This window comes from Bacillus sp. UMB0728 (assembly GCF_002858875.1).
GTDB lineage: Bacteria > Bacillota > Bacilli > Bacillales > Cytobacillaceae > Bacillus_AB > Bacillus_AB infantis.
In genome coordinates this window covers 1-57,671 of the sequence record NZ_PKLA01000001.1, presented here as the reverse complement: position 1 = coordinate 57,671, position 57,671 = coordinate 1, and the positions used below count along the sequence as shown (strand labels likewise).

Annotated in this window: 58 protein-coding genes (1 of these 58 running past the window's edge); all 58 read right to left on the bottom strand. The window is 47.3% G+C overall.

The window, feature by feature from the left end:
• Positions 1-1,006 carry the 5' end (the start) of a chemotaxis protein CheA gene (locus tag CYJ37_RS00295; RefSeq protein WP_101547496.1) on the bottom strand. 1,019 nt of this gene lie to the left of the window's left edge, so 1,006 of the gene's 2,025 nt are visible here — the first part of the coding sequence; the start codon lies at positions 1,004-1,006; the stop codon falls past the left edge of the window.
• 20 nt (positions 1,007-1,026) lie between these two features.
• Positions 1,027-2,118, bottom strand: a complete 1,092-nt coding sequence (locus tag CYJ37_RS00290) for a protein-glutamate methylesterase/protein-glutamine glutaminase (RefSeq protein WP_009795881.1) — start codon at positions 2,116-2,118, stop codon at positions 1,027-1,029.
• The gene (locus CYJ37_RS00285) at positions 2,119-2,991 is read right to left on the bottom strand and encodes a MinD/ParA family protein (RefSeq protein ID WP_101547495.1); all 873 of its coding nucleotides are present in this window, start codon (positions 2,989-2,991) and stop codon (positions 2,119-2,121) included.
• Positions 2,984-4,129 carry a flagellar biosynthesis protein FlhF gene (flhF, locus tag CYJ37_RS00280; protein ID WP_101547494.1) on the bottom strand — a complete coding sequence of 382 codons (1,146 nt, stop codon included), beginning with the start codon at positions 4,127-4,129 and terminating at the stop codon, positions 2,984-2,986. Before flhF ends, CYJ37_RS00285 begins: the two co-directional genes overlap by 8 nt.
• Positions 4,126-6,162, bottom strand: coding sequence for a flagellar biosynthesis protein FlhA (gene flhA / locus CYJ37_RS00275; protein WP_009795884.1), 2,037 nt, complete (start codon positions 6,160-6,162; stop codon positions 4,126-4,128). The genes flhF and flhA overlap by 4 nt, the downstream gene beginning before the upstream one ends.
• A gap of 242 nt (positions 6,163-6,404) precedes the next feature.
• Entirely contained in the window at positions 6,405-7,487 is a 1,083-nt protein-coding gene (gene flhB, locus CYJ37_RS00270; RefSeq protein WP_009795885.1) for a flagellar biosynthesis protein FlhB, read from the bottom strand.
• Positions 7,484-8,266 carry a flagellar biosynthetic protein FliR gene (fliR, locus tag CYJ37_RS00265; protein WP_009795886.1) on the bottom strand — a complete coding sequence of 261 codons (783 nt, stop codon included), beginning with the start codon at positions 8,264-8,266 and terminating at the stop codon, positions 7,484-7,486. Before fliR ends, flhB begins: the two co-directional genes overlap by 4 nt.
• Positions 8,267-8,270: 4 nt before the next feature.
• Positions 8,271-8,540, bottom strand: coding sequence for a flagellar biosynthesis protein FliQ (gene fliQ / locus CYJ37_RS00260; RefSeq protein ID WP_009795887.1), 270 nt, complete (start codon positions 8,538-8,540; stop codon positions 8,271-8,273).
• A gap of 12 nt (positions 8,541-8,552) precedes the next feature.
• Positions 8,553-9,218 carry a flagellar type III secretion system pore protein FliP gene (fliP, locus tag CYJ37_RS00255; RefSeq protein WP_009795888.1) on the bottom strand — a complete coding sequence of 222 codons (666 nt, stop codon included), beginning with the start codon at positions 9,216-9,218 and terminating at the stop codon, positions 8,553-8,555.
• The gene (locus CYJ37_RS00250; RefSeq protein ID WP_101547493.1) at positions 9,215-9,904 is read right to left on the bottom strand and encodes a flagellar biosynthetic protein FliO; all 690 of its coding nucleotides are present in this window, start codon (positions 9,902-9,904) and stop codon (positions 9,215-9,217) included. Before CYJ37_RS00250 ends, fliP begins: the two co-directional genes overlap by 4 nt.
• 28 nt (positions 9,905-9,932) lie before the next feature.
• A complete protein-coding gene (locus CYJ37_RS00245) occupies positions 9,933-10,295 on the bottom strand; it encodes a response regulator (protein ID WP_009795890.1) in 363 nt (120 codons plus the stop codon).
• Between the two features lie 21 nt (positions 10,296-10,316).
• Positions 10,317-11,543: a flagellar motor switch phosphatase FliY gene (fliY, locus tag CYJ37_RS00240; RefSeq protein WP_009795891.1), complete on the bottom strand. Its 1,227-nt coding sequence runs from the start codon at positions 11,541-11,543 to the stop codon at positions 10,317-10,319.
• Positions 11,533-12,531: a flagellar motor switch protein FliM gene (fliM, locus tag CYJ37_RS00235; protein ID WP_009795892.1), complete on the bottom strand. Its 999-nt coding sequence runs from the start codon at positions 12,529-12,531 to the stop codon at positions 11,533-11,535. The genes fliY and fliM overlap by 11 nt, the downstream gene beginning before the upstream one ends.
• 44 nt (positions 12,532-12,575) lie before the next feature.
• Entirely contained in the window at positions 12,576-13,004 is a 429-nt protein-coding gene (fliL, locus tag CYJ37_RS00230; protein ID WP_009795893.1) for a flagellar basal body-associated protein FliL, read from the bottom strand.
• Complete coding sequence (locus tag CYJ37_RS00225) at positions 12,994-13,215, bottom strand: flagellar FlbD family protein (RefSeq protein WP_101547492.1); 222 nt, start codon at positions 13,213-13,215, stop codon at positions 12,994-12,996. Before CYJ37_RS00225 ends, fliL begins: the two co-directional genes overlap by 11 nt.
• A 48-nt stretch (positions 13,216-13,263) precedes the next feature.
• The gene (flgG, locus tag CYJ37_RS00220; protein WP_101548374.1) at positions 13,264-14,076 is read right to left on the bottom strand and encodes a flagellar basal body rod protein FlgG; all 813 of its coding nucleotides are present in this window, start codon (positions 14,074-14,076) and stop codon (positions 13,264-13,266) included.
• A gap of 81 nt (positions 14,077-14,157) precedes the next feature.
• On the bottom strand, positions 14,158-14,544 hold the full coding sequence (locus CYJ37_RS00215; protein ID WP_009795896.1) for a TIGR02530 family flagellar biosynthesis protein: 387 nt from the start codon (positions 14,542-14,544) through the stop codon (positions 14,158-14,160).
• Positions 14,545-14,560: 16 nt separating this feature from the next.
• On the bottom strand, positions 14,561-15,196 hold the full coding sequence (flgD, locus tag CYJ37_RS00210) for a flagellar hook assembly protein FlgD (protein WP_101547491.1): 636 nt from the start codon (positions 15,194-15,196) through the stop codon (positions 14,561-14,563).
• A gap of 8 nt (positions 15,197-15,204) precedes the next feature.
• Positions 15,205-16,542, bottom strand: coding sequence for a flagellar hook-length control protein FliK (locus CYJ37_RS00205; RefSeq protein WP_101547490.1), 1,338 nt, complete (start codon positions 16,540-16,542; stop codon positions 15,205-15,207).
• Positions 16,543-16,572: 30 nt separating this feature from the next.
• The gene (locus CYJ37_RS00200) at positions 16,573-17,178 is read right to left on the bottom strand and encodes a MotE family protein (protein WP_101547489.1); all 606 of its coding nucleotides are present in this window, start codon (positions 17,176-17,178) and stop codon (positions 16,573-16,575) included.
• Positions 17,175-17,630: a flagellar export protein FliJ gene (fliJ, locus tag CYJ37_RS00195; RefSeq protein ID WP_009795900.1), complete on the bottom strand. Its 456-nt coding sequence runs from the start codon at positions 17,628-17,630 to the stop codon at positions 17,175-17,177. Before fliJ ends, CYJ37_RS00200 begins: the two co-directional genes overlap by 4 nt.
• Positions 17,631-17,633: 3 nt before the next feature.
• Complete coding sequence (fliI, locus tag CYJ37_RS00190; protein WP_009795901.1) at positions 17,634-18,950, bottom strand: flagellar protein export ATPase FliI; 1,317 nt, start codon at positions 18,948-18,950, stop codon at positions 17,634-17,636.
• Entirely contained in the window at positions 18,947-19,717 is a 771-nt protein-coding gene (gene fliH, locus CYJ37_RS00185) for a flagellar assembly protein FliH (RefSeq protein WP_101547488.1), read from the bottom strand. The genes fliI and fliH overlap by 4 nt, the downstream gene beginning before the upstream one ends.
• Complete coding sequence (fliG, locus tag CYJ37_RS00180) at positions 19,701-20,717, bottom strand: flagellar motor switch protein FliG (RefSeq protein WP_009795903.1); 1,017 nt, start codon at positions 20,715-20,717, stop codon at positions 19,701-19,703. The genes fliH and fliG overlap by 17 nt, the downstream gene beginning before the upstream one ends.
• A 12-nt stretch (positions 20,718-20,729) precedes the next feature.
• The gene (gene fliF, locus CYJ37_RS00175) at positions 20,730-22,316 is read right to left on the bottom strand and encodes a flagellar basal-body MS-ring/collar protein FliF (protein WP_101547487.1); all 1,587 of its coding nucleotides are present in this window, start codon (positions 22,314-22,316) and stop codon (positions 20,730-20,732) included.
• A gap of 77 nt (positions 22,317-22,393) precedes the next feature.
• Entirely contained in the window at positions 22,394-22,705 is a 312-nt protein-coding gene (gene fliE, locus CYJ37_RS00170; RefSeq protein WP_009795905.1) for a flagellar hook-basal body complex protein FliE, read from the bottom strand.
• 10 nt (positions 22,706-22,715) lie between these two features.
• Positions 22,716-23,165, bottom strand: a complete 450-nt coding sequence (flgC, locus tag CYJ37_RS00165) for a flagellar basal body rod protein FlgC (RefSeq protein WP_009795906.1) — start codon at positions 23,163-23,165, stop codon at positions 22,716-22,718.
• 2 nt (positions 23,166-23,167) lie between these two features.
• The gene (gene flgB / locus CYJ37_RS00160; protein ID WP_022543712.1) at positions 23,168-23,566 is read right to left on the bottom strand and encodes a flagellar basal body rod protein FlgB; all 399 of its coding nucleotides are present in this window, start codon (positions 23,564-23,566) and stop codon (positions 23,168-23,170) included.
• A 483-nt stretch (positions 23,567-24,049) separates the two neighbouring features.
• Positions 24,050-24,829, bottom strand: a complete 780-nt coding sequence (gene codY / locus CYJ37_RS00155) for a GTP-sensing pleiotropic transcriptional regulator CodY (RefSeq protein ID WP_009795909.1) — start codon at positions 24,827-24,829, stop codon at positions 24,050-24,052.
• Positions 24,830-24,945: 116 nt separating this feature from the next.
• A complete protein-coding gene (gene hslU, locus CYJ37_RS00150) occupies positions 24,946-26,352 on the bottom strand; it encodes an HslU--HslV peptidase ATPase subunit (protein WP_009795910.1) in 1,407 nt (468 codons plus the stop codon).
• Positions 26,353-26,463: 111 nt separating this feature from the next.
• Positions 26,464-27,006, bottom strand: coding sequence for an ATP-dependent protease subunit HslV (hslV, locus tag CYJ37_RS00145; RefSeq protein WP_009795911.1), 543 nt, complete (start codon positions 27,004-27,006; stop codon positions 26,464-26,466).
• Between the two features lie 22 nt (positions 27,007-27,028).
• A complete protein-coding gene (xerC, locus tag CYJ37_RS00140) occupies positions 27,029-27,931 on the bottom strand; it encodes a tyrosine recombinase XerC (protein ID WP_101547486.1) in 903 nt (300 codons plus the stop codon).
• A 62-nt stretch (positions 27,932-27,993) separates the two neighbouring features.
• Positions 27,994-29,301 carry an FADH(2)-oxidizing methylenetetrahydrofolate--tRNA-(uracil(54)-C(5))-methyltransferase TrmFO gene (trmFO, locus tag CYJ37_RS00135; protein WP_009795913.1) on the bottom strand — a complete coding sequence of 436 codons (1,308 nt, stop codon included), beginning with the start codon at positions 29,299-29,301 and terminating at the stop codon, positions 27,994-27,996.
• Between the two features lie 231 nt (positions 29,302-29,532).
• On the bottom strand, positions 29,533-31,608 hold the full coding sequence (topA, locus tag CYJ37_RS00130; RefSeq protein ID WP_009795914.1) for a type I DNA topoisomerase: 2,076 nt from the start codon (positions 31,606-31,608) through the stop codon (positions 29,533-29,535).
• Between the two features lie 457 nt (positions 31,609-32,065).
• Positions 32,066-32,911, bottom strand: coding sequence for a DNA-processing protein DprA (gene dprA, locus CYJ37_RS00125; RefSeq protein ID WP_101547485.1), 846 nt, complete (start codon positions 32,909-32,911; stop codon positions 32,066-32,068).
• A 98-nt stretch (positions 32,912-33,009) separates the two neighbouring features.
• Positions 33,010-33,912 carry a succinate--CoA ligase subunit alpha gene (gene sucD / locus CYJ37_RS00120; protein ID WP_009795917.1) on the bottom strand — a complete coding sequence of 301 codons (903 nt, stop codon included), beginning with the start codon at positions 33,910-33,912 and terminating at the stop codon, positions 33,010-33,012.
• 16 nt (positions 33,913-33,928) lie between these two features.
• Positions 33,929-35,089: an ADP-forming succinate--CoA ligase subunit beta gene (gene sucC, locus CYJ37_RS00115; protein WP_009795918.1), complete on the bottom strand. Its 1,161-nt coding sequence runs from the start codon at positions 35,087-35,089 to the stop codon at positions 33,929-33,931.
• Positions 35,090-35,415: 326 nt separating this feature from the next.
• Entirely contained in the window at positions 35,416-35,715 is a 300-nt protein-coding gene (locus CYJ37_RS00110; RefSeq protein ID WP_101547484.1) for an EscU/YscU/HrcU family type III secretion system export apparatus switch protein, read from the bottom strand.
• Positions 35,712-37,589: a hypothetical protein gene (locus tag CYJ37_RS00105; protein WP_101547483.1), complete on the bottom strand. Its 1,878-nt coding sequence runs from the start codon at positions 37,587-37,589 to the stop codon at positions 35,712-35,714. The genes CYJ37_RS00110 and CYJ37_RS00105 overlap by 4 nt, the downstream gene beginning before the upstream one ends.
• A 12-nt stretch (positions 37,590-37,601) precedes the next feature.
• Positions 37,602-38,369 carry a ribonuclease HII gene (locus CYJ37_RS00100; RefSeq protein ID WP_101547482.1) on the bottom strand — a complete coding sequence of 256 codons (768 nt, stop codon included), beginning with the start codon at positions 38,367-38,369 and terminating at the stop codon, positions 37,602-37,604.
• Positions 38,370-38,531: 162 nt separating this feature from the next.
• Entirely contained in the window at positions 38,532-39,404 is an 873-nt protein-coding gene (ylqF, locus tag CYJ37_RS00095; RefSeq protein ID WP_035403507.1) for a ribosome biogenesis GTPase YlqF, read from the bottom strand.
• 30 nt (positions 39,405-39,434) lie between these two features.
• Positions 39,435-39,986 (bottom strand): signal peptidase I, encoded by a 552-nt coding sequence (gene lepB, locus CYJ37_RS00090; RefSeq protein WP_009795924.1) that lies wholly within the window; start codon positions 39,984-39,986, stop codon positions 39,435-39,437.
• Between the two features lie 377 nt (positions 39,987-40,363).
• On the bottom strand, positions 40,364-40,708 hold the full coding sequence (rplS, locus tag CYJ37_RS00080) for a 50S ribosomal protein L19 (RefSeq protein WP_009795926.1): 345 nt from the start codon (positions 40,706-40,708) through the stop codon (positions 40,364-40,366).
• Positions 40,709-40,837: 129 nt separating this feature from the next.
• Entirely contained in the window at positions 40,838-41,587 is a 750-nt protein-coding gene (gene trmD / locus CYJ37_RS00075) for a tRNA (guanosine(37)-N1)-methyltransferase TrmD (RefSeq protein WP_094767475.1), read from the bottom strand.
• Positions 41,584-42,102 carry a ribosome maturation factor RimM gene (rimM, locus tag CYJ37_RS00070; RefSeq protein ID WP_101547481.1) on the bottom strand — a complete coding sequence of 173 codons (519 nt, stop codon included), beginning with the start codon at positions 42,100-42,102 and terminating at the stop codon, positions 41,584-41,586. The genes trmD and rimM overlap by 4 nt, the downstream gene beginning before the upstream one ends.
• Positions 42,103-42,117: 15 nt before the next feature.
• Positions 42,118-42,504 (bottom strand): YlqD family protein, encoded by a 387-nt coding sequence (locus tag CYJ37_RS00065; RefSeq protein WP_009795929.1) that lies wholly within the window; start codon positions 42,502-42,504, stop codon positions 42,118-42,120.
• 117 nt (positions 42,505-42,621) lie between these two features.
• A complete protein-coding gene (locus tag CYJ37_RS00060) occupies positions 42,622-42,852 on the bottom strand; it encodes a KH domain-containing protein (protein ID WP_009795930.1) in 231 nt (76 codons plus the stop codon).
• A gap of 11 nt (positions 42,853-42,863) precedes the next feature.
• A complete protein-coding gene (gene rpsP, locus CYJ37_RS00055; RefSeq protein WP_009795931.1) occupies positions 42,864-43,136 on the bottom strand; it encodes a 30S ribosomal protein S16 in 273 nt (90 codons plus the stop codon).
• 169 nt (positions 43,137-43,305) lie between these two features.
• The gene (gene ffh / locus CYJ37_RS00050) at positions 43,306-44,655 is read right to left on the bottom strand and encodes a signal recognition particle protein (protein WP_009795932.1); all 1,350 of its coding nucleotides are present in this window, start codon (positions 44,653-44,655) and stop codon (positions 43,306-43,308) included.
• Between the two features lie 12 nt (positions 44,656-44,667).
• Complete coding sequence (locus CYJ37_RS00045) at positions 44,668-45,000, bottom strand: putative DNA-binding protein (protein WP_009795933.1); 333 nt, start codon at positions 44,998-45,000, stop codon at positions 44,668-44,670.
• A gap of 108 nt (positions 45,001-45,108) precedes the next feature.
• Positions 45,109-47,871 carry a VWA domain-containing protein gene (locus CYJ37_RS00040; RefSeq protein ID WP_101547480.1) on the bottom strand — a complete coding sequence of 921 codons (2,763 nt, stop codon included), beginning with the start codon at positions 47,869-47,871 and terminating at the stop codon, positions 45,109-45,111.
• On the bottom strand, positions 47,855-49,621 hold the full coding sequence (locus tag CYJ37_RS00035) for a vWA domain-containing protein (RefSeq protein WP_101547479.1): 1,767 nt from the start codon (positions 49,619-49,621) through the stop codon (positions 47,855-47,857). The genes CYJ37_RS00040 and CYJ37_RS00035 overlap by 17 nt, the downstream gene beginning before the upstream one ends.
• A gap of 11 nt (positions 49,622-49,632) precedes the next feature.
• Positions 49,633-50,499 carry a DUF58 domain-containing protein gene (locus tag CYJ37_RS00030; protein WP_257964147.1) on the bottom strand — a complete coding sequence of 289 codons (867 nt, stop codon included), beginning with the start codon at positions 50,497-50,499 and terminating at the stop codon, positions 49,633-49,635.
• The gene (locus tag CYJ37_RS00025) at positions 50,492-51,508 is read right to left on the bottom strand and encodes an AAA family ATPase (protein WP_009795937.1); all 1,017 of its coding nucleotides are present in this window, start codon (positions 51,506-51,508) and stop codon (positions 50,492-50,494) included. Before CYJ37_RS00025 ends, CYJ37_RS00030 begins: the two co-directional genes overlap by 8 nt.
• 5 nt (positions 51,509-51,513) lie before the next feature.
• Complete coding sequence (locus CYJ37_RS26965; protein ID WP_180827217.1) at positions 51,514-53,106, bottom strand: hypothetical protein; 1,593 nt, start codon at positions 53,104-53,106, stop codon at positions 51,514-51,516.
• Between the two features lie 13 nt (positions 53,107-53,119).
• On the bottom strand, positions 53,120-53,959 hold the full coding sequence (locus CYJ37_RS00015) for an ABC transporter permease (protein ID WP_009795939.1): 840 nt from the start codon (positions 53,957-53,959) through the stop codon (positions 53,120-53,122).
• On the bottom strand, positions 53,956-54,891 hold the full coding sequence (locus CYJ37_RS00010; protein ID WP_101547477.1) for an ABC transporter ATP-binding protein: 936 nt from the start codon (positions 54,889-54,891) through the stop codon (positions 53,956-53,958). The genes CYJ37_RS00015 and CYJ37_RS00010 overlap by 4 nt, the downstream gene beginning before the upstream one ends.
• Positions 54,891-57,257, bottom strand: coding sequence for a hypothetical protein (locus CYJ37_RS00005; RefSeq protein ID WP_101547476.1), 2,367 nt, complete (start codon positions 57,255-57,257; stop codon positions 54,891-54,893). The genes CYJ37_RS00010 and CYJ37_RS00005 overlap by 1 nt, the downstream gene beginning before the upstream one ends.
• Between the last annotated feature and the right edge of the window lie 414 nt (positions 57,258-57,671).

The window sequence follows — 57,671 nt, the reverse complement described above, 5'->3', positions numbered from 1 at the left end:
TTTCGTGGAGCTCCTGGTTGTTGAGCTCTTTCGAAATCTGCTCAAGTCTTCCCCTGTCGATGACAAGCTCTTCAAACAGATTCATCAATATATCCAGACGCTCTATATTCACCCGGATTGTTTTGCTGCTTGCCTGTTTGGCCGGTGCACCATTCCTGCTTTCTTCTTTTGGTTCTTCCACAGGCTGGATGATGCCGGCTGCAGGCGCCGGTTCTTCTTCAGCCGGATTGGCAGGCATCAGGTCAATGTTTATGATTTCTGCCTTTTCAATTTCTGATACTTTCATGATCTTCGCCTGAATCTCTTCTTTTGGTTCCTTTGTAACCAGCGTGACCGTAAAGGCTGAATCAAATTGCTCTTCCTCCAGCACGTCCACAGGAGGATTGGACTTAATGATTTCACCGGACTTCTCCAATACTTCGAACACCATAAATACTCTCGCAGCCTTCAGGAGGCAATCTTCCCTTAAAGAGATGGATATCTCGAAAACGTCAAAGCCCTGTTCCTTTGACTGGCTGAGCACAGTCCGTTCAAATTCATCATAATCACTTCTCAGCTCTGCAGGAACTTCTGCTTCTGCAGCAGCCGCAGCCGCCGCTTCCTGACGCGATTCCATTAAAGGGGTTTGGCCATTTTCAATCAGCTCCAGCTGCTTTACCGCCGTACCGACATCGCGCTTTCCATCCCCTCCTTCTGAAATGGATAATACCATGGCTTCCAAATCATCGACTGCCAGGAAAACGGTATCCAGGAGTTCAGGCGTGACGCCTATCTTTTGATTTCTAATAGCGTCAAGAACATTCTCCATCTGGTGGGTCAGGCGGGCCAGGTCTTCGTAACCCATTGTGGCAGACATTCCTTTTAACGTATGGGCAGATCTGAATATTTCATTAATTATTTTCAAATCGGCAGGATTCTTTTCAAGTTCAAGCAGATGTTCATTAATCGCTTGCAGATGCTCCCTGCTTTCTTCAATAAATACTTCTAAATATTGGCTCATTTCCATGGCGCTTTCACCCCTCTGAATTAAACATAGCTCTTTATTTTTTCAGCAATTTCTTCTATATTCGCAACTTTATCGACAAGCCCGGTTTCTATTGCCGTCCTCGGCATTCCGAATACAATCGCTGAATCTTTTGATTCTGCAATAGCAGAAGCATTTCCTTTGCTCTTGATTGCTGATAAGCCTTTTGTCCCGTCCGAACCCATGCCAGTCAGGATTACAGCGATTTTATGGCAATTTTCAATCATGCTTGCCGACTCAAACAGTATATCTACTGATGGCCTGTGCCCATTGACCGGCGCAGCTTCACTTAAGACCGCCATCAAGCCGGCTTTCGTCTGCTGTACTGTCAGGTGAAGGCCCCCGGGCGCTATGTAAGCTGTCCCTTTTTTCAGCAATTCGCCGTGCTCGGCTTCTTTTACACACAGCTCCGACAAGAGATCCAGCCTGTCAGCCAATGACTTGGTAAAGCCTGGAGGCATATGCTGGACAACAAGCACTGGTGCATCCAGGGTCCCTGGAAGCTTGGAAAACACCTTTTGAAGCGCTCTCGGCCCGCCGGTTGAGGTACCGATGCACACAAGCTTGTCTGCTGCGGGCAGGCTGCCTGGCTTAAGGGGCGGTCCGAAAGTCTCTGGTTCTATTTTACTATAATTTTCGTATAGCTTAATAGTATTTTTTCCATATAAAGGCTTGTCTGCCAGTTTGGCAGCTGATATCCTGCTTGCAGCAATGACCTTCTCTGCAAGCTCCTGTTTAATTTTGAACAAGTCCAGTGAAATAGAACCTGAAGGCTTTGAGATAAAATCGGCAGCTCCGAGCTGGATGCTGTTCATTGTCTTTTCTGCGCCTTCTTTGGTGGCACTGGCCAGCATGACGACAGGAAGGGGATGAACTTCCATGATTCTCTTTAATGCATCAAGTCCATTAAGCTTCGGCATTTCCACATCCATGGTAACGACATCCGGCTTCAATTCCTCAATCTTCCTTAAAGCATCTTCCCCATCTTTAGCGGTTCCGCATATATTGATTTGTTCATTCTCAGAGAGGAAGTCAGAGATAAGCTTTCTCATAAAAGCAGAGTCATCCACTACGAGTACATTGATCTTGCCCATTTAGCTCCGCCCCTTTTCAAAAAGCAATTGCTTAAGCCGCGACATAAAGGGAACCTTTCCATCAGCCTGCTGCTTCCCGTTCTGCTGCAGGAAAAAATCAGCAATGTCAAGAGTGGCCCTTGAAGCTGCCGAGCTTCTTTTATAAAGCAGATAAGGGGTCTGCTTCCTTACGGCCTGCTGAACGCTGCGGTCATCAGGAACAGCGCCAAGCCTTGTGACCTTTTTTCCCAGGAAGCTTTCCATTACTTGTGATATCCTGTTAAACGACGAGGCTGCTTCCTTCTCTGTTTCTGCTTTATTGACGACTATACTAATCGGCATCTTATTGTCCCTGAGATGGATGAACTTCAAAGCAGCATAAGCATCGGTCAAAGAAGTCGGCTCAGGGGTTGTCACTGCTATCAGTTCATTCACGGATAAAATAAAATGAAGAGATTGGCTGCTGATTCCCGCACCCATATCCAGAATGATATATTCATATTTAGAAAACAGCTCCGAGAAATCCAAGAAAAATTGGTCAAGCACCGGTGCTGAGATCTCGGCCAGCTGAGAAAGGCCTGTTCCCCCTGCTATGTAATGGAGTCCATGCGGTCCCACTGAAATGATTTTCTCGAGTGAAGCATTGCCTGCAAAATAGTCCGCAGCCGAATAAGGAGAAGCAAGGCCAAGCAGGACATCTATATTCCCCATTCCGATATCAAGATCCAGCAGCAGAACATCATGCCCTTTTTCCTGGAGTGAAAGGGAGAAGTTCAGGGAAAAATTCGATTTCCCTACTCCTCCTTTCCCGCTTATTACAGCGATAGTCTTTGCTGAAGCCTTATCTTCCCCGTTCCTCAGTTTCCTTCTAAGCTGTTCTGCCTGGTCATTCATACTTTGATTCTCCCATTATCGCCCCGGCTATTGTTTTCGGGCCGGCGGGCACAAGATCATCCGGAACATTTTGGCCGGTAGTCAGATAGGCTGCCCCTTTTCCTGTTTTATCAATTATGTTGAGCAGCGGTCCAAAGGTCGACGTTTCATCTGCTTTTGTGAATATGAACCTGTTAATGTCCACTACTGAAAATTGTTTGATTGTTTCTTCCATATCCCTTTGCTTGGATGTTAACGATAGGACCAGATAGGTCAGGCTGCTTTCTGCCTCAAGCAGGCTTTTAAGCTCCTGGACATATTTCGGGTTGCGGAAATTGCGTCCCGCTGTATCAATCAAAATGACCTCAAAGTCCTTGAAAGTGTCCACTGCAGCCTTGAAATCTTCCTCTGTATAGCATACTTCCATAGGCACATCGAGAATATCTGCATATGTTTTCAGCTGGTCGATGGCAGCGATTCTATACGTGTCTGTAGTGATGAAGGCCGTTTTTTTCTTTTGCTTTATCACACATTCAGCAGCTATTTTAGCCAGAGTAGTCGTTTTTCCAACGCCTGTAGGTCCGACAAAGTTAATGATTTTGTGATCAAACGCAATTCCGCCATATTGGGCTGTTTCGAGCTTTGCCGTCAAAAGTTCCCTCAGCCAGCTATTAACCTTGTTTAAATCCGGTTCTAAGTCAGATTTATACCATTTTACCAAAAGCTTTTCCATAAGCTCTTCAATGATTGAAGGTTCCACTTCCTGTCCTGCCAGCTCTTCCTGAACTTTCTTGAGCGGAAGCGGCAGGGAAGATAGGGCTCTTAAGCTTCCTCCAGAAGAAGACTGCTGCATTAAACGCTTAAGCTCCCGGATTTCCGCTGCCAGTTCTTCCGAAGAAGGTCCCCCTGCTTTTGGAAAAAATTCAGCTGCCTTTACAGGCGGAGGCTCGATCATTTTTTCTTTTAATACTTCCTTAGGCTGGCTGGGCTCAGGATCTATTGCTGCAATGACTTCAATATTCCTTTTCTTGAAAAACCCTAGGAATCCGTTTGTCTGCACCATTTTGGAATTCAGGATGACTGCATCGCTGCCAAGCTCTTCGCGGATGATTTTCATTGCTTCAGGCATTGAAGGTGCCGTGAATTTTTTTACTTTCAATCGATGTTCACCACCCCTACACTTTGTACTTCTACATTTGCTTCCAATTCATTATAGGAAAGGATCGGCACGAGCGGGAAATACCGTTCTGTCAATTGTCTCACATACATCCTAACGGCTGGCGAGCAAAGAACGATAGGCGACTGGTCCATGATGGAAAGCTGCTCCACCTGGGAAGCGATCGATTCCAGGATGCTTTGTGAAACAGCCGGATCCATTGAAAGATAATTCCCATGCTCAGTCTGCTGGATGCCTTCTGCTATCAGCTTTTCAATTTTCCCTGACAATGTCACAACTTTCAGGGAATCGCCCTGTGCGGAATACTGGTTGGTGATCTGGCGGGCCAGCGCCTGCCTTACATATTCAGTGAGCAGATCTGTATCAGATGTCACTTTTCCAAAATCAGCCAGCGTTTCAAAAATGATCGGCAGGTTGCGGATAGAGACATTCTCCTTAAGCAGCTTGGCCAATACCTTTTGAACTTCGCCAACTGACAATGGATTTGGCGTGACTTCGTCTGCAAGGATCGGGTAGCTTTCCTTCAGATGGTCAATCAGCTGCTTTGTCTCCTGCCTTCCGAGCAGATCATAGGCGTTCGCTTTGATGATTTCAGTAATATGGGTAGAGACGACCGAAGGAGGGTCCACTACCGTGTAGCCAAAAATTTCTGCCTGCTCTTTCGTTTCCTCTGTTATCCATTTGGCTGGAAGCCCAAAGGAAGGCTCGACCGTATCAATCCCGTCGATGCTGTCATCTTCAATCCCGGGGCTCATGGCCAGATAGTGGTCAAGCAGCAGCTCACCGCGGGCCATTTCATTTCCTTTAATCTTCAGCCTGTATTCATTCGGCTGCAGCTGGATATTATCCCTGATTCTCACCACAGGAATGACCAGCCCCAGTTCAATTGCAAGCTGCCTCCGGATCATCACGATCCTGTCAAGAAGGTCTCCGCCCTGATTGGCGTCTGCAAGCGGGATAAGCCCATAGCCAAACTCGAATTCAATGGGGTCCACATTCAGAAGGCTGACCACACTTTCAGGACTCTTCATTTCATCTGTTTCCAGCTCTTCCTCTATCTCCTGAAGCTGCTCTTTATCAGGCTCCTTCACCCTTGATAACATAAATCCGCCAAAAGCAAACAATCCGGCAATCGGGAAAGTAAGGATATTGCTGATAGGCGTAAACAGTCCAAGCAGGAATATTGTCGCTCCGGTTACATACAGCATCTTTGGGTATGCGAGTATCTGTGAAGTAATATCCTTGCCCAGATTCCCTTCGGATGCTGCCCGGGTCACGACAATTCCTGTCGCGGTTGAAATAAGCAATGCAGGGATCTGGCTGACGATCCCGTCACCCACTGTCAGCAGCGAATAGCGGCTGGCCGCATCAGCGAAGCCGAGTCCCTGCTGCATCATGCCAATGACAATCCCGAATATAAGGTTGATCAGGACAATGATGATCCCGGCTATGCTGTCCCCTTTTACAAATTTGCTCGCACCATCCATCGAGCCGTAGAAATCAGCTTCCCGGCTGACCTTTTCCCGTCTTTCCCTTGCTTCATGCTCAGAAATCATCCCCGCATTCAGATCAGCATCGATGCTCATCTGCTTTCCTGGCATTGCATCGAGCGTAAATCTTGCTGCAACCTCTGAAACACGCTCAGAACCTTTTGTTATAACGATAAATTGGATAATAATCAGGATAAGGAAAACAACCATCCCTACTATTACATTCCCGCCGACAACGAATGTCCCGAACGTCTCAACGACACCGCCTGCTTCACCTTTTGATAAAATAGACCGGGTCGTGGATACATTCAGTCCAAGCCTGAATAATGTCAGCAGCAGCAGGAGCGATGGAAAAATGGAAAACTGCAGCGGTTCATTCATATTCATGGATATCAGCAAAACGAGAAGCGCCAGTGATATATTCATGATGATCAGGATGCTTAACAGCCACGATGGAAATGGTATGATAAGCATGGCGACAATCAGGATGACACTGACAACAACCGATAAATCTCTACCAGACATAATCTCTCTCCTAACAGAAATGCGTAAGGCACTTGTTCAGCCCCGACAAGCTTAAGACGCATAAGGATGGGAGGCGTTCTTCCTCCCGTCCTTATGTGGCTTAAGACCTCGAGGGGCTAGTGCCTGGAGCTGGACAATTTAGAAATGCGTAAGGCACTTGGTTGGATGGAACGCAGACGAAGGACTCCGCTCTATTCAGAAGCGTCATCATGGCCGGACTGTTCAGGCCTCTTCGCTGCTGCTTACATTTTGTTCTTGGTGCGGTATACATACGCAAGGATTTCCGCAACCGTTTTAAAAAACTCCTCAGGTATGGTGCTGCCGATTTCGGTCTGGCTGTACAGAGCCCTTGCCAGCGGCCTGTTCTCCACCGTAATTACCTCATTTTCTTTGGCTATATATTTGATTTTCTGTGCAACATAATCTGCGCCTTTTGCCACCACATACGGTGCATCCTGCTTTTCTTCATCATACTTCAGGGCAATGGCAAAGTGGGTAGGATTGGTGATGACGACATCGGCGTTCGGCACTTCCTGCATCATGCGGCTCATCGCCATTTCTCTTTGCTTCTGCTTGATCTTTGACTTGATCAAAGGATCGCCTTCAATGTTTTTATATTCATCTTTTATGTCCTGCTTGGACATCCGGATGTTTTTCTCGAAATCATACTTCTGATAGAGATAATCCAGGACAGATAAAAAGAGAAGCGCAGCTGATGCAAATAAGCCCATCTGCACGGTAAGACTGGCCAAAATGATCAGTGCCGCCCCCGGGGATTTTTGTGAAAGCATCAGGATTTCGTCAATCCGCATCCATAAAACCACAAATGTGACCGCACCGACAAATCCGATCTTTAAGACCGACTTCAGCAGCTCCACAATGGCCCTCATTGAAAAAATTCTTTTAAATCCTTTGATAGGATCGATTTTTTCCAGCTTAAACTGAATGGCTTCGGTTGAAAATAAAAATCCAACCTGCATATAATTGGCTGCTGCCCCGGCAATCATGGCAATCAGCATGACCGGTCCCAGAAACAAAGCCAATTCCTTCATGACTGCAAGGAAAATGGCCTGTACATTGCTCTCGGTCAGTTCCATGAGCATAAATTCCTGAAAAGAGTGCGTCAGCAAATACATGATGATATTTTTTAAATATCCGCCTGCAAAAAGGAGAAACAGGAATACAGCCAGCAGAACCAAGGCTGTATTGACATCCTGGCTTTTGGCAACCTGCCCTTTTTTACGGGAGTCCTGACGCTTCTTGGGGGTGGCCTTTTCTGTCTTCTCCCCGCTGAAAAACTGTAAATCAAGCCTGATCCTATTCATCCAGACGCTCCCCCTATCAGATCCATCAGGCCTTTCATTGTACTGGCCATCGCGCCGAAAAGCTGCGAGACTACATAGAGCAGGACACTCATAACAGCAACAAGAACAATGAAGCTAACGCCGATTTTCAGCGGAATTCCGACTACAAACACATTCAGCTGGGGAACGGTCCTTGCTACAATTCCGAGCGCCACATCCACAAGGAACAGACACCCGACCACCGGCACAGACATCTGGAATGCCGATATGAACATCGAATTAAAGGCCCGCAGCATATATTCAGCCATACCTTCATCCCCGAACGGGATCCACGGCTGGTCGAGCGGTATAGCCTGATAGCTGTAGAAAATACCATCAATGAGCAGATGATGCCCATTGACCATCAGGAGGAAAAACAGAGATATCGTGTATAAATACTGGCCCATGAGCGGGCTTTGCGCACCTGTTTGCGGATCAATTACATTGGCGATGGCGAAACCCATCTGAAAGTCGATCAAACCGCCTGCTATTTGAATGGCCGAAAGGATTAAATATGATATAAAGCCTATGACAAGCCCAACCAGTGCTTCTTTCATAATCAGCAAATAATAGGCACCATTAATTTCAAATGCCGGGGCATCCGCCGCATAAAAGATGATCCAGGCCAGAAAAAAGCCCAAGCCAATTTTATGGGTATTAGGGATTGACCGGTAAGAAAAAAGCGGCATCAGAAGAAAGAAGGAAGTCACTCTTACAAATATCAGTAAAAAAGCAGGAAACGCCGGAAGTAAATCTAGCATGTCATCATCCTACAAATCTAGTCAGATTTGAAAATATTTCATTTGTATAAGAAAGCATATGGCTGAGCATCCAAGGGCCGAAAAAAACAACACCGAGAAGGACAGCAACGATCTTTGGCACAAATGCCAAGGTCTGTTCCTGGATCTGGGTGGTCGCCTGAAAGATGCTGACAATCAGCCCCACGACAAGCGCAAGCACCAAAAGCGGCCCGCTGATATATAAAACACTCATAATCCCTTGCTCTGCGATCGATATAACTGTTTCGGGACTCATTCATTCACCTGCTTAAAAACTTTGTAGTAAAGATTTGACCACGAGATACCATCCATCCACAAGAACGAACAGCAAAATTTTAAACGGAAGTGATATCATGACCGGCGGAAGCATCATCATCCCCATGGACATAAGCACACTGGCCACTATCATATCAATCACTAGGAAAGGGATAAAAATCATAAATCCAATCTGGAAAGCAGTTTTTATCTCACTGATGGCAAATGCCGGAACCAGCGCTGTCAGCGGAATATCCTGTATGGATTCCGGCGTTTCGGCACCGGAATATTCCAGGAACAAAGCTAAATCCTTCTGCCTTGTATGGGCGCTCATAAAGTCCTTGAAAGGGACAGAAGCTTTTTCGTACGCCTGTTCAAGATTGATTTCATCATTAAAAAGCGGGGTCAGCGCCTGTTCATTAACCTCCTGGAAGGTGGGTGCCATGATGAAGAATGTCAAAAAAAGCGAGAGGCCTACAAGCACCTGGTTGGGTGGCATTTGCTGGGTAGCAAGCGCCGTTCTGACAAAAGAAAGAACAATGATGATCCTGGTGAAACATGTCATTAAAATCAATATGCTTGGCGCCAGCGATAAAACCGTCAGCAGCAGGAGCATTTTTACTGAAGTGGATACATTATCAGGGGAGCTCGCATTGAAAAATTCCATAAATTCATTCATTGATCTTTAGGCCCCTTCTGCTCCATTTCCTGGTGAATTTTCCTGCGCTCTCTGCTCAGCTCTTCCAGCTGTCCTTTTAAGACAGACTGAAAATCACCATTGCTGCCTTCAGCGGATTTTGATTTTGCCGCATTTGCCGTTCTGGCTGCCTTTGCTCTTTGAATCACTTTTGTCACAATATCGCTTGGCTGAACAAGCTGTTCCATTTTGTTGTTATAATCATTGATGATCTGATGATATTCTTCTTCATCATCTATTTCTTTCAACAGCTGTATATTATCACCCACACCCACTACAAGAAGCTGCCTGCCTACTTTGATGATCTGAATGCTTTTGCTGGCTCCGAGCGAGGCGCCGCCGAGATTTTCGACAAGCTGGGAAGATTTATAGGTCCGGCTTTTTTTGTTGATGAATTTAAGCAGAAAGTACAGCAGGCCAATGACAAATGCTGTGGCAAAAATCATCTTGGCTATATCCCAGCTGTTAATGCCAACTCCGCCAGATCCTTCTTCCTTTGCAGCCGAGCCGGCTCCATTTGCAGGCTCTGCGCAATCTCCCGCTTTCTGCTCAAAGCAGTCTTTGACGCTGTTATTCAGCTGCTCTGCCTGGGCCACAGTTTGAAGGCCCGGCAAAGCAGCTGCAGCAAGAAGCAGGGTTATGAGCAATTGTTTAACTATTTGCAACATGATGCACCCTCTATTTTTAAAATTGCTTTTAGCCTAAGGTTTTTGAGATAGCTTCCAAGACCCTGTCAGCCTGGAAAGGCTTAACGATAAAATCCTTTGCGCCGGCCTGGATGGCATCGATGACCATCGCCTGCTGACCCATGGCCGAACACATGATGACCTTTGCAGAAGGATTAAGCTTTTTGATTTCTTTCAGTGCAGTGATGCCATCCATCTCCGGCATCGTTATGTCCATTGTCACCAGGTCAGGCTGTGTTTCTTTGTATTTTTCTACAGCCTGGGCCCCATCCGCTGCCTCGCCGACAACGTCGTAGCCATTCTTGGACAGGATGTCCTTAATCATCATTCGCATGAATGCCGCATCGTCCACTATCAAAATCTTCTGTGCCATAATACTTAACCCCCATATTAGTTATCTTAAATTTTTGATCCTGTCGCTCTGGCTGATGATATCTGTGACCCTGACACCAAAGTTCTCTTCAATAACAACCACTTCACCTTTTGCAATCAGGCGGCTGTTGACAAGAATATCTACCGGTTCTCCTGCAAGCTTGTCCAGTTCGATGATAGATCCCGCGGAAAGCTCCAGTATATCTTTAACAGAACGCTTTGTCCTGCCCAGCTCTACTGTCACCTGCAAAGGAATATCCAGGAGCATATTCAGATTCTTTGTTTCAGACTCCTGAAGCTGCTGAGGCTCAAAGTTTGAAAATACAGCAGGCTGAACCTGCGGCGGCTGTCCGCCTGGATAATGGGCCCCAAGATGCTGGGGAGCCGCCTGGGCAGCCGGACGCTGCGTCTGTGTTTCCATGCCGGAGTATTGCGCAGTTCCCTGTCCATAGCCGGGAGGGGCTGCTGCCATATCCGGCACTGGTTCTGCCGGCGGTTGATGGAATGCTGGCTCCTGTGCCTGCACAGGGTCAGGCTTGCTCAAATCTGCAGCCGGGTTTTCAGCCTGCGCCCCCGGATTCATAAGCTCTTCAACCAGCCTTTTAGCAAATTCCAGCGGGACCACCTGCATGATGCTTGAATCAATCAGATCCCCAATTTTCAGCCTGAAAGATACCTTTACAAGCATATCGTCATCTGGAATCCTATCTGTCCCTTCCCCTTGCTGCACATCCAGAAAATCAATGGATGGTGGCGAAATATCAACCCGTTTGCTGAAAATGGTGGACATGGAAGTTGCAGCGGAACCCATCATCTGGTTCATTGCTTCCTGCACGGCGCTCAGCTGGATTTCGCCAAGCAGATCTGCGGGGTTCAATCCGTCTCCGCCCAGCATGAGATCTGCAATGATTGCAGCATCTGATTGTTTAATGACAAGCAGATTGCTTCCTGAGAATCCTTCTGTATAGCTGACCTGGATGGCCACATACGGGTGCGGAAACTCCTCTTGAAGCTTTCTTTTTAATATGACAGAAACAGTCGGGGTTGTTATTTCAACCTTTTGATTCAAAAGTGTAGATAAAGCAGTAGCAGAACTGCCAAAAGAGATATTCCCGATTTCACCAAGCGCATCCTGTTCCATCATGGATAGGTAATCTTCAACTGAAAAAATATCGTCTTCCTCTGTGTCGTCGGTTCCTCTTAAAAGGGCATCTATTTCATCTTGCGAGAGCATATCGTCACTCATCATCGCTGTCTCCCCCCTTCAATGTATCAAGTATTTGAATAGCCAGCTTTTTATTCGCCTTACCGGGCTGTCCTGTAAATTTAGGAATATCCCCGATTTTGATCGTCAGCGGACGGTCAATCGCCTGGTTCAGCTCAATGACATCCCCGAGATCAAGCATAAGGAAGTCCTGGATGGAAATATCGGCAGAGCCCAGTTCTGCTGAAACCGGCACCTGTGCCTTCTGTATGCTGTCCTCAAGCCTGCCGAGCTCCTCTGGCTCCCTTTCCTTTTTCTCTGTCTGCATCCAGTAATGGACAGAAAGCTTGGGAATGATCGGTTCAAGCACAACATGGGGTATGCAGATATTAATCATCCCGCTTGTTTCGCCGATCATGGTGTTCAGCGATATGACGACAACCGTTTCATTTGGGGAGACCATCTGCAGAAACTGCGGATTGATCTCGAATTCGGCAAGGAAAGGATCGATTTCGGTAATCGTGCTCCATGCCTCCCTCAAATGCTCAAATGCCCGTTCAAAAGTATTGGACATGATCTTTGTCTCGATTTCTGTCAATGTATCGACTTTATTGATGCTCGAACCCCTGCCGCCCATCATCCGGTCCATCATCGCATAGGCAATATTAGGATTGACCTCCATCAGGATCCTTCCATCGAGCGGGGGTACCTCGAATACATTCAATATCGTCATTTTCGGAATCGATCTGATAAATTCCTCATATGGTATCTGGTCGGCAGAAGCCACCGAGATCTGGACATAGGTCCTTAATTGCGCTGAGAAGAAGGTCGTCAATAGGCGGGCAAAATTTTCGTGAATCCTGGTCAGGCTCCGAACCTGGTCTTTTGAAAACCGGAGTGCCCTCTTAAAATCATATACTTTCACTTTCTTCTCAGACTGTTCTTTCTTTAATTCATCTGCATCCATTTCCCCTGTTGATATAGCGGAAAGCAGTGCATCGATTTCATTTTGCGATAAAACCTCACCAGACATGAACCCTCACCTCCATCTTCGTAATCTGCCGAGGAAAATCCGGATTATTGGAGGAGAGACTCAGTGATATAGACACTCTCTACTTTTCCGTTTTGCATCAGGCTGTTGATTTTTGATTTAAGGTCCTCCTGCAGGCTGATTTTGCCTTCTTTGCCCTGCAGGTCTTCCGCCTTCTTTTCTGAAAGCTCCTGGATGATAATATTCTTGACCTGGAAATCTCTCTTCTCAAGCTCTTCCTTCGCTTTTTTGCTGTCAGTCTCAACCTTGAAGGAGATGCGGATAAAATCATCGCTGGCCAAATTCGTTGTGATCTGGTTAATGTCCACAGATGCTTCCAGCACTTCTTCAATTGAAGGCTCTTTCTCCTCTGCACCGTCTGTATATTTCATAACAACGACCAATGCCACCGCACCAACCAGAGTGATAGCTATGAGCAAAAACAGCATGATCATTAAGAGTTTATTATTCTTCATTTTCCATTCCCTCCAGCTGTTTGTGCCCAAGCAATCCGATAGACTGATAGAACCCGATAATCTTCCTTTTCACCGTGTCCTCATCATCCTTCACCACATACTTTCTTCCATTGGCCAGTGTAATGGTCGTGTCGGGAAAAGATTCGACCGTTTCAATATAAACAGCATTAATTGTAAATGTCTTTCCATTCAGCCTTGTAACAGTAATCATTGTAAGCGCCAGGACCGAAGGAAGCCTCCAGCCCTGTCCCTCCTCAGCTTAACGTTTTAAGTTTACCAGTTCCTGCAGGATCTCGTCGGAAGTTGTGATGATGCGGGTATTCGCCTGGAATCCGCGCTGAGCCACGATCATTTCAGTGAATTCCTCAGAAAGGTCTACATTGGACATTTCGAGGGAACCTGATACGATTGTTCCGGCACCGTTGTCTCCGGGCTTCGCATCGGTACCACCTTCATTGCTTGGTGGTCCTGAATTTTCAGTATCACGATAAAGGTTATTTCCAACTTTTTCAAGACCGCCATTGTTTGTAAATCTTACTATTCCAATTTGCAAAGGTTGAGTAGGTGGGGTTCCGCCTACGTAAGAAATTGTCCCGTCTGCGCCAATGCTTAAGTTTTCAACTGTACCAATGTTATCAATTTTTATTCGCTCATCGCCAGCAGCATTTAATAGAAATTCTCCCGAAGCTGTTACCATAAAACCGTCATTGTCAAAATAAAAATTCCCGGCTCTCGTATAGTAGGTATTTCCCCCTTTTTCAACTTGGAAATAACCATCTCCCTGAATTCCCAAATCAAGCACCCTACCTGTAGTCTGAAGGCTTCCTTGAGTATCAATTGTGTCGATAGCAGAAAGCTGAGAGCCCAATCCAACCTGTTTCGGATTCATCCCGCCTAGGTTGTCCCCAGATCCAGTTGCCCCCGAAACAGTCTGGCTCACCATATCCTTAAAAGTAACCCGTCCCTTTTTATATCCAAAGGTATTTACATTGGCAATATTATTGCCGATTACATCTAACTTTGTCTGGAAGTTTTTCATTCCGCTAATTCCTGAGTACATTGAACGCAGCATTTTATCTGCTCCTTTCATGTTAAGTCTGCTTCAGTCAGTCGGCAGACGTGGCTTCCTCAATGAGGTCCGGCCCATTTAGTGTTAATCCATCAGTATCGTTCCGTCAATATTCGTAAAAATCTGGCTGTTTGCTTCCTTCCGTTCCATCGCCGTGATCACCGTGTTATTCCGGACGCTTACTATTAAGGCGGCTTCCGGCAGCAGGACAAGTGACTCTGCGATTCCCATTCCCTTTGCTTCTGCCACCTTTGTTTCAACCTGATCCCAGCGGTCAGCAGTGATATGTATATCCCTCTGCTGCAGCCTTTCACTGGCATGCCTGCTGATATTCAGCTTTGCCGGAATATTAATGGCATTCTGCAGATGATCTGAAAAAGAAGCAAGATGTGTATTTCTGTGTGCCTGCGGCTTTCTTGGAACTGCCGGATTTAATTGCGATTGAATTGGAAGATACACTTGCTTGCCCATCCAATCACTTCCTATCCTATTCGATTTCGGTAATTTGCGATGAATTCACAGCTGTACCATTGCCCAGCTGGAAGAGCGTAGTTCCGCCTTTAAGGCTGACAGATTTAACAAAATCCTTTTGCTCAGCCCCATCTTCCCCAACAAAGGTTATCATTCTTCCAATCAGCATGCTCGCCTGCATGAGGCTGTTATCCTGGGATCCTCCCCTGACTTCGGAAATATTGGCTGGTCCCAGTTCTGTCCCATCTTCCAGGATAAAAACAGCATTGCCGTTCTTGAACTGGATGGAGGAAACTCTTCCTGTTCCTTCCTCGATCGAAGGCTGTGCATTTGGATCATCTGATTCTGCGACTTTATGCCATTTGATTTCCTTGCCGGCAAATTCACTATAGGCAATCAGAGAATCCTGTTCCTGCATTTGGACGAGTTTTTGTATGCTTGTGTTCATGTTTGTCATCTGCTCCAGAGATGAGAATGTTGCCATCTGGGCAATAAAATCTTTATCCTGCAAGGGATTTGAAGGATCCTGGTTTTGCAGCTGAACCATCAATATCTTTAAGAAATCATCTTTGCCCAAAATATCTGACCCGGTTTTCCGTTCTTCCTTTTTATAGCTTGAAAGCATTAAAGACGAATCAATTGTATTTGCCATGCTACCACCTATGCTTCTGTATTTAATAGAATTTCTTCAAAAGATTCACCGGCTGATTCTTCATCTCTTCCAGCCTGCTGTTTTTGCCTGTCTGGCTGATTTTGCCCCTGCTGCTGTTGCTGGGCATCACGCTGCGGCATTTTCTCCTGCTGGCTCAGCTGCTGTGAAATTTCAATGCGTTCAACCTGGATATTCTGTGAGTGGAGTGCCTGTTTAAGTCCATTCACCTGGGAATCAAGCATTTCCTTAGCTGCACCTGTTGATGTCAGAATCCTGGCTGTAAGCTGGGAATCCTTTTGAATCAATTCAATCCGCAGCGAGCCTAGATTTTCGGGATTAAGACGCAAAAACATCCGCTGTACTCCGCCTGTTTTTGTGAGCTGGCTTTTTGCCAGGATAGATTCAAATTGTTCGATGAGCTGCTCAGTTGAGACCATTTTCCCCTGGTTAGGCTGCATCAGTGTCAGATGCTCAACTTTCGTCATCTGCGGCATCAGGGTGAACGAAGGTGCACCAGCATCCAGCCTGGAGATGGTTTTTCCGCCATCTGGCAATTGATATTTTCCTTCATTGCTTTTTTGCTGGCCCAGGTTTAAATCATTTGAAAGCTGGGTAAAAGTTTTCTGCAAATATTGGAGTTTTTCTTTGCTTGCCGCTGACATGATAAAAGCGTCAAGTTTTTCAAGCAATTGCCTTGCTCCTTTGGAGAGCGGCTGTTCTCCAGCAAAGTCGGCATTTTTTTGAAGAAGGTCGTATAACTTTACAATTTTGGCTGCATCCATAAATTCTTTTGAAATTGTTCCGGATGCTTTGTTTTCAGGAAGTGTCGTCAATTGAGCAAGGATGTTCAACATGCTTTCCAAAATTTGAACTTGTTCATCACTGTCCGTTAACTCAAAAGGCGAAGCAAAATTTGCTTCTTCTGTCTTAGAAGTACCAGAGTCTCCCGTTTGGAGAGGTTTTACATCCTCTGGTATTGACTCCACCCTATCTGTGAGCAAAGCTTGCAATTGATCGAGTATTTCTTCCATCCTTTCGTCAGACAATCCAAGATAGCTCTGAATCTGTTCAAGCAGACCGGTATCTTTACCGCTCAAAAGCTGGTCGAGCAGCTGATGTCCGCCCTCCAGATCAAGCAGGGAATCAGCAGACATGAATTCAGCCAGTGACATGAGAGCCTCCTGATCAACTTCACGGGGTTTCCCGCTGGACTCCTGCTGGATTTCTCCCTGGCCTGCCAAAAGCATTGCCATCATAGCCGTGAATCCCTGGCCCGCCTCAGTTTTTCCCGCATTTGCAGCGGCCGGACCTGCACTAACGATTGCCCCCAAACCTGTTAGCTGCATTCTTTTCACCCCCTTTCATATCACGCTGAGTCATTCTGAAGCTGACCGGCTGCTTTCATTTGTCAAAAGCTCTGTGAACTTTGCAGCATCTTCCGGCAGCATTTTTTCCATGATGCCCGCCAGCGTGTCAGGCTTTACATTCGAGAGGATCTGAAGGGCCTCATCATCATTCATCTGTGCAAGGATGGGCGCAGCATTTTTGGCTGACATCGTTTCATAGGTTTTTACAATATCCTTGAACGCACGCTTGTTTTCCTCTTGTATGGCCAGGAGTTCGTCTATCTGATTCTGCAGCTGCTGTTTTTCCAGCTCATTTTCCTCAATCTCGCTGTCTTTCGATTCCAGCTGGGACTCCAGCCGCTCAATCTGTGCTTCCCTGTCTTCAATAGCTGCTCCAAGCTCGACGATCCTCTGATCAGCTTCTTTATCAGCAGCTGACTGTTCCTTATCGATCATCTCCGAGATAACAGGGATTTTGCTGCCCAGTTCCCTGCCTGCTTCAAATACGTTGGTCCCATTGACAGTTAATACAATCAATGTAACTGCAATCGCAAAAAGGAGAGGAATCACAACCAATATAAAAAACATTTGAAACTTGCTGTATTTTTTTTCTGTCTCTTCTGCCGTTTTATTCATTGGCCCACCTGGCTTCCCCGATTGGCATACAGCTGAATCGAGATATCATCCATTTGCCTGTTTTCTTCCAGCTTCATAGATTCCGCAAAACGGACAATATCTTTCTCTTTCATCTTTTCGTATTTTTTTACTTCTATATTTTTTTCCGTTAATTTATCCTGATAATAATTCATCTGATTTCTCGCATTGAATACAACCTGCTGGTAGTGTTCGATCGTTTTTTCAAGGCTGTGGATAAAATGCTGATAATGCCTGATTTCCTGGACCGGCAATCCGCTGGCAAGCTTGGAGAACTGGAACTCCTCCAGATCTTCCTTCTTCTTAAGGAGCTCATAAAGCTTTCCTGCCGCTTCTTCAAACCTTCGGACAGATTGGTTATAGCTGTCCAGGGCTTCGTCCTTTTCCCTTTCCCGTATCGACATTACCTTTTCAAATCTGTATTGATATTGCATGAATTATTCACCTGTTTCCATTAAACGGAGCAGGTGCTGTATGCTGTCCTGCATCGTTACTTTTTCTTCTGTTCCCTGTTTTAAAAATGAGATGATTTCCGGATAGAGGCGGACAGCCTGGTCAATCTCCCTTGATGTCCCTTTTTTATATGCTCCAATATTGATAAGATCTTCGGAGTTTATATAAGTGCTCAGCCTTTCGCGCAGCAATTCTGCGCTTTTTTTATGCTCATGCGGTACGATATTGTTCATCACCCTGCTGACGCTTTTTAATACATTGATAGCCGGGTACTGCCCTTTATTGGCCAGGGCCCGGTCAAGGACGAAGTGCCCATCAAGTATTCCCCTGACAGTATCAGCTATCGGCTCATTCATATCGTCGCCGTCCACCAGCACCGTGTAAAAAGCTGTAATCGATCCCTTATGGTTCGTCCCTGTACGTTCAAGCAGCTTTGGCAGCACCGCGAATACAGACGGTGTATAGCCTTTCGTGGTCGGCGGCTCCCCTATCGCAAGGCCTACTTCCCTTTGCGCCATGGCAACCCTTGTCACCGAGTCCATCATCAATACAACATTCAAGCCTTTATCACGAAAATATTCAGCGATTGCGGTGGCTGTATAAGCACCCTTTATCCTCATCAGTGCAGGCTGGTCAGAAGTGGCTGCAATGACGATCGACCTCTTGAGGCCCTCTTCGCCAAGATCATTCTCGATGAATTCCCTGACTTCCCTGCCTCGCTCTCCGATGAGCGCTATCACATTCAGGTCAGCCTTTGTATTTCTGGCGACCATTCCCAGCAGCGTACTCTTTCCGACGCCGCTGCCTGCAAATATGCCAACCCGCTGGCCGTAGCCGACTGTCAGGAGACTGTCGATCGCCCTTACCCCGACCTCCACCGGTGCGGAAATCGGCGGGCGGTTCATCGGGTTTGGGGGGTCCTGCTCAGTCGGTACAGAAGCCAGCCCCTTGGGCAATGCTTTTCCGTCAAGCGGGTGCCCGAGCGCATCTATTACCTCGCCAATAAGGGACGTTCCGATTTTGATTTCCAGAGGCTTTAAAGTCGCTTCCACCAGGCTCCCCGGGGCTATCTCACTGATAGCTGTATATGGCATCAAAATGACATTTTCCTCTTTAAAGCCTACAACCTCAGCCATGATCTTCCGCTTTTTCCCTGAACCCACATGGATGATGCAAACATCTCCGATGGAGCTTTCAGGACCCTGTGACTCAATCATCAGGCCCACTACTTTTTTCACTTTACCGTAGCGTTTGTACGTATCAATCTGCCCTATCTCACTAATCAGATCTGCAGCCTTCAATTATTTTCACTCTCCAGCAGTTCAATCAGCTTCCTTTTCATTTCTTCAAGCTGGCTGTCAACACCGGCATTTATCCTTCCGCCGGGAGATTCAATGACGCAGCTGCACTCTTCCAGCTCTTCGTCAGGATAGATATAAAGATTAGTTTCCCTTGGATAGATGGCCAGCAGCTCATCCTTATGCTCAAGCAGGAAACTGTAGCGGCCGGGATGGACATGGAGCTGGACCTCCCGGTATTCCCGCGATTCCTTGAGGGCTCTTTTGACAACCGGCAGGAATCTGCTGCTGTCTTCTTCAAGCACACTGCTGAGAATTCTTTCAGCCACTTTGATGCCAATATCAAGGATCGTCCCTTCCGAAGACTCAATCGTATTCTGGTAGTCAGCTTTGGATGATTCAACAATTTCTTTTGCAAACCCTATCGTTTCACTGAACTCCATAAGGCCCGATTGCCTTCCTTCTGTCAGGCCTTCCTGGAATCCGTCATGCCTCGCTGACTCTCTTGCCTCTTCTTTCTCCTGCTCGAATCGAACCCGCTCCTGTTCTATATGCTCCAGGAGCTGCCGGGCTTCTTCATTCGCCTGCTGAATGATGGACTCTGCTTCTCTGCGGGCCTCATCTATAAGAAGCTGCTGATTAAATGGCGCTTCTTCCTGCAGCTCGGCGGCTGGCAAATCCTGATTCAGCAGCTTAATGGATATGACTTTTTTCTGCTGCTCTGAAGGCTGGGCCCAATGCGACTTGATAAGCCTAGACAATAATATCATCCCCTCCGCCGCGCGCTACGACGATTTCCCCGGCTTCTTCAAGGCGGCGGATAATGGCTACGATCCTTGACTGGGCTTCCTCTACATCCCTCAGCCTGACAGGGCCCATATATTCCATTTCCTCCTTGAAGGTTTCAACCATCCGGGTAGACATGTTTTTGAAGACAATGTCTTTGACATCATCACTGGAGACCTTCAATGAAAGCATCAGGTCTTCGCTTTCACAGTCCCTGATCACCCGCTGGATTGCACGGCTGTCAAGGGTGACAATATCCTCGAACACAAACATCCTCTTCTTGATTTCCTCTGCGAGTTCAGGATCCTGGATCTCAAGGGCGTCCAGGATTGTCCGTTCTGTTGTTCTGTCGACTCCGTTAAGAACATCGACAACCGCTTCAATACCGCCAGTTTGCGTATAATCCTGAGTGACTGTTGCAGAAAGCTTCCGTTCGAGAATCTGCTCAACTTCATTGATGATCTCAGGCGATGTGCTGTCCATAACCGCTATTCTTCTGGCAATATCCGCCTGCATCTCCTGCGGCAGCTCAGACAATATCTGCCCTGCCTGAGGAGGATCCAGATAGGAAAGAATCAGCGATATTGTCTGGGGATGCTCATTTTGGATGAAATTAAGTATTTGCGCCGGATCTGCCTTCCTGGCAAAATCAAATGGCCGCACCTGAAGGGATGAAGTCAGCCTGTTAATGATCAGGGCTGCCTGCTCCTCTCCTAACGCTTTTTCCAGGACCGTTTTTGCGTAGCCGATGCCTCCCTGGGAGATATAATCCTGCGCGAGGGCAATATTATGGAATTCTTCAAGAATTTCCTCCTTGGAATGGGACTCGACCTTTCTGACCCCTGAAATCTCAAGCGTCAGCTTTTCTACTTCTTCTTCACTTAAATGCTTGTACACCGAAGCGGCAACATCCGGTCCAAGTGAGATCAGCAGTATGGCTGCTTTTTGCTTGCCCGTTAATTCTTTCAATTCTTTTTTTGCCAATTAAAAACCCTCCTAGTCTTCTGCAATCCATGACCGCAGAAGCTTCGCAAAGTCCTCCGGTTTTTCTTTTGCCATCTTTTCAAGCTGCTTCCTTCTCAGGCTGCTTTCTGTTTCCTGTTCTTCGTTCACATCTTTGATGGTGACAGGTTCAACCTGTTCTTCCAGTTCTGCCTGCTCTTCCTGGCTCTTTCTCCTCGCCCTGATAAACAGGAACACCAGCAGAAGAATGATCGCAACCAGAACACCGCCAATGGCGTATACCCACCAAGGAATAACAGCAGCACTTTCTTCAGGGAATTCGGTTTTGCCCTGGAACTGCTGAACAGATACAACCACTTTGTCAGCAATATCTTCATCTGTAAGATCTGCACCGGCAGCTTTCTTATCGATTGTGGTCCTGACAATGGTGCTGAGAATCTGAGTAATATCATCGACCCGCTCCTGCGGAAGGGAAGTCGGATCGTCAGCTGTCGGCGGTTCTACCATTACCTGAATGCCGAGATCTCTTACCTTATAAGGGCTTTCTACAATCTCTTTCCGGATTTTATTGACTTCATTATTGATCGTTTCTTCTATCCGCTCGTAATCGCCATTTGAGCCTTCAGCTGCTCCAGGATAATTAGTAATCTCGTTATCACCGGTGCCTGCAATACCGCCCGCTTCTTCCGCGCTTCCAGTAAAGGTTTCAGTGATTTTCTTGGCGCTGATCGCAATGCCTTCCATATTTTCTTCATCTACAGGCGTAACCAGGTTTTCTTCCCTGTTTTCCTGGGTAAAGTCTATATCAGCAGAAACGGAAACCACTACTTTTTCCGGGCCCATCAGCGTACTGAGCATGCTTTGGACCTGGCGCTGGACATCTCTCTCGATCTGTTTTTTTACATCGAGCTGGGCCGTGATTGTTTTGCCTGAAGTATCATTGCTGTTTTCCAAATCAAAATACTCAAAGAATTGGTTTGTTACGACGATATTATCTGTAGGCAGATTAGGAACACTTTTTGAAATCAGATGATACAGGGATTTGATCTGCTCCGTTTCGAACTGATACCCCGGCTTTGTGTTCAAAACGATGCTCGCAGATGCTTCTTCTGTCTGGTCATTTATAAAAATTCCCTTTTCAGGAAGATTGATCATGACTTTGGCATCATTGACACCTTCTATCCCTTTTATCAGATTGGACAGCTCTGTCTGCATAGCGCCCAGCTTCAGAACGTTAAATTCATTTTCAGTCATTCCTATTCCGGCATTCTGGCTGAAAAACGAATAATCAATGCTGCCTGATTTCGGGATGCCTTCAGCGGCAAGCTCTACCTTCAACGTATCCACTACTTCCTCCGGGACCATGATGGTTGAGCCTCCATCGGCTATTTCGGAAGCAATTCCTCTTCCGTCCAGGCTTTCCTTTATTGCCCCTGTTTCAGAAGGTGACAGATTGCTGTATAAAGGAACCATCGTTGTCCTCCCTGCCAGGAGTACGGCAGCCGAAGCAATCAATATGAGCAAAATAAGAGAGCCAGCCATTAGCCCCTTCTGCTTCTTAGTCCGGCTCTGCCAAAATTCTTTTAATGGGTTGAAAAATTTTTGAAGCTTTTCTTTCATCACAATCCCCCGGTTATCCTGTCTAGCAAGCCGCAGCTAATAACCGCTAAACATCATAATCTTAAATCAGCAATCTATTAAACCTGCATTCTCATGGTTTCCTGATATGCCTCTATCACTTTATTCCTGACTTCAAGCGCAGCCTGCATGGTAATGCTGGCTTTTTGTGACGCAATCATCACTTCGTGGAGGCCGATATCTTCGCCCCGGGCAAGCTTTTCTGTCATAACATCAGATTGCAGTTGGGAGCTGTTTACATTATCAATCGATTGCTTAAGCATGGAAGCAAAGCTTTTATGTCCTTCTGCCGCGCTTCCGGCAGCCGTTCCTGTGATCTTTGCCGGCTGCATGATGCTTGAAACAGGCGAAAAAGAAATATTATTCATCATAGAGTCTCCTTTACTTTCCTATCTCCAAGGCTTTCATCATCATGCTTTTAGAAGCATTGAAGACTGTGACGTTTGCCTCGTAAGAACGTGTTGCGCTTATCAGGTCTACCATTTCCCTGAGGGGATCCACATTCGGCATCTGTACGTATCCTGCTTCATTTGCATCAGGATGACTCGGGTCATAAACAAGCTTGAACGGTGTCTGATCTTCCCTGATTTCCGATACACGCACGCCGCTGCCTGCACTTCCTGCATTCATAGCTGTATTCAGGAATGAAGAAAAGTTTTTTTCCTGCGGCTGCATCACAACTTCTTTCCTTGTATAAGGCTGCCACTCGCCATTGACAAGCTTGCCCCTTGTTGAATCAACGTTTGCCATATTTGACGAAATGACATCCATCCTCAGCCTTTGCGCTGTCAGGGCAGAGGATGTTGTGTTCATGCTATGAAACATGCTCATGATTATCTTCCACCTCTTATCACATTCTGAAGACTGGTGAATTTCCCGCTGATCCTTTCAACCAGGGCATTATAGTAGATTTGGTTCTCTGCCAGCTCTGACATTTCTTTATCCATATCCACATTATTGCCATTATGATTAAAGTCCGTATTTTTATTGATAATGACTCCGGACTGCCCGCTGCCCTCAGCAGCAAAGCTGTAATGGCGGACATCCGTCCGTTTCGCCTCTATCCCGCCTATGGCCATTTCTGACTGAAGAACAGATTTAAAGCTTACATCCTTTGCTTTATAATTCGGGGTGTCTGCATTCGCAATATTCTGCGCTACAACCTTCTGTTTCAAGGACGCTTGATTTAAAGAATTTTCAAGTGTCGATATCGTATTAGAAAAAATATTCAATTTCAGCACCTGCCAGTATAAAGTAGAAAAAATGTTAATTCTTGTTGAAATTTGATGATTATAGGCGAATTTTCAATCTTAATCACTATTGTAATGAATTTGAAATAATATGTCTATGAAGTTAAAGTTAAATTTAATAATTCATAAGTCCTATTTTGATGTTTCATTCTTTGGAACGAACAAAATCCTTTTTTATGCAGAAAGCTTTGTCGCTTCATGCTTTCTTTCCTTACTGAATGCGGGTTTATTAATAAAATTCAAGCTGCGAATCAATTAGTTCCTTTTTCCTATATCCATTATTGACATCTTTCTCATGTTAGCAAAAATACGACTTTTATCATTATTAAGATATAATATTATTTCTATGATTTACCAAGCTTTTACGACGAATTATGTAAAATCCCTGTAATGTCCGTAATAATTCATCATTTAAAACCAAAATAAAAAAACCTGTTTCTTCAGAAACAGGTTTTTTGTGATATATCAGCTTGTTTTCAGTTTTTCCAGTTCGACGAGGAACTTATCGTTCAGGACTTTAATATAGGTTCCCTTCATGCCGAGTGAACGCGATTCAATGACTCCTGCGCTCTCCAGCTTTCTCAATGCGTTTACGATGACAGAACGCGTAATTCCGACTCTGTCGGCAATTTTTGAAGCAACAAGCAGGCCTTCTTTGCCGTTAAGCTCTTCAAAGATATGCTCGATCGCTTCCAGCTCGCTGTATGAAAGGGAGCTGATAGCCATTTGTACAACAGCCTTGCTGCGTGCCTCTTCCTCGATCTCCTCCGCTTTTTCACGCAGGATTTCCATACCGACAACTGTTGCACCGTATTCGCCAAGAATCAGATCATCGTCATGGAACTGCTCCTGAAGCCTTGCGAGGATCAGCGTACCTAGGCGCTCTCCGCCCCCGATGATTGGTACGATCGTTGTCAGACCGTTCTTAAACAGCTCCTTGTTTTCAACAGGGAATGCAGTATAATCGCTTTCTACATCAAGATTTGAAGACGTCTCCTGGATATTGAACAGGCTCTTGGTGTATTCTTCAGGGAATTGACGGTCTTCAAGCATTTTTTTCATACGCTCATTTTCGATCTGCTGGTTTACTGCAAAGCCAAGCAGCTTTCCGCGGCGGCTTACCACAAAGATATTCGCTTCGATCACTTCACTAAGCGTCTCGGCCATTTCTTTGAAGTTTACCGGTTTTCCGGCAGCTTTCTGCAGCATTGCATTAATTTTTCTTGTTTTCGTTAATAAATCCATTGTTCTTCCTCCTATTGGCTGTGACACACTGCTTATTAAATGATATAACCTGTGTTCATCCCTTAGTGGCATTGGTACGTATGTGTTTGTTGTACCCTAACACCTTTTTGTTAAAACTATAAGATAAACTGGCTCAGGTCTTTATTGCGGGAGATGGCACCAAGTTTCTCCTCAACATACTGAGGGGTGATGGTCACCTTGCCCATTGAAATTTCCGGTGCTTCGAAAGACAGATCCTCAAGCAGTTTCTCAAGGATTGTATGAAGTCTTCTTGCGCCGATATTGTCTGTATTCTGATTAACCTCGTATGCCACTTCAGCGATTCTACGAATAGCATCGTCAGAAAATTCAATTTGTATACCTTCTGTTTCCAATAATGCAGTATATTGTTTTGTCAGTGCATTATCAGGTTCAACCAAAATTTTATAAAAATCTTCGACTGTCAGCTTTGTCAGCTCTACCCGGATCGGGAATCTCCCCTGAAGTTCCGGTATCAAGTCAGACGGCTTGGCGATATGGAATGCCCCTGCTGCCATGAAAAGGACATGATCTGTTTTGACAGAGCCGTATTTCGTAACGACCGTTGAGCCTTCAACAATAGGAAGGATATCACGCTGTACGCCTTCCCTTGATACATCGGCATTTGATCCTCCGCTTGATTTGCTGGCGATCTTATCAATTTCGTCAATGAAAATGATGCCGCTCTGCTCTGCCCTGAAGACAGCTTCCTGGGTCACTTCATCCATATCGATAAGCTTTTGTGCTTCTTCATTCGAAAGGACTTTGCGCGCTTCCCGGACAGTCAGCTTGCGCTTCTTCCTTTTCTTTGGCATAAGTCCGCTCAGCGCATCCTGCATATTCATGCCCATCTGCTCCATTCCGGAGCCTTGAAGCATATCAAACATGGACGGCTGCTGCTCTTCGACCTCGACGGTGATCAATTCATTTTCAAGCTCGCCCATAGCGAGCTTTTCCCTGGCGATCTTCCGTTTTTCTGTAAGGCTGTAATCCTCCGCTGGTTCATTTTCCTGATCCTGCTGGCCGCCTCCGCCGCCAAACAGCATTTCCAGCGGATTTTTGTAGGAAGCTGCTTTTTTGCCTGAAGGGACGAGCATATCTACAATGCGGCGGTTCGCATTCTCTTCTGCCCTTTCTTTCACGCTTTGCATTTTTTCTTCCTTCACTAGGCGGACCGATGTCTCCACCAGATCACGCACCATTGACTCTACATCACGGCCAACATAGCCGACTTCTGTAAATTTCGTGGCTTCGACCTTTACAAATGGAGCGCCGACAAGCTTAGCCATCCTGCGGGCAATTTCCGTCTTCCCTACACCGGTCGGTCCGATCATCAGGATATTCTTCGGGCTGATTTCATCGCGGATAGCTTCCTCGAGCAGGCCGCGGCGGTAGCGGTTCCTTAAAGCAACTGCCACTGCTTTCTTTGCATCTTTCTGTCCAATGATATATTGGTCAAGCCGTTCAACAATTTGTCTGGGTGTTAAATTTGTACTTAAGCTCATATTCAGCACTCCTTTGTATTAGCCGGCCAAGACGATCAAGCCTGTGGCGTCAGCCTCAAATTTCAGGCGCCTGCCCCGCAAATGGAATATCCGCTGCAGGGGAGCAGCCTTCTACAGCTCTTCCACTATTATATTTTCGTTCGTATATACACAGATTTCAGCTGCCACCTCAAGCGAAGACCTGGCGATTTCCTTTGCTGTCAGGTGTTCCCCTGCATATTTTTTCAGGGACCTTCCAGCAGCCAGCGCATAGTTGCCGCCTGAACCGATTGCCAATATCCCGTCATCAGGTTCAATCACTTCCCCGGTCCCGGAAATGAGAAGAAGATCTGATTCGTTCATGACAATAAGCATGGCTTCGAGCTTTCTCAGGACCTTATCGCTTCTCCACTCTTTCGCAAGCTCAACGGCCGCCCTTTGCAGGTTTCCATTATACTCTTCAAGCCTGCTTTCAAACAATTCGAACAGGGTGAATGCATCCGCCACCGATCCTGCGAAGCCTGCAATCACTTTTCCGTTGAACAATTTCCTGACTTTTCTTGCTGTATGCTTCATGACGACAGCATTTCCGAATGTGACCTGGCCATCCCCTGCCATGGCGCACTTCCCGTTATGCTGTACGGCAAAAATAGTTGTAGCATGAAATTGAGACATTGATTATTCCTCCTTTTGGAGCTTATGCCCGCGGGTGGGTGTTCAAATAGGTCTTGCGCAAATATTCATTTGTAACATGTGTATATACCTGGGTGGATGAAAGGAAGGCATGCCCCAGGAGCTCCTGTACAGTCCTCATATCAGCACCATTTGATAAAAGATGCGTAGCAAAGGAGTGCCGAAGCATATGCGGGTGAATAGTGCCTTCCAAAGAAGATTTCTGGATCATTTTATTTAATATTTCCCGGATGCCCCGCGGTGTCAGGGGGCCGCCCCGGAAATTGACAAATAGTCTGTCATGGCTTTCCCTGCCTGTTAACAGTTCTTTTCTGCCTTCAGTTATGTATAGCTCCAAAGCATCCTGTGCGAAGCTTCCGAAAGGGATATACCTGTCCTTCTGCCCTTTCCCATGCACCAGCACAGTCGATAAAGCCATATCGATGTCCTTCAGGCTGATCTGGCTGCATTCACTGACCCGCATGCCTGTGGCATACAGAAGTTCAAGGAGAGCCTTATTCCTTTTTCCAAGGGGGCTATCTGTTTCACAGCTTTCAAAAAGGCAGTTCAGTTCTTCTTCATAAAAAAATTCAGGCAGCCTTTTTTCCAGTTTCGGGAGCGAAACGGCAGAAAAAGGGTTGTCATTTGCCAGTTTCTCTCTTGCCAGAAACTTATAAAAGCTTCTGAGGCTGGATATTTTGCGGGCTGCCGATTTCCTGGAAAGCTTTTGCTCGTATAACTTGGTCAAATAAAGCCTGACATCAAAATATTCAACATCATTAACTGATTGAATGGCTTGTTCAGACATGAACAAGAAAAACTCTTTAATATCATGCTGGTAGTGTTCAATAGTATATTGTGAATAATTTCTTTCTATTTGTAAATATTCAATAAATGATTGTAACGAATCGTTCACATTTGGGCTCAAAATGATTCACCTCACAAGAGCTACTAAATAGTATCACAATTTAGTAGCCCATGCAATAAAATTTACATATTTTTCACAAAGTTCTGAATTGTTTCCAGCGCTCTGTTAGCATGCTGTTCATTGCGCTCCTGTTTGCCTTTGATCTTAACCGGCAGTTCAGGGAACAGTCCGAAATTGGCATTCATCGGCTGGAAGTTTTTAGAGTTTGTTGTCGTGATATATCTTGCCATGCTGCCGATGGCCGTTTCATGAGGGAATTCCAGAAGTTCTTTGCCCTCTGCCAGCCTGGCTGCGTTGATGCCTGCGATCAGGCCGCTAGCTGCCGATTCCACATATCCTTCCACACCTGTCATCTGCCCGGCAAAGAACAGGCCGTCACGGTTTCTGAATTGATAGGTTGCCTCGAGCACTTTCGGCGAGTTGATGAAAGTATTGCGGTGCATGACGCCATAGCGTACAATCTCTGCTTCTTCCAATCCCGGAATCAGCCTCAGCACTTCCTTTTGCGGGCCCCATTTCAGATGCGTTTGGAAACCTACTATATTATAAAGAGTTCCTGCCGCATCATCCTGCCTCAGCTGGACAACTGCATACGGGCGCTTGCCTGTCCGCGGGTCTTCCAGGCCTACCGGCTTCATCGGCCCAAACAGCATGGTTTTCTTTCCCCTGTTTGCCATCACCTCGATCGGCATGCATCCTTCAAAGAAAATCTCTTTTTCGAATTCTTTCAATGGGACCGTCTCGGCACTGATCAGGGCGTTATAGAATGTTTCAAACTCTTCTTCTGTCATCGGACAGTTGATATATGCTGCTTCCCCTTTATCATATCTTGATTTAAGGTAAGCCTTTTCCATGTTGATGCTGTCTTTTTCAATGATAGGCGCTGCTGCATCATAAAAATATAAATGATCCTCGCCTGTCAGCTCCTTCAGCTGCTTGGACAGTGACTCACTCGTTAGAGGACCGGTTGCAATGACAGTGATCCCCTCTGGAATTTCAGTCACTTCTTCATTCATCACGGTTACATTCGGATGGTTCCTGACCTGCTCTGTTACCTTTCCGGCGAATTCATGCCGGTCGACTGCCAGTGCTCCTCCTGCCGGTACGGCACATGCATCAGCCGAATTGATGATAACAGAGTCAAGCATCCTCATTTCCTCTTTCAGTACGCCAACCGCGTTTGTCAGGTTGTTGGCCCGGAGAGAATTGCTGCAGACCAGCTCGGCAAATTTATCTGTATGATGGGCCGGGGTCTGTTTTACAGGCCTCATTTCATACAAATTTACCTTTATTCCTCTTTTCGCGATCTGCCAGGCTGCTTCACTTCCGGCAAGCCCCGCCCCGATAACATTGATTGCTGCTTCTTTCATTTTACGAACCTCCAGGTATACTTATGAATAGTTAAACTGGTTTATTGATCCAGCCGGACTTCTTATCTCTTTTAAAGGGCCTGTCCAATCTTTAATTTTGTTCCCAAAATGGACGGCATTCATTCATATCCAATCTGCATTGTACAATACGTATGAAAAATAAAAAAGTTTCAAGCATTGCACTGCCATATTTTCCCGCGAAACAGAAAAGAGTGAGCATAAAGCCCACCCTTAGCCTTGCTTTTCTTCTTTATAGTCACATTCAATGCATTGAACCTGGACGCCCTTTTTAAGCTTTTTCTCAACCAGGACATTATCGCATTTCGGACACTGTCTGGCAAGCGGTTTATCCCATGAGATGAATTCGCATTCCGGGAACCGGTCGCAGCCGTAGAAGATGCGGCGTTTTTTACTTTTTCTTTCTATTATATTCCCCTCTTTGCAGTTCGGGCATTTCACACCGATTTCTTTCACAATCGCTTTTGTGTTCCTGCATTCAGGGAAATTCGAGCAGGCCATAAACTTGCCGTAGCGCCCCATTTTATAAACCATTTCATGTCCGCATTTTTCACAATCTTCTCCTGCGGGCTCATCCTTTATTTCTACTTCCTGCATTTCTTTTTCGGCTTTGTCCAGATGCTTCTCGAAATCTTTGTAGAATTCTTCGATGATATTCTTCCAATTTTCTTTGCCGTCTTCTACATCATCAAGATCCTGCTCCATCTTGGCCGTAAACTCGACATCCAATATTTCCGGGAAAAATTCGAGAATCAGTTCCAGGACTATTTCTCCAAGTTCTGTAGGGATGAAGCGTTTATTATCAAGCGCTACATAGCCGCGTTTCTGAATTGTATCCAGTGTCGGGGCAAAGGTTGACGGCCTTCCGATCCCGAGCTCTTCCAGTGTCTTTACCAGCCTTGCCTCTGTATAGCGTGGCGGCGGCTGGGTGAAATGCTGCTTCGGCTCAATGTCCTTTTTCAGGACCTCATCGCCTTCCTTCAGGTCGGGGAGCATATTATCTTTTTCTTCAGCCTGATCATCACTGCCTTCGACATAAACCTTCATAAAGCCGGGGAACTTCACTTTTGAGCCGGTGGCCCGGAAGACAACTTCCCCGTTCTTCAGATCCACACTCATTGTATCCATGATTGCGGATGCCATCTGGCTTGCCACAAAGCGTTCCCATATCAGTTTATACAGACGGAGCTGGTCTCTTGATAAAAACTCTTTAAGACTTGCCGGCTCCCGCAGGGTGCTTGTCGGCCTGATGGCTTCGTGCGCATCCTGTGCATTGGATTTCTTGGTTTCTTTCTTTTTCTCCCCAGGGAGATAGTCCTTGCCATAAGACTCTGTGATATAGCCTGCCGCCTCGGTCTGTGCGATTTCAGAGATCCGGGTCGAGTCTGTTCTCATATAGGTGATGAGACCGACCGTCCCTTCTGAACCAAGATCAATTCCCTCATACAGCTGCTGGGCAAGCATCATTGTTTTCTTAGCCCTGAAGTTTAATTTCCTGGCTGCCTCCTGCTGAAGGGAAGATGTTGTGAAGGGAGCAGCTGGATTCCGTTTCCGTTCCTTCTTCGAGACGGAAGCAACAGTGAACTTGTTCCCCTTCATCATTCCGAGGATCTCTTTTACATCCTGTTCTGATTTTAAGTCCGTCTTCTGTCCCTGCGCACTGTAGAAAGACGCTTCGAACACGGACTTTCCTTTCAGGAATTCACCATCAATTGACCAGTATTCTTCAGGGATAAATTCCTTGATTTCCTTTTCCCGGTCGATGATCAGCCGGACTGCCACTGACTGCACCCTTCCGGCGCTCAATCCTTTTTTTACTTTCTTCCATAATAAAGGGCTTATATTATAGCCGACGAGCCTGTCCAGGATCCTGCGCGCCTGCTGGGCATCCACAAGATCCATATTAATCGGCCGCGGAGTTTTAAATGATTCTTTGATGGCATCCTTTGTGATTTCATTGAAAACCACACGGCAGTCAGAATGGACATCCATGTCCAGGCTGTGCGCCAAATGCCAGGCAATGGCTTCCCCTTCGCGATCGGGGTCAGCTGCAAGATAGATTTTCTTGGCTTTCTTTGCAGCTGTTTTAAGTTCTTTCAACACAGGGCCCTTGCCGCGTATCGTGATGTATTTTGGTTCAAAGCGGTTTTCCACATCAACGCCCATCTGGCTTTTAGGGAGATCTCTTATATGCCCCATCGATGCTCTTACTTTATATTTTTTTCCCAAGTATCTTTCAATCGTCTTCGCCTTGGCAGGCGACTCAACGATCACTAAATAATCTGCCATTAAACATCCTCCTTAAGAGGGATAAGATTGGCCGCCTGCTGTCATTTGCGGGCGGGCGGCGCTGATTTTATTTTATTTTTTGTTTGATAGTCTGCAGAAGCACGGCAGCTGCAGATTCCATTTTTAAATATTTTTCATCCTGCAATCCGGCAGGGGGTGAAATATTCCATTATTATTGTCCATGCTGCTATGGGTTGTCAAATCTCTGATAGCATCATGTATGGATAGCAAAACATAGCCGGCTCGACAAGCAAACGGTTACAGCCTGTTTTGCAGCCTTTACATTGCGTCTGTTGCACAATGTATAACAGATTTTAAATAATTTCAACCTTTTTGACATAAATTTTCTAATTTCAGACTATTTTCAGCAAAAATGCACTGTGATGAATTATACAATTCAAATGCATACTTTTATGCCTTTTTTAAGAAAATCTTTGTTCTGCCTAACGGGATTTTCTTAAAATTTTAGTTCTTCAAGTATCTCACTGGCATCTGCAATCAGCTTTGCGCCCTGCTGAATCAATTCATTCGTGCCTGCGGAAGCCAGGCTGAATATGCTGCCTGGCAGGGCAAACACATCCCTGCCTTCATTGACTGCATAATTTGCCGTAATCAGCGATCCGCTCTTGCTTTTTGCTTCTATTATAAAAGTCCCCTGGGAAAGCCCGCTGATGATTCTGTTCCTCATTGGGAACTGCCATCTGTCAGGCCGTGCATCAGGCGGATATTCAGAAATGACAAGATGATCTTCCATCATCCTTCTTGCCAGCCGTTCATTGGATTTTGGGTAAATATGATTAAGGCCTCCAGCAATGACACCGATCGTCCGGCCGCCGAGCGAAATGGCTGTTTCATGCGCCTCGGCATCCACTCCGGCTGCAAGGCCGCTTACGATGGTCACTCCCTTTCCCACCAAGCCCGGAAATACTTTTTTTATTGCGCTCCTGCCGTATCCTGTTATCTGCCTGGATCCTACAACCGCAAGCTTGGGATCCAGATGCAAAAAGCTGATGTCTCCTTTTGCGTATAGCACCCAGGGAGGCTGATAAATTTCCTTAAGAAGCGGTGGATATTCAGGGTCAAAGATTGTAATGCAGTGAATGCCGTATTTCTCGTATCGTCTGATTTTCTCTATCGTTGTCTCCAGGCTGCTGTTAGTCGGGAAAAAGAGTTTACGATCGGGTTCAGAGAAAGCTGCTGACAGGGAGGTTTTCATGTGGGGATCTTTCTTTAGGAAATGATAAATGCTGCTCCAGGAGCTTTTGTGATGGAGGGAGATAAATTTCAGCTTGAATTCGTCCATTTGCGGACCTCCTGATAGGATTTTTTAGAGAGGGAGTTAAAAAAGAAGGAGAAATAGTCCCCTTGAGGCAAGGGGACCGGAAAGTCTGATCTATATGTTTAGTGCGTTTTGCATTCGTCGAAAAGGCCTTTTTCTTTCAGGACCTTAATCAAAGTTTCACCCATTACGGATGGAGTATCGGCAACCTGGATTCCGCATTCATTCATCACACGGATTTTTTCGTCAGCAGTGCCTTTACCGCCTGAGATGATGGCGCCGGCATGGCCCATGCGCTTCCCTGGAGGTGCAGTGCGGCCGCCGATAAAGCCGACAACAGGCTTTGTCATGTTAGCTTTTACCCACTCTGCTGCTTCTTCTTCAGCCGTTCCGCCGATTTCACCGATCATGATGACCGCTTTGGTTTCCGGATCTTCATTGAATGCTTTTAATACATCGATGAAGTTTGTTCCGTTGACAGGGTCTCCGCCGATTCCAACTGCAGTGGACTGGCCGATTCCAGCCTGTGTGAGCTGGTGGACAGCTTCATATGTCAATGTACCGGAGCGGGACACTACGCCGACATGCCCTTTTGTATGGATATATCCTGGCATGATCCCGATTTTGCACTCATCAGGCGTGATGACGCCAGGGCAGTTAGGACCTACCAGGCGGGTCTTCTTGCCTTCCATATAACGTTTCACTTTAACCATATCAAGAACAGGGATATGCTCTGTAATACAGATGGCCAGGTCAAGCTCTGCATCTACCGCCTCAAGGATGGCATCTGCAGCAAAAGCAGCAGGAACATAAATGACAGAAGCGGTTGCGCCTGTTTCTTTGACAGCTTCCTGAACTGTATTGAATACAGGTACTCCTTCCACTTCCATGCCGCCCTTGCCTGGAGTTGTGCCCCCGACGATTTGTGTGCCGTATTCCAGCATCTGCTTTGTATGGAAAAGGGCAGTTGAACCTGTTATCCCTTGAACTATTACTTTTGTATCTTTATTAATGAATACACTCACGTCAAATTCCCCTTTCTTAACCTACTAGTGAAACGATTTTTTCTGCCCCGTCACTCATGGAATCCGCTGCGATAATATCAATATCGGATTCTGCGAGAATCTTTTTGCCAAGGTCTACGTTCGTGCCTTCAAGGCGTACAACAAGCGGCACTTTCAGGCCAACCTGCTTTGCAGCCTCTACAACGCCTTCTGCAATGACGTCGCATTTCATGATTCCGCCGAAGATATTGACAAAGATTCCTTTTACATTCGGATCAGAAAGGATGATTTTGAATGCTTCCGTTACTTTCTCTGCTGTTGCACCGCCCCCAACATCAAGGAAGTTGGCAGGGTCGCCGCCGTAATGCTTGACAATATCCATTGTCGCCATTGCCAGGCCGGCACCGTTGACCATGCATCCGATGTTTCCGTCAAGAGAAATGTAGCTTAGGTCATATTTTGAAGCTTCGATTTCTTTTGGATCTTCTTCTTCCAAATCACGGTACTCAAGAATATCTTTTTGGCGGTACAGGGCATTTGAATCAAAATTAAGCTTTGCATCAAGTGCCATTACCTTGCCGTCGCCAGTGACTACAAGCGGATTGATTTCTGCAATAGAGCAGTCCTTCTCAATATAGGCATTATAAAGCGCGAGCATGAACTTTGCTGCCTGGTTGACAAGCTTGCCCGGGATATTGATATTGAAAGCGATGCGGCGCGCCTGGAAAGCTGTCAGGCCGATGACCGGATCGATTTCTTCCTTGAAAATCTTTTCTGGTGTTTTTTCAGCAACTTCTTCGATTTCTGTGCCGCCTTCTTCAGACGCCATCAGCACGACACGGGAAGTTGCACGGTCAAGCACAAGGCCGACATAATATTCTTTCTGGATATCACAGCCTTCTTCAATCAGGAGGCGCTTCACTTCTTTCCCTTCAGGGCCTGTCTGGTGCGTGACCAGTGTTTTCCCCAGGATTTCAGATGCATATGTACGTACTTCATCGAGGTTTTTCGCAACCTTGACGCCGCCCGCTTTTCCGCGTCCGCCGGCATGGATCTGCGCTTTAACTACAACTACCTCTGTGCCAAGTTCTTTGGCTGCTTCTACTGCTTCTTCAACTGTAAAAGCGACCTTTCCATTCGGAACCGTTACCCCGTATTTTCTGAGGACTTCTTTTCCCTGGTACTCATGAATATTCATTTCCCATCCTCCTATCAAACTCTTCAAAAAATAGACTGCGCTTTCATTTTATAAAATGAGCACACCCTTGTCTACAATTATGATTAAAATATTATATTTCTTTAAAAATTTTAAAATTTAAATCTATAAAAAACCCTGTAAAGTAAAGCGTTTTCATTTTTTATTTTCAAAAATTGTTTTTTCAGCATAGAAATATATTTAAGAAAGGATGATCAGTTACCGTTCGGGAGCAGATCCTGGCCGCGGCTTTCCAAGTGAGAAAATATGACTTTGGAAAGCGCTCTTTCCTCAAAAGAGCTCTGCTGCCGAATACGAATAAGGACAGGCTATAATCCCTGTCCCCTGCTGTGCTCTCCTGCCCGGCGGTCGGCTTTATAAACAAAGGCGAAAATTTCTGCCACTGCCTGATACAGCTCCTCCGGGATATTTTCATCTATGTTCAGCTTTCCGAGCAATTCAACCAGTGACGCGTCTTCCTGAATGGGAATATTATGCTCTTTCGCTTTTTCGAGGATATTCTCGGCTGTCAGTCCCTTTCCTTTGGCCTTAACCTTAGGTGCTTCATGTCCGTCCCTATAGGATAGGGCGACGGCTTCCTTCCTGATCTTCGGTTCCTGCTGTTTCATATTTTTATATCAACTCCGCTGTATTTCCCTGAGTCGGACAATGGCCGGTACGCCATCCCTTTTGTTTGCGGCTGGACACCGCTGCCTTTCTCGAAGACAATGGCAGAAAGCCTGTAATCCAGCCCTTCCAGCCCTTTTTTCAATCCGTCTGTAAAAGGGGCTGCCCACTCCCTGATGCGGCTGTCCCCGTTAAAGACCTTGATCTGCACGATTCTGTTCTGGAGCTGGACATCGACTATCGTTTCCTTTAAATGGTCCAAGTCCAGGTAGAAAATGACGCGGCAATAGGCAGGATCGATTCTCCCATCGGCCAGCTTCCTTCCGCTCCATTGCATGGTCATTTCCGCTGTCCTGTTCCACAGCGGGACAGGCAGCTGGAATATATACTGCTGCAGCGGTCCTGTTTCTTGAGCCAATAGCTGGTGTCCCGTCAATTTATTCAGCAATTGCTCCGCAGCCTCTTTGTGCTGAATGGGAGGACCTTCCTTCAGAAACTGCAATAGCATCATTTTAAGTGATTCATTCTTCAAGCCGCTGTCATCCCCGCCCGAGAGGAAGCTGAGCACTGCATGATCGTGGGAATAGCCCAGGCTTTTCAGTATGTGCGTTAGCCTGGACTGCAGCAGCCCGTCTCCGGCTGCGGCAGCCGCGGCTGATTTTGCCGAGATTTCGCCAAGCAGTACCTGCCTGGCGTCCATGCTTTTTTCTCCCTGCCCTTCTGGATCGCTTTCAGTAAATAGCTTGATGCTTTCGGACACCTTTTCAAACTCAGGCATTTGCGGATGCAAAATCCGCAGAAGCTGAATGGCTTCTGCCGGCTTCATATCTCTGCCGGCAAGCGCTGAAAAAAGCTGGCCCTTCCATGCTTCTGCAGTTCGTTCCGGCTGCAGGGCAGCCGAAGCTGGGCGGCCTGCAGGATCGATATCTGCATCCGAATTCGACATAGAGGCGTTCTGTGCAGTTTTCGCCCCCTCCATCCCTTCTCCTGACTCGTTAGAGGATCTATGCATATTCCCCTGCAATCTGCCGGCAAAAGCCTTTAAGAGGTCTTCCAGAGATCCTGCAGGCCTCCCAGCCTGTCCACTGGAAACAAGAATCCGCTGAAGAAGGTCGGCCTCCTTCAGCCCTTTTGGCAGGGCGCCGGCTGCTTCCAGCAGGTGCCTGGCCCCTTCGGCACGCTTCCCGTCCTGGCTTCCCAGCCATTCTTTCACTAAGAACAAGAGTGATTCTTCCCCCTGCTTCATCTTTAATGAAGCCCCAAGATCTGCCGCCATATGAAGAAGCGCTTTCCCCGAAGTGCCCACACCAGGCTGATCCAGCAGGTCCACAAGCTCTGTGAGAAGGGCTTGGATGGGCTTTCCTCCCTGTGCAGCCATCAAAGAATCCAAAACCCTGCCTGAAACCGGCAGCTGCCTTGCCAGGGCCTGCTTGATTGCTTCAAGCTGATTCTGTGAAGGCCGGCTGCCGCCGAGCCATTCTGCAATCGCGGTCAAGCCCTCTTTTGTAATCGGCAGCTGCTCTTTTACCAAAAAAGAAACCATATCAATATTCGTCTTGGCGGCTGCAAGTGCCAGCTTATTAAGCAATACTTCTTCGGCGTTCATTCCCTTTTGTGCTTCAGCACCAGGAAGAAGCCTCAGCCGCGGGGCCCCATCTCCCGGCAGGACCTGCAGCCAGTAACGCTCATTTACCGACAATGCTGTTTCAAGCTGCGCTATCACCTTCTGCCCTCCAATCATGACCTCTGCGGTCTGATTGGGATGAAGCTTAATGACCTTTGCGCTTACGATTTGCCCGGGGTTCAAGGCAAGCGGCTTAGGACCGCCGCTGTTTCTGTTCTGCAGTATTGAACCGACAATATTCAGCGGATCCATTCCTCTTCACCTCTAATACATGCCCTTGATGGGGGCAAAGCTTTTTCGATGTTCATTGATGATCCCGTGCTTTTCAATTGCCTCAAGATGCTGCCGGGTGCCGTAGCCCATATTCCGGCCGAAGCCGTAGTGAGGATACTGCTCGTCAAGTTCCCTCATATACCGGTCCCTCGTTACCTTGGCTATCACAGAGGCAGCAGCAATCGTCACACTTTTGCTGTCGCCTTTTATGACTGCCTCTGCCTGATAGGGAACATCCAGATCAACCGCATCTGTCAGTAAATAATCCGGTGTACTGCCCATATCTGCCAAGGCCAGGAGCATTGCTTTCTTTGAAGCTTGAAGGATATTAATCCGGTCGATTTCCCCTGCGCTGATGCGGCCGATTCCGACAGCAGAGGCGCCGGACATGATTTCTTTGTAAAACTCGTCCCTTTTTGCTTCAGACAGCTTCTTGGAGTCATCAAGGCCAGGAAGATAAAATCCCTCCGGCAGTATGACTGCTGCTGCGATGACAGGGCCGGCCAGCGGCCCCCTGCCGGCTTCATCCGTGCCTGCAATCATTGTCCAGCCGCTTTTCTTCAGCCTCCGCTCAAATACAGTCATTTCCTGGTACCGGCCGTAAAGCCTGGCCTCCTCGGCCCTTTGCCTGTCCCATCTCGCAAGCAGCTGCTGCACCCCTTTGCGTCCATCAGATTTGAGCTCCCCAAAAAATGGGTCGTTGTCGTCTTTCAGATCCTTCAGCTTCACGCTGATTTCACTGATTGTAAGCTGTTTCATTCCATCCACCCTTATGCCATTATGTAGAAGGAAGGGCCAGTCATCCTGCCGGGCCCTTCCGGATATATATCAAAAAATAAAGGCCCCATGCAGAGGCCTTTATTTATTGCTGCTATTTTATTTTACCATTTTAAAACGGTATTGCGGACAAAAAAAGCCGATTTACTCTGCAGGTTCGCCTGCTGCAAAATCTGACGGATGTTCAAATGATAAAGGGCCAAGCTTTTCTGTCCGGATTTCACGGATGATCAGCTCTGCGACTTTATCATAATCGACTTCGCCCCCGCCCATTAAGCAGCCTCTCAGCCTTCCGATTTTATCGAAGGCTTCTACTGCTTCCTCAGGGAATTCTTCAAGGCTGTATCTTTCCAGCAGCCTTCCAGGATAGTGTTTTTCAAGAAACTTCAGTGCATAAATGGCGATGTCATGAAGATTTAAAATGGTATCCTTTATCGCTCCGGAAAGAGCCAGCTTGAGGCCCACTTCCTGGTCTTCAAATTTCGGCCATAAAATCCCCGGTGTATCCAGGAGTTCCATTTCCTTGCCGGCCTTTATCCACTGCTGTGCTTTCGTCACCCCGGGCATATTGCCTGTTTTGGCAATATTTTTCTTTGCAAGGCGGTTGATGAGCGTTGACTTGCCGACATTCGGGATTCCTACGATCATTCCCCTGATCGCCCTTGGCTTTACACCTTTGGCTCTCATACGGTCAAACTTTTCCTTCAATATTTCCTGTGCTGCAGAGGAGATATCCTTCATGCCGGACCCTGCCTGTGAATTAATGGCAAGCGCTTTGATCCCTCTATCGCTAAAATAGCGGATCCAGGCCTTTGTGGCTTCTTTATCAGCCATATCAGCCTTATTGAGCAGCACAAGCCTCGGTTTATGCTGGATGATCTCGTCGATCATTGGATTTCTTGAAGACTGCGGCAGGCGCGCGTCGACAAGTTCAAAAATAATATCAACAAGCTTCAGCTTTTCTGTGACCTGCCTGCGGGCTTTTGCCATATGCCCTGGAAACCATTGTATTGTCAAGGCTGCCACCCTTTCTGACTAGAATAATTGCTATTTTACGATGCGGAAGTCCTCAAGGGGCCAATAGATGATATTTGTATCCCCAAGCACCTTTTCCATCGGGATGGTGCCGATATGGCGGCTGTCCTTGCTGTAGCGCCGGTTATCGCCCATTACGAAGAGATGGCCCTCCGGCACGGTCTCCTGCCCGATTTTATCTTCAAGTGTAAAAGGCTCTGTCAGCGGCCCGTCGATGACCTCTTTCTTGTATTCATCAAGATACGGCTCCTCGACCGCTTCGCCATTTACATATAAGATATCATCTTTGTATTCGATCCTGTCACCCGGCAGGCCGATTACCCTTTTTATGTAGTCCTTGTTTTCCGGGGCATGAAAGACGATGATGTCAAATCTCTTTGGGTCGCCAATCTTATACGAGAACTTATTCACGATCATCCTGTCCGTATCGTGGAGCGTCGGCATCATCGACAGTCCATCCACCACAATCGGGGCGAATAAGAAATAGCGGATGACAGCCGCAAGGAGCACAGCGATGATCAGCGCCTTTGTCCATTCCCAGAATTCACTTTTGCTCTTTCCCATGTTAGTTCCCACCAATCTCTGCTAAAAGATATATCCAGCGTCCTACTGATTATCTGCATGATTCATTCTTTACATTTACATTATTTCACTTCAATAAACACGATGGGATGTATAATTCCTAGTATTGGCCTATTTTCTGCCATTTAAGCCCCTGCACCTCCAGAGCCCTGAAAAAATCCGGAAGCCAGGCAAGTGCAGCTGCAAAAGGAGATCGGGTGAAAAAAGCCAAATGAAAAAACCCGGCTGGCGCCGAGTTTGGCCAAGGCCGGATCCGGCTGATTAGCACGTCATACTTAACGCTTTTATGTGAAAAAGGAGCTTGATATACAAGCTCCTTCTTCGCAATTGGCGGTGCAGAGCGCACCGCCGCTTTACTTTTATCGGATTTCTTTGATACGAGCTTTTTTACCGCGCAGGTTACGCAGGTAGTAAAGTTTCGCACGGCGTACTTTACCGCGGCGCATAACTTCAAGCTTCGCAATTTTTGGTGTGTGTACAGGGAATGTACGCTCAACGCCTACACCGTAAGAAACTTTACGTACTGTAAAAGTTTCGCTGATTCCACCACCACGACGCTTAATTACAACACCTTCATACACCTGAACACGTTCGCGTGTACCCTCGATAACTTTAACGTGTACACGTACAGTATCACCAGGACGGAACGCAGGAACATCAGCGCGAAGCTGTTCTTTTGTAATTTCTTCGATTAATTTATGCATCGTTTTCAACTCCTTCCAACAGATGCTCTTGCACAGACTTTCTTTATTGCAGCGGAACATCGTTATAAGACCCGGCCGATCACTCAGCCCAAGCCACAAAAACTATCATAACATAAACAATGCCTGTCATCAATAGCTATTATGCTCTTTTTTTATTTCTTCGAGAAGGCGGACCTGCTCTTTTGTCAGTTCTGCCCCTTCAAAGAGATCCGGGCGGCGGAGATAGGTCCTTTTCAGAGACTCTTTCATCCTCCACTCATCAACAAGGCGGTGGTTGCCTGAGGTCAGGATATCAGGCACTTTCATCCCCCTGAAGTCCGCGGGCCTTGTATAATGCGGATGCTCCAGAAATCCGGTGCTGAACGAATCCTTCATATGGGACTCCTCATTTCCGAGGACACCCGGGAGAAGGCGGACGATGCTGTCAATCAGCACCATGGCCCCAAGCTCCCCTCCGGTAAGCACGAAGTCTCCGATAGAGATCTCATCTGTCACAAGATGCTCCCTTATCCGTTCATCGTAGCCTTCATAATGGCCGCACACAAAAATCAAATGATCGAGGGAAGAAAGCTCCTCCGCCTTTTTCTGGGTATAACGCTCACCCTGGGGGCATAGGAGGACGACTCTCGGCTCTCCGCCGCCTGCCTTCACCTTTAAGTCAGCAACCGCGTCAAATATCGGCTGGGGCTTCAGCACCATGCCGGCTCCCCCGCCGTATGGATAATCATCAACCGTTTTATGCTTATTGTCGGCATAGTCCCTGAAATTGACTACATTGTAGCTGACAGCGTTATTTTCTTCTGCCTTCTTCAGTATGCTATGGCCGAAAACACCGCCAAACATCTCGGGAAACAGAGTAAGTACATCGATCTTCATCATGACAGCAAGCCTTCCATCGGTTCAATGATGATGACTTTTTCTTTCACATCCACTTTTTTGACAACATCTTCAATATAAGGGATCAGTATATCTTTCTCCCCCTTTTTGCTGACCACCCACACATCGTTGGCGCCAGGGGTCAGGATTTCCGTTATTTCCCCTATTTCTTCTTCATCAATTGTTTTCACGGTACAGCCGAGGATTTCATGGAAATAATACTCATTTTCCTCCAGCTGCCCCAGCTGATCTTCAGAGACCTTCAATATTGCGCCTTTAAGCTTTTCCGCCTGATTCAGGCTGTCCAGGCCTTCAAAAGTAAGCAGATCAAACGATTTATGCTGTCTGTGTGTTTTTACAGTCAGCTTCACCGGTTCCTCCGAACCCGCCTGGAATAAGAATAAATGGCTGCCTGCCTTATAGCGCTCTTCCGGAAAATCGGTGCGGGATACGACCCTTACTTCGCCCCTGACACCGTGTGTATTGACAATCTTCCCTACATTGAACCACTTTTCCATCTTTGCCGATCACCTCTAGCGAATTTCTTTAACGACTCCATCTTCAATGATGATGGTTTTGTTTGCGGATACCTCATCCCAGGTGTCGCCAATGCCGATCTCCACGACAGCCTGAACTTCTTTTTCCTTCAGTTCACTGCCTAATGGTAGCATATGTAGTTGTTCAATTTGAAACTCCAGCAGCTTGATCTTTTCTTTCCGCCTGTCTGTTTCTTTTTCAAAATTGGCAGTCAGGCCTGCCTGCTGGAACTTTTTCGATTTCTCTATCTTTCTCGCTTCAAAGCGAAGCTGTTCACATTCTTTCAAAAGCTGTGTTTTTCTTTCCATATAGGTTTCAAGAAGCTTCCTTTTGCTTTTTTCGGTTAAGATCTGTTTAACTGTGGCGGTTTGAAGTATTTTCACCCTTAAGCCTCCTTCAGCGTCCTGGTACCGAACCAACTTCTAAAAGCTTCTGAATGGTAAAAAAAGGAGGGGATCCCCCTCCTTTTTCTAATTCCTCCGGACATGCCTCGGGAAGGTTCATTCAGTTATTTCCAAGAAAATTCTTTTTTGCTGTGATGATCCTGCTGCATACACAACAGTCCGTATCGATTTAGCGACGCGCCCTTGCTTCCCGATCACTTTCCCCATGTCACTCTTGTTGACAGAAAGCTGATAGGTAACGCGGTGGTCATCTTCCCGGACATCCACCCGGACATCATCGGGAAAATCAACCAGGGGCTTAACGATCGTTTCGATAAGCTCTTTCATCACGCGCAGAATTACTTGCCGTTCTTAGCGTTATGGAATTTCTCCATAATGCCTTCTTTAGAGAACAGGTTGCGTACTGTGTCAGAAGGCTTAGCGCCATCGTTCATCCATTTAAGAGCAAGCTCTTCGTTGATTTCAACCTTCGCAGGCTGTGCAACTGGATTGTAAGTTCCAACTGTTTCAATGAAACGTCCGTCACGAGGAGAACGAGAATCTGCTACTACAATACGATAGAAAGGGGATTTTTTAGCTCCCATACGTTTTAAGCGAATTTTTACTGCCATGTTAAATAAGCACCTCCGAATAGTTTCACACAAGATAGTATAATATCAATAGATAAATGGTTTGTAAAGTGTTTTTTCTTTACATGTTATAAAAACTTGATTCCCGCGGCTTTTCAGCCGTGCTTTTGAGCATGCCGGGACATGCTTTCCAGGTGCAGAGGGACAAAAATCAAAACGGATTGAAAGGCAGCTTGAAGCCTTTCTTTTTCCCCTTTTGCTGCATTCCTGTCATCTGCTTCATCATTTTTTTCATATCCTCGAACTGCTTGAGAAGACGGTTCACTTCGGGTACGGTCCTGCCGCTGCCCTTCGCAATCCTCTTCCGGCGGTTCGCGTTGATGATTTCCGGATGTGTCTTCTCTTCCTTTGTCATCGATTTGATGATGGCCTCGACATGCGCGATCTGCTTTTCATCGATCTGCATATTATTAAGCCCCTTGATTTTGTTGGCGCCGGGCATCATTTTCAGAATTTCATCCAGCGGCCCCATATTGCGGACCTGGCCAAGCTGGTCAAGGAAGTCATCAAAGGTAAAGGAAGCAGTCCGCATTTTCTTTTCGAGCTCTTTTGCCTTTTCTTCATCAACATTGGATTGAGCCTTCTCGATCAGGGTGAGGACATCTCCCATGCCGAGTATCCGGGACGCCATTCTTTCCGGATGGAAGGCTTCAATTGCATCCATCTTTTCCCCGAGTCCGACGAATTTGATCGGCGTGCTGGTAACAGAACGGATGGAAAGCGCAGCTCCCCCCCGTGTATCGCCGTCAAGCTTTGTCAGGACAACGCCTGTCAGCCCCAGCTGCTCGTTGAAGCTCTGGGCGACATTCACTGCATCCTGCCCTGTCATTGCATCTACGACAAGGAAGATCTCATCCGGCTTGGAAAGCTCCTTGATCTGTTTGAGCTCATCCATGAGGGCTTCATCCACATGAAGGCGCCCTGCCGTATCGATCAGCACATAATCATGGTGGTCTTCCTTCGCCTTGGCGATGGCCTGCCTGGCTATCTCAACAGGCGAGACCTGGTCGCCGAGAGAGAATACAGGCATATTGATCTGTTTGCCGAGCGTTTCAAGCTGTTTGATGGCAGCCGGACGGTAGATGTCCGCAGCCACCAGCAGCGGATTGCGGTTATGCTTTTTACGGAGCAGGTTCGCAAGCTTCCCTGTGGTGGTCGTTTTACCGGCACCCTGGAGCCCGACCATCATGATCACGGTCGGCGGGCGATTGGATACCGCCACTTTGCTCTGCTCCCCGCCCATCAGTTCGGTAAGCTCCTCTTTAACAACCTTTATAACCTGCTGGCCCGGCGTCAGGCTCTTCAGCACTTCCTGGCCGATTGAACGCTCGCTGACCTTTTTCACAAACTCTTTGACAACCTTAAAGTTGACGTCTGCTTCCAAAAGGGCCAGGCGCACTTCGCGCATCATCTCTTTGACGTCCGCCTCGGATACTTTCCCTTTGCCGCGGATCTTCTGTATCGTATTTTGCAGTCGGTCGGCTAATCCTTCAAATGCCATATATGCCGCCTCCTAATCTAATTTCTCTAGCTCAGCCACTGCTTCCATCAGAAATTGATGGGAAGGACTGCCTTCTTCAAGAAAAGTTCTCATTTCGCGAATAAGTTTGCTGCGCTGTTGAAATTTATGAAATAACAGCAGCTTTTCTTCATATTCCTCCAGCATTGCTTCGGTACGCTTGATGTTATCGTACACTGCCTGCCGGCTGACGTCATATTCCTCGGCAATCTCACCGAGCGAATAATCATCCAGATAATACAGGGACATATAGCTCCGCTGCTTCGGCGTCAACAACGACTGATAAAAGTCATACAGATAGTTCATCCTCGTCGTCTTCTCCAGCATAGCTCATTCCCCCTTGTTAAGTGAAAAGCCTTTACAATAAAACAGTTTACACAGAACCCCAAACTGTGTCAAGGAAATCCGGGCCCGGCGCCGCTTCTTCGGCCTTTGTCAGCATTTCCTCTTTTTGGCTTCCAGCAGGCGTTTCATTCTCTCTTCCCGCTCATCCGGACTGATGCTTGCTCCGGAGCGTCCTTTTGGTTTCCGGACCTCACCCTGCCGCGCGGCGGGCTCTGCTACCTGAGCGCGGGACTCCGGAACCCGGACGCCTTTCTGCCGGTCGGCCGCCAGCACTTTGGCGGCTGTTTTCTCTAATGGCCGGCTTCCACCGGCCGCTGCAGCCTTCCTGGTCCTTCGTCTGTCCGGAATCAGCCTGAGCCCGAACCTCCTGGCCGCTATCTCCGCAAAGAAGAGGAGGAATGCAGCAAGAAGCAGCCATTCACTGATTGATGCCTTTTCAAAACTTCCTGCCTTCAGCGGGCGGAATGCCTCCTTGCCTTCTTCGAGCCGCTCTCCTCCCGTCAAGGCAGAGATCTCCTTAAGGAGTCCTTCATTTTCTTTTTGCATCAAATATTCTTCTGAATACGGGAGAGTAAAGCCGGTTTTATAGGTCCTTGTTTCTCCCGACAGGCTTTGCTGGCTGATATTGACATAAAACATGCCAGGCTCTGAAGGCATTTTAATTTCGTACTTGCCGGGAGCTGCCAGTTTAGTGCTTGCATCAATTTTTTCCCCGCTATCTGAAATAACTGCTATTTCTGCAGGGAGGGCAGCCTTGCTGTTTCCTTCAAGCAAAACGGCAGTTTCTTCGTTTTCTCTTCGGACTGAAAGGCTGTAAGCTTCGCTCTCATATTTTGGAAGTGAAATGCTGGCGAGTTTATTGATGAACTGCGGCCATTTTTCCCAGCGGGCCCAGTCCCCCGACCATTTTCCGCTTATATCCGAAGTAAAGGCGATCGTATGGCCGATGCCATACTGCCATTGAGCCAGGATCGGATCCTCTTTCTCACTGAGAAGGGGGACCTCTGCACCCTGTTTGGCTTCAGAAGCAATATAGGCATTCATCTGCGGAACCCCGCCTGCAAAAAAATCGCCCCATTCCGGATACGGCCGCAAAGATGGATAAAAAGGATTGTCTTCGATATATGTTCTCGTCGCCATAACAGTTTCCCTTGATAGAATGCTCGGAATCACCGATGAATCCGTGACATCGTAGAAGCGCCCGGTACCAAGCCCAGCCAGCTCTTCCAGCAGATTCCGGTCGGCATCGCTTCCAAGCGCCACAGTCGATAGAGTAATATTGTTTTCTTTCCCCGTCTCTATCATGCTTTCATAATCAGTGCTCCTGGCAGACTGCCCGTCTGTCAGGAGGATGATATGCTTCCGCTGGAGCTTAAGGTTCTCCAGCTCTTCGTATGCTTTTTCGAGGGAAGTAAAGATCTCCGTGCCTCCCCCGGGAGTGACTGAGCCAATTTTGTCCACCGCGTCCTTTTTATCTTCAAGCGGTCCGGTTTCCACGATGACCCACGGCCGGTCATCAAATGCTATGAATCCCAAAGTATCTTTCTCTCGCAAGAGTTCAACTGATCTTGCTGCCGCCTCTTTTGCCAGTTCCAGCTTGCTCCCTGCCATGCTTCCAGAACGGTCCATTACAATCATAAGGCCGAGGGAGGGCATTTCCTTCTTCCCTTTAATATCCATGTTGACAGGCAGCAGCTTTTCAATCGGCGTTTTGAAATAGCCGCCAAGACCAAAGCTGTTCTCTCCCCCCGCCATAATGAATCCTGAGCCAAATTCCTTTACAGCCTTTTCGATAAGCATCATCTGATTCTCGGAAACCACCGTTGCCGGTATATTATTGAAAATGATGGACTGATAGGGAAGAAACCCGGAAAGTGAGGTAGGCAGTTTTTCCGGCACGATGGAATCCGCCAGAAGTCCTGACCCGTCCAGTATGTTTTCAAGCTGGCTTTTTTCCTGCTCTACGATCAAAACCTTGGGAGTCCCTTTAATATTGACAGCAGACTGAAGGCTATTGTTTTCTATGAATCCATCCCCTTCAGCGGAAATTTCAGCCTTGATTGCGGATAAGCCTGTTTCATCGATTTTGTGCTTGAAGGTATAGACATTTTTTCCTTCTTTAACCGTGATACTCTCTTTCAGGACTTCCCGGCTGTTTACAGAAAGCCTTAAATCAGCTTCTTTTGAAGAATTGCTGTCTATCGCCATTGTAATGGATGCTTCTTCACCTTCATATAAGGCCGGAGGGACTTCCAGGCTGGAAATGGACATGTCCTCTTTCCTGCTGCTGTCCAGCAGGACATAATCAAGCTCTATCCCCCGGTTCTTCAAAAGCTTTGCCGCTTCACGGCTGCTTCCGGCCGTTTCCCTTCCGTCTGATAAAAGGACAATCCGCCCAGGGTTTTCCTCCGGCATGAGAGTCGAAGCCAGCTGAATGCCTGCCTCGAGATTCGTTTCACCCTTCCCGGTGTCAGTACTGAACTCCCGGAACTCCCCCTTCATACTGGCCAGAGAGCTTTCAGCAGCAGCTGTTTCTCCAGCCGAGATCACGGCATATGAATCTTCCTTTCCTTTGGACTGAATTCCGGCATCGATGAAATCCAGCAGCTCTCCTTCCCTGCCCTGCACACTGGCAGAGCGGTCGGCGATGAAAACCACCGTTTTTCCCGGAGCAGGCAGTCTGATTGAAGGGACAGCCAGCGCAAAGGCAAGCAGAATGAACACGATGGCCCTCATCACAGCTGCTCCCTTCCTATTTCCCCTGCCCTTTGCTGTCTTGATGTACAAGAATACCAGGAGCAGGGAAGGAATGATGAGCAAAAGCATAAAAGGATGTTTAAATTCTATTCCCACGTCTGAACACCTCCCATTCTGCTGCTATCAGGATGAAAGCGAATAATGCGAGCCAAAACCAAAGTCCGTCCTGCTCTTTTTCCTCATAGCCATTTGAAGCACTTTTATCATTCATTGTAAAGGAAGAGGCATGCCTGGCAGCTTTTTCCCTGTCATCAAGCAGGACAGAGAAAAAATAATGTTCTTCCCCTGCGGCAGCCTGGTAGACTCCCGGCTTATAGGGAGCAGCAAAGTTTTCCTTTGCCAGATCCAGTGAATATAGATTTTCGTTTACATCATTGTAAATATCCAGTGAACCAGAGCCAGCCCCTGCATTGAGCCACTTCTCTTCCCCTGGTGAAAAATAGCCAAGAAAATCTGACTGGGCAGCCAGCCATTGATAGGCATTATACAAGAAGACCGGAAAACCGGGCTGCAATGGCCAATCAGAATCTTCCAAAGCGAAATTGATCAGCAAAGCCGGAGTCCCATTCTGTGTTCCCTTCTGGATCAGAGGGCGCCCGCCTGACTGCAGGAGGGTTTCCCAATCACCTTTAAGCGGCTCGTACGAGGAATCAATGAAAATACTCTCGGCCCCCACATGTTCAAGAATCGGATCATCCGCGGCCTCCGGCAGTTCTTCCAGCTTTTCCCTTCCCGTTTCCGCATTGAAGATGATTACAGGCCTTCCCTCTGCGGCTTCAAGGCTGCCGGCATCTGCAAGGTATATGCCTTCTTCCCCGGCTGCAGCTGTTGAAGGATCGGCCTGAACCAGTTCAGCACCCCATGTTTCAAAGCCTTTCAGCACAAATGGACTGATGCTGCCAACGGCAATCACCTTTTGGCTCGGCTCATTATAGATCGCTGTCAGCTCATTGTCGGCTTGATAAGCATCATCCGCCTTTATTTCTGCCTTATAATACGGATGCTCGGGGAGTCCGGGAATCTGGACTACAGTTTGCCCGTTTCCTTCAATCTCCACTTCCTGTTCAAAGAGCACCTGGCCCTCATATAGTATCCGGAAGGAAAAAGCGGCCTCCTCCGCTGACTGGTTCTCAACGGAAGCCCCTCCGGCAATCCCCTCGCCTTCCCGGACAACACCAAAAGATAAAAGCGCAAGATTCTGCCCTTCTTTTCCGAAATTATGGACTTCTGTATAATTTCCTTCATCCAGGGCCGCGGCTGCTTCTTTTTCAAATCCATCAGAAAATATGTATATAGCTGAATTCTCTGCATCTGCCAAAGAATTGGCCAGCTGCAGCGCTTTAGTCATGTTTTCATGCTCATAAGTAATTTCAAGAGCATTGATTGACTTTTTAACAGCAGCTTTCTCCTTTTCCCCCGACAGGAGGATCTCCGGATTCTCCCCGGCTCTTATCAGAGTAACCTCCTGGCCGGCCATGCTGCCGGCAAGCGAAAGCATCTTCTCCCTTGCCTTCTCAAAGACCGGTTCACCATCTCTTTCAGCAAGCATGGATGCAGAGGGATCGACAACAAATATCAAGCGGCTCCCCTTTAATTCTTCTCCTAACCAGTAAGGCCGGACCAGCGCGAACAGCAGCAGCAGCAGGGCGAGAAGCTGCAGCCAGAATAATAGATTCTGCTGAAGCTTCTTCAGCCAGGGCGATGCCTGCCACTCATTCACTGCCTCCACCCAAAGCATATTGGAAGGAATGATTTTCTCATCAAACTGCTTCCGGAAAAAGTAGAATAATATAAAGGCGATGATAAAAAAGCCTAATAAAAAATAGATCGGGCCAAAAAAGAGCATCGTGTTTCACCTCAATTCAACATGCCTTTACCAGGCAGGATGCGCAATAAAATGGTCTGGATGTCTGTGTCAGCTGTAATCGGTACAAACTGCCCCCCATATTTCCTGCAGGCCGCCTCAAGCTGCCTGCCATGCTCTTCCAGCCTCTTCTTATATCCATCAACAATCACGGGATTCATACTGACATTAACAGAAGTACTGCATTCGCTGTCAATCAGCCTGATATCTCCACTGTAATTCGGCTCGGCTTCCTCCTTAGCCAGAATCTGCAGCAGCCAGAAATCCTGCTTCATGGCCCCTATCCTTTTCATTGCAGAATCAAGAACGCTGAGCGGCTCCATAGTGTCGGTAATGAGGATGGACAGCTGCTGGTTTTTTTGCAGGGCACGGCTTAAATGGTCTGAATAACCCTCATTGATTCCGGCACCTTCCAGCTGGAGGATTTCTGCATATACCTGCTTGCTGTAATTGGCTCCTTTTCTTCTGAGAGAGGCTTTACTTCCAGAGGGCAAAGAGGCGAAATAGAGCCTGTCTCCACCTGAAAGGGCGATATAGCAGAGTGAGGCGGCCAATTCTTTAGCCAGCTTCCATTTTTGGTCAATGCTTTGCATGGAAGAGGATGTGTCCAGATAAACAGCAGCTGAAATCTCCTGTTCATCGAGGAACCGCTTTATATAATGCTTTTGGGTGCGACCGAAAACATTCCAGTCGATTTGCCTGACATCGTCTCCCGGCTGATAGAGCCTGAAATCGGAAAATTCAAGAGAAGAACCAAAGCCGCTGGACTGCCTTGTCCCTTTATGGGCGCCGCGCTTCTTCGTTTTGACCTGCAGGCGCTTTTTCTGCAGCCTTGAAAGAAGTCCGCCTCCTTTATGCATGCTGACGGCCATCCCTGGCAGGATTTCTGGATTCGACCAGATCCCGGATGATTTCATCTGCCGAAATGCCGCTGCTGTCAGCTTCAAAGTTTACGATGAGGCGGTGGCGGAGCACCGGGAGCGCTGCCTTCCTTAAATCTCCCATGGAAACATGGTATCTCCCCTGTGACATTGCCCTTGCTTTCGCCATCATGATCAGGCTCTGCAGTCCCCTTGGGCCGCTCCCGAACTGGATGTACTGCCTGACCATCCCCGTTGCATCCGGCGACTCTGGATGTGTGGCTGAAATGATCGATACAGCTGCATCAATCATTTCTTCACTGACCAGAATCTCCTTCGCCAAAGCCTGGATCTCCAATACATCTTTTTTTGCAGCTGCTTTTTGAACGGAGGCAGTCCGGGTCCCTGTCGTCCTTAATACGATCTCTTTCAATTCTTCCTTCGTCGGGTATGAGACCTGAATTTTGCATATGAACCTGTCCAGCTGTGCTTCAGGAAGCGGATAGGTCCCTTCCATATCAATCGGGTTCTGGGTAGCCAGAACAAAGAATGGGCGGTCCATCATTTTTGTCTCACCCATGATTGTGACTGTTTTTTCCCCCATCGCTTCCAGCAGCGAACTTTGTGTTTTCGGCGTCGCACGGTTGATTTCATCTGCGAGAATGATGTTTCCAAATAAAGGCCCTTCATGAAAAACAAAAGCTTGCTTCCCGCTCCCGTCAGGCTGCAGAAGCATGGTTCCTGTTATATCGGATGGCATGAGGTCAGGAGTGAACTGGATCCGCGAAAACTTCAGATCCATGCTTTCCGATATTGTCTTGACCAGCATGGTCTTCCCCATGCCGGGGAGGCCTTCAAGCAGTACATGGCCGCCGGCGATGATGCTCCACAGCACCTGATCGATCACGTCCTCCTGCCCGACGATAAATGACCTGATTTCTTCCTTCACTTTATCCAGGATAGCGGCTGCTTCTTTAAATTGGTTTGCTTTCTCTTCAATTGACGCCATATTTCTCACTCTCCATCAGGATCTATATTTGTAAAATAGTTCTTTACGATTTCTGCCAGTTCATCAGGCAGCTTGTAGCGCTCAGAGCTTTCCCGGTAAGATCTTTCATAAGATTCATAGACTTCGCTGTACGGCCTGGCGCTCCCCCGCAGGATGGGCCCGGCTCCCTCGCTTTGTCCGGCCGGCCCTCCATCGCCTAATTGGCCTGAATCAGTTTCCGTATTCACCTGGCCCGTAATCCTTTCCGGCACAGTCAGGAGCTCCCTCGAGCCTTGGCCAAGTCCGGCACCTGATCCCATTCCGCCTGAGGATGAACCCGATCCGCTTGAGCCTGAGGATGAACCCGATCCGCTTGAGCCTGAACCTGAACCTGAACCTGAACCTGAACCTGAACCTGAACCTGAGCCGGTGCCTGAGCCGGTGCCTGAGCCGCTTCCGGATCCATTCCCGGCGTTTCCTTTGCCAGGCTGCTGGGCGCCCGTGCCTGTGCTCTGGCCAGGACTCTGCCCGGGGGCGGGCTGTCCGGTGGATCCTGAGAGAGCCAGCTGTCCCGGATTCATTCCATTAGCAGACATTTGGCTGTGGAGTTTTGTCCCTGCCTGGCCGACAGCCTGCTGTGCGGCAGCGAGCCTGGACAATGCATCGGAGGAGTTTAAGGCTTGCTCCAGCTGCTGTGCCAGCTTATCGAGCTCTTCATCTGTCAAAGGCCCGTCCTTTTGAGCCAGCTCCTGGAGAGCTTCTTTTTGCTTATCTGAAAGTTCCTCCAGATTTTTCTGCAGTTCCTTCAGCTCATCCATCGCTTTGTTCAGGTCTTTGTTATCCAGTGCAGCCGCAAGGGAGCTTAAGCCGGCATTATCAAGCCGGCTTTTAGTTCTTTCTAGCTTCCTTTGCCTTTCCTGCTCCTTCATTTTCTGCAGCTCCAGCGACTTATTCTTTTTTTCAAGCTCTTTCAAAGCCTCTGCGGCAGAGTCAAGCTTGCTGATTTCTTCTGCCGTTTCCTCTATCAGCTTCCTTGTTTCCGGATTCTTCTCTTTCTCTGCTTTTTCATTGAGCTGTTTTTCAGCGGATTCTACAATTTCTTTTTCTTCGTCAAGCTGGCTTGCTCTTTCCATTTTCGTGCTGGGAAGAAAAGCGGCGGCTGAAACTGCGAGAAGAACAGCCAGCGCTCCGAGGAACCATTTAGGGTAGAAGAACTGCTTTTTGCGTTTCAGGACAGATGCCTGGTCCCTCTTCATATAAGCTAAGGCCTCTTCAAGCTGCAGCAGCTCCATTAGCCCTTCGCTGTTCAATAGTGAGTATGCCGTAAGCACCCTGTCATCAGGTACAAAGCGGTTGTAAACGGCAGCTGCCTCCCGAAAGCCCGGCTTCCGGATCCAGAACCTCCAGAAAGAAAAAGATAGAGACGCAAGAGCAGCTGCAAAAAGATATACCGGCAGATCCGTGATGACCACCGTCCGGGCCAAAAGCAGGACGATAAGTATGGAGGCACCTCCGTAAAAAAGGAGAAGCTGAAGCTCCTTCATTGCAGCTGCAAAGAGAAGCTGGCGCCGGACAGGCTTCAGCAGATTTAAGAACTGCTCCCTGTTTTGTTTGGCCATACGCTGACAACTCCTATCCCTTTTTCATATTTGGCCTGAGCTTTCTTATGCTGATCAGCAGCGCCAGCACAAAAATCACCGAGCTTGCGATCAGGTGGGCGATCCAGAGCGGAAATTCGATTCCTGTCTCATTAGCAAGCTCCCTCAGAAAGTCAGGTGTAAAAATGCCGAGAAGGACCATGGCAGGATTCAGCATGGCGGTAAAATAAGCAAACGGGCTGTCTGTCTGCACATTTGGATTCATATTCCCTAACTGCATCAGAATCATCGTCAGAAATGCCGTTCCACCGACCAGAAAAAGTGTGGCCCCATAGGTTGTAACCATAGAAACGACTGTTTTCCGGATCAGCGTTGAAAACAATACCCCAAGGCTGCCGTAAACCATGATCGTAAAGATGTAGAATCCGAGTGTCAGGGCCACCTGTCCAGGAGATACCCCTCCAAACAGGAATACGATGCTGTAAAGCGGAAGGCTGGCTATGATAAGCAGGAGCAGGAAGGAAATAGCAGATACGAGCTTGCTGATGATGATGCTCGCGGAGCTCTGTGTCGTCGTCAGCATGATATTAAGGGTCTGCCTCTCTCTTTCACTGCTGATGACCCCTGCTGTCAGCCCGGGTGTAATGAACAATATCAGGGCAAGCTGCAAAAAGGACAGGACAATGAACATCTCCCTGCTCTGGTCAGGCTTGAAATACCCCTGGCTGTTCGACATCATATTAATAAAAATGAAACCCAATATAATAACTCCTAATGCCAGGAGATAAAATAATACGCCGAGAAAGCTCTTGAACGAGCGGAACCGCAGTTTTATTTCTTTATTCAGGACGGGATTTACGGCAAAATTTTTCATGAAAGTTCCACTCCTTTCGTAATTTCCATGAATACATCTTCAAGGTCGGTTTCCGCTTCTGCAAAGCTTGCAATTGAAAGACCGGCTTCTATCGCGTTTTTCAGCAGAGCAATCTGGCCGGCATCATCCCCTTTGTAGACAAACTGGAGTAAATTTTCACCTTCCCCGGGTCTTAGCCCGCTCACACCGGGAGTGTCCTCAAAGAATGTAAAGGCTTTGTGCACATCCTTAAGGACTTTGACCATGATCAGTTTCTCTCCGCGCAGTTTTGCCTGTATTTCTGTGACTGACCCTTCTGCTACCAGCATCCCTTGATCGATGATCCCGATCGTGTCGCACATTTCTGCAAGCTCCGGGAGGATATGTGAAGAAATAAGAATGGTCTTGCCCATGTCCTTCAGCTCCTTCAATATCTCCCTCATTTCCACGCGCGCCCGCGGGTCGAGCCCTGATGCAGGTTCATCGAGGATAAGGACTTCCGGGTCATGGATGAGGCTCCTTGCCAGACAGAGCCTCTGTTTCATTCCCCTTGAGAGCAGGTCAACGTAAGAATCGCGTTTGTGCTCAAGGTTGACCAGGTCCAGGAGCTGGGGAATAAGCTTTTCCCTTTCCTTAAAATCGATCCCATAGCTGGCACCGTAAAAATGGAGATACTCTTCTGCCTTCAGCTGATCATAAACACCAAAAAAATCTGGCATATAGCCGATTTGCCGGCGAACCATCTTCGGCTCGTCAGCGACATTATAGCCATTTACATAGGCGGTTCCAGATGTAGGCGCCAACAGTGTCGCCAGAATAGAGAAGGTGGTCGATTTGCCTGCGCCGTTCTGGCCGACAAACCCGAAGACCGAACCTTTTTCTATTTGGAGGTTCAAGCTGTTCAGGGCTGTAAATTTACCATATCTCTTTGTTAAATCAATAATCTCTATCATTAGGATGCCTCCCCTTTAATCGTTATTTTCGGCATCGTGATTTGAGGGTCCTTCGATGTCTTGATAATGCGGACAACCACTTTTCCATCTTTGCCAATATAGCGTCCGATATCTTCCTGGATAGTGAGCTTTGATTCGAACGGCTCCATTTCGCCAGATTCATGGTTCAGGACTGCATATTCAGCAAATTTGGCCTTCGTCGATACGGACAGCTCACTGAATGCCAGGGATTTTCCTTTCACTTGTGCAGGCAGAGATGCAATGAACTGATATTCCCCATCATCAGCCATCATTTGATCTTTGCTGCCATTGACGTTCTTTTCGTAAACCATGCCCTGCACCGCCTCAAGCTCGGTATCAAGCACCTCATTGGACAGGGAAAACTCGCCTGTAAAATCAACCTTCGCTTCAAATGGTTCAAAGATGAGATTCAGGCCCGAAACTTTTTCTTTTTTGGACAGAAGATCCGCCTCAATGACACTGTCCTTCGTAAGTCCGGCCAGCATCGGGCCTTCAGCAGTCCCGCTCCCTGAGAAAAGGAAGGCAGATGCAGCATATTCAAGCCTTTCTTTCTTCATGAGATCCAGATCCTGGTTCGGCCCCGGATAGCCATAGCCGGCGCCCGACATATACGGGGCGGTGAGAAAGTCATTCTTCACTTTTTCGTCGACTTTCAGTGTTTCACCTTTTTTCAGGCTGCCGACATTGATCTTATTCGAGCCGGTCCATATATACAGCTCCTCAAAATCATATGGAAAGCTATTTGTCACAGTGCCTGACAGCCGTTTGTCCTTAAGCGTCAGATCAGCCTCCAGGCCGCCTTCCTTTTCTTTTTGCGATTTGCCGAATATGGTCCTGGATGACCAATACTCTACTGCATTAAAAACAATCCTCGTTTCCTTGCGGCTCTGTTCAATGACACCGCCGCCGGAATGATCTGTCCCCGCTCTGTTCAAAGTGCTGGGAATCGCATTGAATTCCCCGCGGGGAACAGAAAATGCATATTCACCGCTTGTGTTTGAAAGCAGGGTTGCCGCCTGAATACCGATAAGCTGGCTGTTCACTGCTTTATAGACGCCCAGTTGATTGACCTGAGGCTGTCCAAGCCTGTCTTTTGCCCCGATGCCAAAAATGGCCACTGACATCAGCACAGCCAAAGAAGGGATGATCCACCAGGCATGTTCGCGTTTGTCCCGCTTCTTCAAAATAAAATAAAGGATCGGGACAATGACGATTATATAGCCGATGAGCAGCAGCAAGAGCTGACCGATTGAAAAGCTGGAAGCAGGGAAATATTCATTCGCTTCAGCAAATTCATAGGTCAGCGGATCATAAATATCCGGTCCATACTGGCTTCCTGCGGCAGATGGTGCAGGGACTGACTGCAGAATCCCGCCAAACCACCTGCTGTAGCCAGTCCAGGAAGACAGCGGCTCATCGCCGAGTGAAAAGGCAGTCTGCAGGATTGTGCCGCTTCCATAGTCAGCTTTCACTGCTGCAGGGACATTCCCGCTAAGCGAGAGGATTTCCGCCTGATTTTCGACAGGGCCGTAAAACATAGGCAGCTCCTTGAAAGGAGGCTCATTCTCTCCTTTATCCGCAAGAAAGGAGGCAGAAGACTTCCCTTCTTTATCCGGCTTCATCGGCAGAAGTGTATAGAGGACACCCAGGGATTGGCCTGCATCAGGAGCTGCACCGGCAATCAGTATTCCACCATTCCCAACCCAATCCTTAATGGCATTTTGCTGGGCCTCTGTCAGGTCGGAAACAGCAAATTCGTCGAGCAGGAGATAGTCGAGCATTTCAAGCCCGAGCCCTTCTTCAGGCAGCTGTTCTTTTTTCAGCTCAAGTGTCTCCACTGCTGCAGAGGGAAGGATCCTCAGCTCCTTGAGCCGGTCATAGTCCTCGCTCAGGATGCCCATTGTCATTTCTCCGCCTTCTATGTATTTCGCCTTCAGCTTCGTGTCGCCGGAGAACTTGACTTTATTCCCGTCCTTCCAGCTCCCTTTATAAAGGTGGATGGCAGGGAGGTTCTGATATGATGATGGGTGGTCCTCCGAATTGCCCGGTATTGTTATGTGAAAGGATTTCGAAGAATTTTCCGGCAGATTTGCCTTGATGCTCATGGCTCCGCCGGAATTATAGGAAGGGTGAAAATCAATCAGCAGATCCCCGCTGAACGCCTCTCCTGTATTTTCAGCTTTGATAGTCAAGGGAAAGCCTTTTCCCCTTTTAACTTTTCCGTCCAGGCCTGCTTCTACTGAAATGCTGATGTCTGCCGGTGCTGCATAAGCAGGCTGGTTTAAGATAAGAAACAGCAGCAATGCAGCAATCACAGCAATGATTGCTTTTGTATGTTTACGCAAAAAAACTCCCCCCAGATTATTATTCCACTACAATAGACGAACAGGAGCCGGCAAAAGTTTGCAATTCTTAGAAAATATAAATCTATTGCAGGGCTTGCCTTTCCGGCTCATGTATAATAGACGAAATAAATCAGGATTCCCCTACAGGGATTGAGAAAAAAATCCAATTAAAGCGCAAAAAAAACAGCCTGCGTTTTGCAGACTGCCAAATCATTAAAACTAGGATAGTTTGCAGATAAGGAAGGGGGGCTTTCAATATCCTTTCACTAGCTCAGTATTTACCTTTTTAACAAGGGGGATGTTGATTTCCGTTCCAGGCACTTCGCTTTCCGCGGGGCGGCGCTGAGCCTCCTGATATGAACGAAACTGTCAAGATTCCCACTCCACCATCGTTTTGGTTTTATTTTTGGGCAC

Bases quoted from the DNA above. Each gene is read 5' to 3' on its own strand.
- CYJ37_RS00290 (WP_009795881.1), bottom strand. From the start codon at position 2,118: ATGGGCAAGATCAATGTACTCGTAGTGGATGACTCTGCTTTTATGAGA.
- CYJ37_RS00285 (WP_101547495.1), bottom strand. From the start codon at position 2,991: ATGAATGACCAGGCAGAACAGCTTAGAAGGAAACTGAGGAACGGGGAA.
- flhA (WP_009795884.1), bottom strand. From the start codon at position 6,162: ATGTCTGGTAGAGATTTATCGGTTGTTGTCAGTGTCATCCTGATTGTC.
- flhB (WP_009795885.1), bottom strand. From the start codon at position 7,487: ATGAATAGGATCAGGCTTGATTTACAGTTTTTCAGCGGGGAGAAGACA.
- fliR (WP_009795886.1), bottom strand. From the start codon at position 8,266: ATGCTAGATTTACTTCCGGCGTTTCCTGCTTTTTTACTGATATTTGTA.
- fliQ (WP_009795887.1), bottom strand. From the start codon at position 8,540: ATGAGTCCCGAAACAGTTATATCGATCGCAGAGCAAGGGATTATGAGT.
- fliP (WP_009795888.1), bottom strand. From the start codon at position 9,218: ATGAATGAATTTATGGAATTTTTCAATGCGAGCTCCCCTGATAATGTA.
- CYJ37_RS00250 (WP_101547493.1), bottom strand. From the start codon at position 9,904: ATGTTGCAAATAGTTAAACAATTGCTCATAACCCTGCTTCTTGCTGCA.
- CYJ37_RS00245 (WP_009795890.1), bottom strand. From the start codon at position 10,295: ATGGCACAGAAGATTTTGATAGTGGACGATGCGGCATTCATGCGAATG.
- fliY (WP_009795891.1), bottom strand. From the start codon at position 11,543: ATGATGAGTGACGATATGCTCTCGCAAGATGAAATAGATGCCCTTTTA.
- fliM (WP_009795892.1), bottom strand. From the start codon at position 12,531: ATGTCTGGTGAGGTTTTATCGCAAAATGAAATCGATGCACTGCTTTCC.
- fliL (WP_009795893.1), bottom strand. From the start codon at position 13,004: ATGAAGAATAATAAACTCTTAATGATCATGCTGTTTTTGCTCATAGCT.
- CYJ37_RS00225 (WP_101547492.1), bottom strand. From the start codon at position 13,215: ATGATTACTGTTACAAGGCTGAATGGAAAGACATTTACAATTAATGCT.
- flgG (WP_101548374.1), bottom strand. From the start codon at position 14,076: ATGCTGCGTTCAATGTACTCAGGAATTAGCGGAATGAAAAACTTCCAG.
- CYJ37_RS00215 (WP_009795896.1), bottom strand. From the start codon at position 14,544: ATGGGCAAGCAAGTGTATCTTCCAATTCAATCGCAATTAAATCCGGCA.
- flgD (WP_101547491.1), bottom strand. From the start codon at position 15,196: ATGGCAAATACAATTGATTCGTCTTTAATGCTTTCAAGCTATAAAAAG.
- CYJ37_RS00205 (WP_101547490.1), bottom strand. From the start codon at position 16,542: ATGCAGCTAACAGGTTTGGGGGCAATCGTTAGTGCAGGTCCGGCCGCT.
- CYJ37_RS00200 (WP_101547489.1), bottom strand. From the start codon at position 17,178: ATGAATAAAACGGCAGAAGAGACAGAAAAAAAATACAGCAAGTTTCAA.
- fliJ (WP_009795900.1), bottom strand. From the start codon at position 17,630: ATGCAATATCAATACAGATTTGAAAAGGTAATGTCGATACGGGAAAGG.
- fliH (WP_101547488.1), bottom strand. From the start codon at position 19,717: ATGATATTATTGTCTAGGCTTATCAAGTCGCATTGGGCCCAGCCTTCA.
- fliF (WP_101547487.1), bottom strand. From the start codon at position 22,316: ATGAAAGAAAAGCTTCAAAAATTTTTCAACCCATTAAAAGAATTTTGG.
- fliE (WP_009795905.1), bottom strand. From the start codon at position 22,705: ATGATGAATAATATTTCTTTTTCGCCTGTTTCAAGCATCATGCAGCCG.
- flgC (WP_009795906.1), bottom strand. From the start codon at position 23,165: ATGAGCATGTTTCATAGCATGAACACAACATCCTCTGCCCTGACAGCG.
- codY (WP_009795909.1), bottom strand. From the start codon at position 24,829: ATGGATTTATTAACGAAAACAAGAAAAATTAATGCAATGCTGCAGAAA.
- hslU (WP_009795910.1), bottom strand. From the start codon at position 26,352: ATGAGCTTAAGTACAAATTTAACACCCAGACAAATTGTTGAACGGCTT.
- hslV (WP_009795911.1), bottom strand. From the start codon at position 27,006: ATGTCTCAATTTCATGCTACAACTATTTTTGCCGTACAGCATAACGGG.
- trmFO (WP_009795913.1), bottom strand. From the start codon at position 29,301: ATGAAAGAAGCAGCAATCAATGTTATCGGGGCGGGGCTTGCCGGAAGT.
- topA (WP_009795914.1), bottom strand. From the start codon at position 31,608: ATGGCAGATTATTTAGTGATCGTTGAGTCGCCTGCCAAGGCGAAGACG.
- dprA (WP_101547485.1), bottom strand. From the start codon at position 32,911: ATGGACGAATTCAAGCTGAAATTTATCTCCCTCCATCACAAAAGCTCC.
- sucC (WP_009795918.1), bottom strand. From the start codon at position 35,089: ATGAATATTCATGAGTACCAGGGAAAAGAAGTCCTCAGAAAATACGGG.
- CYJ37_RS00110 (WP_101547484.1), bottom strand. From the start codon at position 35,715: ATGAAACAGCAGGAACCGAAGATCAGGAAGGAAGCCGTCGCCCTATCC.
- CYJ37_RS00105 (WP_101547483.1), bottom strand. From the start codon at position 37,589: ATGGATCCGCTGAATATTGTCGGTTCAATACTGCAGAACAGAAACAGC.
- CYJ37_RS00100 (WP_101547482.1), bottom strand. From the start codon at position 38,369: ATGAAACAGCTTACAATCAGTGAAATCAGCGTGAAGCTGAAGGATCTG.
- lepB (WP_009795924.1), bottom strand. From the start codon at position 39,986: ATGGGAAAGAGCAAAAGTGAATTCTGGGAATGGACAAAGGCGCTGATC.
- rplS (WP_009795926.1), bottom strand. From the start codon at position 40,708: ATGCATAAATTAATCGAAGAAATTACAAAAGAACAGCTTCGCGCTGAT.
- trmD (WP_094767475.1), bottom strand. From the start codon at position 41,587: ATGATGAAGATCGATGTACTTACTCTGTTTCCCGAGATGTTTGGCGGT.
- rimM (WP_101547481.1), bottom strand. From the start codon at position 42,102: ATGGAAAAGTGGTTCAATGTAGGGAAGATTGTCAATACACACGGTGTC.
- CYJ37_RS00060 (WP_009795930.1), bottom strand. From the start codon at position 42,852: ATGAAAGAGCTTATCGAAACGATCGTTAAGCCCCTGGTTGATTTTCCC.
- rpsP (WP_009795931.1), bottom strand. From the start codon at position 43,136: ATGGCAGTAAAAATTCGCTTAAAACGTATGGGAGCTAAAAAATCCCCT.
- ffh (WP_009795932.1), bottom strand. From the start codon at position 44,655: ATGGCATTTGAAGGATTAGCCGACCGACTGCAAAATACGATACAGAAG.
- CYJ37_RS00045 (WP_009795933.1), bottom strand. From the start codon at position 45,000: ATGCTGGAGAAGACGACGAGGATGAACTATCTGTATGACTTTTATCAG.
- CYJ37_RS00035 (WP_101547479.1), bottom strand. From the start codon at position 49,621: ATGCTCTTTTTTGGCCCGATCTATTTTTTATTAGGCTTTTTTATCATC.
- CYJ37_RS00030 (WP_257964147.1), bottom strand. From the start codon at position 50,499: ATGCATAAAGGAGGCGGACTTCTTTCAAGGCTGCAGAAAAAGCGCCTG.
- CYJ37_RS00025 (WP_009795937.1), bottom strand. From the start codon at position 51,508: ATGGCGTCAATTGAAGAGAAAGCAAACCAATTTAAAGAAGCAGCCGCT.
- CYJ37_RS26965 (WP_180827217.1), bottom strand. From the start codon at position 53,106: ATGGCCAAACAAAACAGGGAGCAGTTCTTAAATCTGCTGAAGCCTGTC.
- CYJ37_RS00015 (WP_009795939.1), bottom strand. From the start codon at position 53,959: ATGAAAAATTTTGCCGTAAATCCCGTCCTGAATAAAGAAATAAAACTG.
- CYJ37_RS00010 (WP_101547477.1), bottom strand. From the start codon at position 54,891: ATGATAGAGATTATTGATTTAACAAAGAGATATGGTAAATTTACAGCC.